The sequence below is a fragment of the Halobacillus sp. AWM4_238 genome (assembly GCF_056158265.1).
The window spans coordinates 2312875-2370545 of the sequence record NZ_JBSWSY010000002.1 but is presented as its reverse complement, the minus strand read 5'-3'; the positions used below and the strand labels follow the sequence as shown (position 1 = coordinate 2370545).

The following is a 57671-nucleotide window of genomic DNA, read 5'->3' as shown; positions in this document are numbered from 1 at the left end:
CGGATATTGGAGATTTTATTAATCAGCCTATAAAAAACTATTCAAGCGGGATGAAATCCCGCTTAGGTTTTGCTATATCAGTCCATATTGATCCGGATGTGCTGATTATAGATGAAGCACTTTCTGTTGGTGATTCTACATTTCACCAAAAATGTGTGGATAAGTTTAATGAGTTTAAGAAACGCGGGAAAACGATCTTTTTTATTAGCCATTCCCTAAAAGAAGTCAAGTCTATTTCCGATCGAATTATTTGGATGCATTTCGGTCAAATTGAAATGTTCGACGAGAAGGAAAAAACCGGGAGAGAATATAGTTTATTCATCAGACGTTTTAATAAGATGTCTCCTAAAGAAAAGAAAGACTATAAATCTTCCATGTTGAGTACACAAACCAACATCTATAAAACAGGCAAGAGAAATTTTTTGAACAATATAGATGGAAAGAATACAACCTTTTATTTTCAATTGACTCTTTTAACTCTTTGTGTTCTTTTCAGCGCTCTTCTTATGTTTGTCAACAACCCAGTGAGTGCCCTTACTGATAGGATTGATTTTCTTAACGTCAAAGGGAAAGCAGAAGAACATGTGGTAACAGATATAGAAGAACCTAAAGGTGACAGTCAGCAAACGAAAACATGGAATAAAGATGGATTTATTATTGGTAGAAATGCACCGGTCTATAAGGACAAAGCTACAAAAGATCAATACACTACACTCGAGTTTTCAGAAAGAGTTTACGTAAAGCGCAGCATTAATAATCTATATACGATTGAACTGAATGAAAAGGAATTCTATATTTCAGGAGACTACATCGACGTTAATACATTGAAAAAACAAAGTGATATGAAAATCTTTGATATTTCTACAGTATTTCCAGAGATTTTTAAACAGTCATACGAATACTTCTTTGCCTTTCTTAATGCCGATTATAATGAGATATCCTCAAGTTTAAATGGTATGAGTGATGAGAAGGTCGATGCTGATGGAAAGACCACACTTGTCTATGAATCGGATAAAGTTTCGTTCTTACTAAATGAAGAAAATATAGCTGATGGTATTCAAGTGCATGATATAGACGTTTCCCATCCTATGATAGAGGAAATTAAATCAGAGTCTTTCATAGTTTCAAGTGACGAACAGATGTATCAAATGAAACTAAAAGATTATTTGGTTACGGTAGATAGAAAAGATGCTACTCTTACGTTTGAGCTGAATAAATAAATTTCTTAACATTCCTCTCTTCTATAAACATAAACTTTGTAGAGATTATTAAGTTAAGTAGGAAGTGTTTAGTCATGTTCGCTGATGATATAAAAGTATCTATAATAAATTATTTTCAATTACGAGTGGAAGTTAAGTGCGACAATAAAGAACTTTCTTTTGCTTTTTATTTATATAAAGGTAATGAAATACTTGAAAAAACTTCTTATCAAAAAGAAGGGGTACACACCTTTCATTTAGAGGAACCTGGGAATTACTTTGTGCGTGTGTACGCTAAAGACAAAAGTGGAAGTAGATTGGCTGAGAACTCTGAGAGAATTAAATTTACAGGCTTTAGGGAATCACCAAGAAGTCAAAAGGATTCGGTATTTATCTATGGAGTATCAAAAATGTCAGCAGCTGTAAAAATGATTTTACAAAAAAATCATGAAATAAAAGGGTTCGTCAGTAATGATGAAGAGAAGGTAGATGATCTGTTTTTTGGACAGCCCATTCTTCATATTAATAAACTATATGAAATGGATAACTTTTCACTAGTGGTTGTGGACTCTTTCTTTGAAGACAATAAAAATCAAAGGCTGTTTGATGGATGGGATGTCGATTTCTTTCAAAGCAATTTTCTAGGTGATGACTTGGTGACCAAAACGCTGAATGCTTTGTCTTTATTTCAATTATATCAGCTTTCAAGAGAGTGCTATTTGAATGGGTTATTAAAAGGAGCTAAATTCATTCAGAGTTTTAGTCAATTTAAATACAATTCAGTCGTACCATACACAGTCGAGATGGGTGAAAACGTATCTTTCGGATATGGCGGTATTGGTATGGTGATCAATGGGAAAAGCATCATTGGTAATAATGTTAAGATTTCTCAAAACGTAACCATAGGATCTAAAGGGGAAAGACCTGTGATTGGAAATAATGTGTGGATTGGTCCCGGTTCGAAGCTTTTAGGAGGGAAGATTGGCGATAACGTAATTATAGGTGCGAATTCTGTAGTTACAAAAGAGATTCCTAATGGCTGTGTTGTCGCAGGTGTACCCGCTAAAGTAATAAGCGAAGATATTGATAAATATAGTAGTTATTTTAATAATATATAGAAAATGAGTATAGTAAACAAAATATATAAAAGTAGGGGTACGAATTGAAAAAAGTCATGATCGTATTTGGCACAAGGCCAGAAGCCATTAAAATGTGTCCATTAGTAAAAGAATTAGAAACCAGAAAAAATCTAGAAACAACTGTATGTGTCACGGGACAGCATAAAGAAATGCTGCAGCAAGTATTGGATGCATTCGAAGTAGAGCCTGATTACAACTTATCCATTATGAAAGATAAGCAGACATTGTTTGATGTAACTACCAACATTCTGGATAAGATGAAAGCCGTCCTCGAGGAAGTAAAACCAGATGTTGTGTTAGTGCATGGAGATACTTCTACAACTTTCGTAACGTCACTAGCATGCTTCTATCTACAAATCCCTGTTGGGCATGTAGAAGCTGGATTGAGAACGTATGATATTTATTCTCCATATCCTGAAGAGTTTAACAGACAGGCTGTTGGCTTGGTTGCAAAATATAACTTCGCACCGACTGAAATGTCTAAAGAGAACCTTTTGGATGAGAAAAAGGATCAGGAAAGTATTTTTGTAACGGGGAATACAGCGATTGATGCTCTAAAGACAACAGTCAGAGATGATTATGAGCATGAACAAATCTCATGGGCTTCTGATAGCCGTTTGATTATGATTACGGCTCATCGACGGGAAAACCTTGGAGAACCGATGAGAAATATGTTCAAGGCCATTAAACGAATTGTGGATGAAAATGAAGACATTAAAGTTATCTATCCTATCCATATGAATCCTGTGGTTAGGGAAGCGGCTAATGATATTCTTGGGAACCATGATCGTGTAAGAATTATCGAGCCATTGGAAGTATTGGATTTTCATAACTTCCTTTCAAGATCCTATATGATTTTGACAGATAGTGGGGGCATCCAGGAGGAAGCACCGAGTCTCGGTAAACCTGTACTCGTGATGAGAGATACGACGGAGCGCCCGGAAGGGGTGGCTGCAGGTACGTTGAAACTCGTGGGAACGAATGAAGAGAATATTTATAAGAACTTCAAACTCCTTTTAGAAGATGAAGAAGCGTATAAAGCTATGAGTCAGGCCAGTAACCCTTATGGAGATGGTTTGGCGAGTAAGAGAATTGCGGATGTACTAGAAGAAGACTAAATAGAAAGAGCGGGCATATTTGCCCGCTCTTTTCTGTTACTCAGAGATTTTCTCAAATATAGCCGTGACTTGTTTGTTTCCATTCATATTTAGAGAAGTGATCCGGTTATTATTTTGTATGTCGCCACTCCACCCGGCAAATTGCCATCCTTCTGCAGGGAATGCTTCTATTGTGATGGTTTCACCGGCTTTTGCAGTAGTTTTAGAAGGAATGATGCTCCCTTCTCCCTGAACGGAAGTGGAAAGCGTATAGGTTTTAGGTTCAGGCTTTTTCTCGAAATTCGCCTCGATGTTTTTGTTTCCATTCATGGTCACTGTAATGGATGAACTTGAAGAGGAAGAACTTCCACTCCATCCAGTAAATATCCAGCCTTCATTCGGCTGTGCGGTCAACTGCACTTCCGTTCCTTCTTTAAATTGAGAACGAGAAGGATCCTTACTGACATTCCCATTTCCATTCACACCGACGGATAAGTTATAGTACGTTGGCTCCGGTTCTGGTTTAGGTTCAGGATCCGGTGTTGGCTCAGGCTCAGTGGCCGGTGGTGCGTCCTCATCGGATGTATTTGAATCCGTATCTTCATCGTTGATTTCCTCGAAAACCGCTCGAACAGATTTGTCAGAATTCATTTCAAGAATGATGTCACGCTCTGTGTCGGTTATGTCTCCTTCCCATTGAACAAATTCCCAACCGTCTTTTGCCCTTGCTCGTAGGGAGATAGTTTCACCGTCATTATAGGTGGAGGCTAAGGAGTCTCTAATGATCCGGCCTTCCCCTTTGATCGATAAGGATAGACGGTGATCCATTGGTTCAAAGTAGGCAACCACGTTCATTTTATCTTCTACAGTGAGGTGTAAAGGATTGGTGTTTCCTTCAAAATCCCCAGCCCAACCAGTAAACTCCCATCCTTCATCAGGGAAAGCTTCAATAGAAATCTCATCTCCAGTTTTATACCGATCCTTGGTTGGGAAAACGGTTACGGATCCATTACCGATTGTTTCTGGTTGGAAGGATCTTTCTTCTTCATCGGTTTCTTCTCCGATGGTAATAGGAAAAGTTTCTTTATAATCTAAGTATAGAAGCCTTAAGCTGTCTATTCCATTTTCTTCACCTGTTAATTCAATGACATTGTCTTCTTTTTCTGCTATGGAAAACAACTGGTTGGAGGATGACCAAACAGGTTTGAAATCCATTACTTCTCCCGCCTCATCCAATCCTGTGTAGGAGAGGATGATCGTACCTTCAACATCGATGTTTTCAATTTCCTCTGGGTCAATTTTTACTTGATCCAAAACTTGCTCGTCTACTTTAAATTCAACGGTTTCTTCATAGGAGGACCATGACACATAAATGGTTGTCTGCCCTGTTTTTTCTGCAGCGAACATCAGTAGGTTCTCTTCTTTCTCTACAGGGGAGAGCGTACCGATGGATGAGTCATCGATTGTCCATTCTGCTTTTAAGGGGTGTTTTGTTCCTGCAGTATCTTCCCATACTAAAGCGATTTGCCGTTCAAAGCCTTTTTGGACCAGCTGTCGGCTTGTCTCTACGTAAATACTGGCATTCAGCTCGCTCATAGCTGTTTTCACAGATTCTTTTCCGCTGTATCGCATTCCTTTATCCAGTATTTCATACGCTTGTTCTACTTTTTGTTGGTTAAGATAGACTTTCGACAATAAAGTATAGAACTCTCCTTCTTCTGGGATCTCATAGACACCTTCGTTAAGGATTTTAATCGCAGAGTTATAGTCTTCTATTGCTATGTAGGATTGTGCTAATTCCAGACGTGCTTCCTTATGTGATTTATCCAAGGATAGCACTTCGCGATAGAGATCAATGCTTTCCTCATACTTTTCTTCCTCGTAGGCTTCTTTAGCTTCTTCATAGATTTCTTCAATGGTATCGGCTTGCGCGGCGTTCCATGTAAAAGCTGTAATTCCGATAGCAATAAATACACCTGCCAATAAGAACAGGAGGTACTTTTTGTTCATAAATGCATCCATCCTTCTTTTAATATATGAATTTAATTTTATTATACAGGTTCAATCTCAAAAGGAGTGATGATTTTTGAGGAAATCTTCACTCATCTGTAAAAAAACTAGGACTTTAGGTTTGAAATTATTTTCTACTATTTATAATCCTAATTTTCAACCGATGCTTACATAAGCAGATAGTTAAAGGATGTAAACAAATTGAAAATTTTGCAATATCCACTCTTTTATAGAAAAAAGAGTGTGCTATAATGTTCCTATCTGTAATTTCGACAAATATTGGAGGTTTATGAATGGAAGAAACAATTTCCTTGAAAGAGATTTTCGAGGTACTTAAGAAAAGAATCTGGCTCATTATTAGTCTAGCAATAGTTGCGGCGGGAATTAGCGCTGCTTATACGTATTTTCTCGTAACTCCTATGTATCAATCTTCAACCCAGTTCATTGTCAATCAGTCACAGGATGAACAGCAAAATACTCCTTATGACATTAATGACATCCGGACGAATGTGGAATTGATCAACACCTACAATGTCATCATCCAAAGTCCTAGAATTTTAGATGAGGTATCTGAACAGTTAAACCTTGATATGACGGCATCCGAGCTTGCGAATAAGCTTCAAGTCTCAAATGCAAACGAGTCGCAGGTTGTGAATGTAACTGCAACAGATGCTAACCCGATGCGAGCAGCAGACCTTGCCAATACAACGGTCAAAGTGTTCAAAGAAGAAGTTTCTGTACTCATGAATGTCGATAATGTCAACATCCTGTCAGATGCGACAGTCGGTCCTAATCCTGCGCCGGTAAGTCCGAATACTGTACTGAACATAGCTATTGCTCTTGTCGTGGGGCTAATGGTTGGTGTGGGGATCGCCTTCTTACTCGAATACTTAGATAATACAATTAAAACCGAGACAGACATTGAAGAGAATCTTGGCTTGCCTGTTCTTGGGGTGGTTTCTACCATTAAGCCAGAAGATCTACCGAAACCCGGTCGTTCAAGGAAAGGAACAAACGTCACAGAAATGAGAGGTGAGTCTGTTGGGACGTAAGAAGAAACAAGCGGTCAATACTAGAGCGAGGAATATTGTAGCTGGGGAAAATCCAAAGTCTCCAATTGCAGAACAATTTAGAACAATTCGGACAAATCTACAATTTACATCAGTCGATCAGGAACTAAAATCAATGCTCTTTACATCGGCTAGTCCATCCGAAGGAAAATCGATTACGACAGCGAATACTGCTGTTGTTTTTGCACAACAAGGGAAGAAAACATTGTTGGTCGATGCGGATTTGCGTAAGCCGACCATTCACTATACCTTCCGTGTGGGGAATACGAGTGGGCTGAGTAATTACTTAGTCGGAAAAGAGTGGGTGCTCGACTTAGCGAAAGAAACAAATATTGAGAATCTCGATGTGATCACGTGCGGTCCCATCCCACCGAATCCATCCGAGCTACTAGGATCAAAGAAAATGAAACAGTTCATTGAAGAAGCGAGAGAAACATATGATATGATCATTTTTGATACCCCACCTGTCCTTGCGGTGACAGATTCGCAAGTGTTGTCGAATTTTGTTGATGGAGTTTTGCTTGTTGTCCGCAGTAAACAAACAGAAAAAGAAGCGGCTATCAAGGCAAAAGAACAGCTGGAACAGGCACAAGCAAATATATTAGGTGTCGTACTTAATGATCAAGACATAAAATCTAGTAATTATTACTATTATTATGGGCAATAAGAAGAAGGAGAGCGGGTGACGCTCTCCTTTTTATAATTTGAAAGCTATATATAAATGAATTTTTTAAAAAACTTGTCGTTTTTTTAAAAAACTTCCTGTCCCCCCTTCAAAAACTTGTCTTATATTGGTATAATCATGAACAGATTTTACAAAAAAAGAGAGAAAAATATAATCATAGGTATAGAAGTATAGAGGGGAGTTAGGTATTTTGATTGACATCCATAGTCATATTCTTCCAGGCGTTGATGACGGGGCTCAAACTATTGAAGAGAGTATTCAGATGGCAGAAGCAGCAATAAAAGACGGAATAACTCACATTGTAGCGACTCCGCACCATAATAATGGCGCATACAGCAATTACAAAAATAACATTCTGATTCAAGTGGCTGAACTAAACCGAACATTTAAGGAAAGGGGAATTCAACTGGAAGTCCTCCCTGGGCAGGAGACAAGAATATTTGGAGAGATGATTGAAGGATTGAATGTAGATGAAATACTACCAATCAATGTAAAGACGAATTATGTATTCGTAGAATTTCCTTCTAATTCAGTACCGCGCTATTCATCCCAGTTGTTTTTTGATTTACAGGTAGCTGGTTATCAGCCAGTGATTGTACATCCTGAACGTAACAAAGCAATTATAGAAAACCCAGATGTTCTTTATTCTTTTGTAAAGAAGGGTGTGTTCAGTCAGCTTACTGCAGGGAGTGTCTGTGGTAAATTTGGAAAGAAGATAAAGAAATTCTCTGAGCAGTTAATTGATGCCAACCTTGCACACCTCATCGCCAGTGATGCTCATAACACAAATACACGTGGTTTTTGTATGAGTGAGGCTTATGATGAAGTGAGAAAAAACTTTGGTCTTGATATGGTTTATCTGATGTCTGAAAACGCAGAGGACGTCATTGCAGGGCGTGTACTTCAATCAAACCCACCTCATCATGTGAAGAAAAAGAAAGTCTTTGGCTTGTTTTAAACAGTAATGTTTAAGTGAAAGTGGTTTTAGTAGAATTGGGCTAAAGCCGCTTTTTTGTCTATATAGAATAAATGATAACGTTTTTATAAATTTGCATTTACATATTATAAGAAATCATTGTAAATATTCACACAATACCCCTTTTAAGTAAGAGAAGATATTGGTACAATAACCTATGTTACAAAAAAATTACAGCCATTAGTTCGCATTAGTAATTTTAAAAAACATGTAATCATTAATGATGAAAAAAGATTATCGAATACAGTATTAAAGTTTATATATATAGCACATCCATCCTAAGAATAGTTAGCGCTTTTTTTGTGGGAATTAAATAATTGAAGCTTAATGAAGCAAAGAGAACCGTGAAAAATTTGAAAACCACAATTAATCTTGATATTTGAAACTATTTCTCTAATAATGCACCTGTTATAAAAATGTGGTGTTATTATTGAAGACCTCTCTAGAGATTCCCTGTTAAATATATTGTTATACATTAAATTATGAAGTTAAAGGTATTATTCATCTTGCATACAAGAGAAGGTAAGCTTCTTCACCTTAATATGGTACGAGAAAGTAGTATTAGAATTCAAACAGTATTAAGAAATAGTAGATCGGTACCAAACCTTTAACAGTCAAAACGAATGTTCTAAAAGGAATTAGAAATTTCCTAGTGGTACATAAATACACCCTATTTTACTTTCACCATTTAGTCACACATGTATGTATAACCTGAGATATTGGATCAGTAAGAATTGATGATACTTATCAAAAAAGAAAAGTAGAAACTAAGTTGAAAATTTCAGGAGAATAAATTATGACAAGTATTAAAAAAGCTATTATTTCAGTTGCTGTACTAGGAACAAGCTTCCTACCAGCTACAAAAACTAAGCCCAAAGAGATGTTGCCCATTTTGATAAACCAACAATGCAATACAATTTAGTGAAGTGAATGCTTCAGTTATAGAAGAAAGATTGTACTGCTTGATAAAGTAAATGAAATACCTAATTTTGATATTTATTACATAAGACAAAAAGAGCCAAAAGGACTTGTTAATGCGGTTTGGTCTGCAGTAAATTTTATCGGGAATGAGGCCTTTGTAGTTATTCTAGGTGATGACATTGTAGATGGCAAGATGACTTGTCTAAACAAATAATTTACCAATATGAGGAGATGGGTTCATCTGTATTTTAAATTCAACAAGTAGGTGATGACCAGACACACCGTTATGAAAATGTAAATCCATTTTGTGAGTGAAGGTCTTCGATATGAGATTAGTAACATAGTAGAAAAAACAAGTAGCGAACAAACCCTTAAAACTTATCCATTATAGGGGTTATGTTCTAAATCCGGAAATTTTCGCATTCTTAATCCACAGATAACAGGAGCTGGAGAAGAAATTCAATTAACCGACTCTATACAAGAATTAAATGAATTGCAGAAGGTATATGCCTTTGATTTTAAGGGGAAAAGGTATGATGTGGGTGAGAAGTTTGGGATAATTAAAACTACAGACGAGGTCTCTTTAAAGAATGGTAAGAAAGCAGTAAATGTCGAAAAATACCTTGAAGAATTGCTTGTGAAAAACATACTTAAGGGGTGAACAAAACATATGAAGAATTATACTACTGAATTTAAAGCTAATAAACCCGAAAATTACCCAACAAAAAAACATGTTAAAAGAACATTTATTCATTATTTATTTATTAAAAGAATATTGGACATTGCAGGTGCGATTTTTGGGTTGATTATAACGTTACCTCTATTTTTTTTGGTTGGTTTCATGTACTTGTTTGGTGATTCTAAGGGACCCATATTCTTTAATCAGTACAGGTATGGTAAGAATGGAGAGCTTTTTAAGATTTATAAGTTTAGATCTATGGTTGTAAATGCAGATGCTAAGTTAAAGAGTAATAAAGTGCTTTACCAAAAATATATTGCAAATAATTACAAATTAGAACAAGCAGAAGACCCTAGAATAACAAATTTAGGAAGGTTTCTAAGGAAAACAAGTCTAGATGAATTGCCTCAATTGATAAATGTTCTGAAAGGTAACATGAGCTTGGTTGGACCTCGTCCAATTGTAAGAGAGGAGCTAGGAGAATATAAAAATAAAAAAGATGACTTTTTATCTGTCAAGCCAGGATTAACAGGTTTTTGGCAAGTTAGTGGTAGAAGCAATGTTGGTTATCCTGAAAGGGTGGATTTGGAATTACACTACGTTTATAATCAGTCGTTGAAACTTGATTTAATTATATTATATAAGACTATTGTTTCTGTAATTACAAAAAAGGGAGCTTATTGATTCCCCAGGGAGGTTTAAATGAAAATAACCATAGACGCCAGAATGATCAATCATTCCGGGATAGGAACATACTTAAGTAGCATACTAAATGAAATAGTAAGCAAACCCATTAAGGTGTACTTATTGGGGAACGAAGAGGTTTTAAGAAGTTTTAAACAAAAAAATGTTGAAATAATAGATTTTAATTATGATATATATACTGTAAGAGAACAATTAGGATTTTTAACTAAAGCTCCAAAAGATGCTGATCTATTTTGGTCACCGCATTACAATGTTCCGATATTTACTAATTCGAAATTAATTGTGACAATTCATGATGCCTTTCACTTAGCTTATCCCCCTAAAAATTTCATAAAAAAAATTTACCCAAAAATAATGTTTCATTTAATAAGGAAAAAGGCAAGCAAAGTTATCACGGTATCTGAGTTTAGTAAAAAAGAAATTATAAAATTCAGTAAGATAGAAAATGACAAAATAAAAGTTATCTATAATGGGCTGAAAAAGTTAGAAGAATCTACTATAAAACTACCTATATCTTCAGAAAGAGAGTTTCTCTTATATGTTGGTAATATTAAACCTCATAAAAATTTAAAAATACTGTTGAAAGCCTTTAATCTTATTAGAGATAAAGTAAATGTTGATTTAGTTTTAGTCGGTAAAAAGGATGGATTTATTACTACAGATGACGAGGTAATGATGGAAATCGGTGATTTAGTAAGTTTGGGAAGAGTTCATTTCACAGGTGAAGTTAGTGAAGGAGAACTGGGGAATTACTACAAAGAATGTAAATTATTTATTTTTCCATCAAAATATGAAGGGTTTGGACTTCCTCCGCTTGAAGCTATGTCATTTAGCAAGACAGTTGTAGCTTCTGAAATACCTGTACACAGAGAAATATATGGTGACAGTTGTGAATTTTTTCCACCTGATAATCACAAAGTGTTAGGAGAGAAAATATTCAAACTCTTAAATAATGACAAATATAGAAAAAGTTTTGAAGATAAATCTAAAAAACAAGTTAAAAAATATCGTTGGGAAACGTCCGCAAAAGAACATTATTACCTACTAATGAATGAGGGAAAGAAATGAAAGTATCACTAATAACTTGTACTTACCAAAGGTATGAAAAGCTACCTAAACTATTAAGATCATTGTCTCATCAGACATTTAAGAATTTTGAATTAATAATTGTAGATCAGAGTAAGGATAAATCATCATTAAATACAATTGTTGAAAAGTTCTCTCCTTACTTCACAATTAAGTTACTCCATTCTGAACCAGGTTTATCTAAAGCTAGGAACAAAGGATTAAAAGCAGTACAGGGGAACATTATTGGTTTTCCAGATGACGATTGTTGGTATGATAAAACTACTTTGGAAAAAGTAAATGAGTTCTTCACTAATAACCCCACTTATAGTCTTTTAACAGGAGTCCCTATAGATGAAAAAGGTAATACCGTATTAGGAAGGTATGATAAAAAATCTGGGGCTTTAACAAAACGGAATATATGGAAGCGGGCAAATTCTAACACTATCTTCTGTAGAAATAACTTTGATTACAAAGAAACTAGATTTGATGAGTCGCTTGGTGTTGGCTCAGGAACTATCTATGGTGCAGGAGAAGATATAGACTTTCCACTTCAAATGTTAAGGGCAGGTTTTTGTGGGTATTTTTATTCCGATTTTAATATCAAACATCCCAACCCAACAAAAAAGTTTGATAGTGAGGCAATTAAAAGAGGTTTTAATTATGGAGCTGGAATGGGGAAGGTTCTTAAAAAGCATAATTACTCTTTTCTCTTTGTAGTCTATCAATTCTTAAGGCCTTTACTTGGCTGCATTGCATCTATAGTTAGTTGTAAGCTATCAAAAGCTAAATACCATCTAAAAGTTGCAAAGGGTAGATTTTATGGATTCTCTAAACAATAAACCCTTAGGAACAAAAGATATTTGGGCGATAAATATTTGCTTATTTGCATTTACATTCTCACAGTTTTTTGAGTTATCTTTAATCAACACGGCTACAATTGACCTTACTGTTCAACGGCTGGCATGTTTTATCATTTATCCGATAACTATTTTATTATTGGGGAAAATTAGAATTAATTTCATAATAATCATGATTTTTCTCACAGTTTACACAACATTGATATTTGGATACGTTAGAACAGGATTTGAAATGGGTAATTTATTGAATATTTCTTTGAATACTATTATGAATTTATTGACCACCATCGTGTTGATAACAATTCTGAGTTTATCAAAGTATTCATTTAAAGTATTGGCTAAATATTGGGTACTTTTCACTGTATTAACATCAATAGTAGCAATATTGCAAACTTTCGGTTATTTCCCGCTTTTAAATGTTCCTAGTGAACTAAGGGAGTTAAGAGAAACTTCAATTGGATTAACTCGCGGGGTAGGCTTTAAAAATGACCCTAATTTCACAGCTCTAATGTTACTAATAGGAATTGTGTTTCTTATGTTTTATTATGATAAATTAACTAGGACCATTGGACTTTTGGTAGCTTTTGCAGGAATTTTATCAACATTCTCACGAATGGGAATTATTTTGTTCATAATTATTATAATAATATCTACTAGTTTAAAATCAAAAAGGAAAATAATGCCGATTATTTCATCGACATTAATTGTTTCCATATTAGTGTTTCTGGGGCTTATAGTATTACCAGATCAAATAAAAGATTTTATTATAACTAGGTTTTCTGAGTTTGAAAGTATACTGTCGAATATGTTCCATAGTCAAGACCTTCAAGCGAATGTAAGTTCTGGGCAAACAAGATTATTTTTGATATTTGCTTCATTAATAATATTTAAAGAGTACCTATTAACAGGTGTTGGTGCTTACAACTCTAAAGACGTATTCTACCAATATTTCGCTGTTGATAACGTTGCACACAATACTTATTTAGAGTTCTTGGTACTCGGAGGTATTTGGGGGGTTTTATTTATATTAATGTATTTCTTAATTTTTCAGCATACTAAAAGAAAAATTAAGAAAGTATGGAAAGAGAATATCTATCAATCGATTTTGGCCATTACCTTATTACTTATGATGATATATTTCTTTTTAAGCCTTCCATATAATATAATAATTTATCTTCCATTAATATTATTAATATCATTCAAAAATATCACAAGAAAAGGAGATGTATATGAAAAAAATTAAAGTTATATATATAGCAGGGTACGGAAGAAGTGGCAGTACACTAGTTGACCAAATTATTGGCAACCAATTAAACATGTTTTCTGGAGGAGAAATTAGGCACTTTTGGAAAAGAGGATTGATTGAGAATCAACTATGTGGATGTTCTCTACCAATTAATAATTGTCCAGTTTGGACATCGATAATAAGTAAAATCAATAAGAGGACTAAATCCAATGTGAGAAATGTAGAAGTAGCTAAAGAAGTTTTTTCAATTAAGAGAAAAGTAGACCGAGTTAGATATATACCAAATATGTTATTTGGAAGTACTAGAAGTAAGCAATTTAAAGAAAACTACAATATATTCCGTGAATATATAAAAGCGCTATATACCAGTATAGACGACACAATAGAAAATGAATTTATCATTGACTCTTCTAAAGATCCATCATATCTATATCTTTTAAATAGTATGGATTTTATAGACTTACATGTTGTTCATTTAATTAGAGACCCAAGGGCTGTTACCTATTCATGGCAAAGGAAGAAGGTTAGAACTGAAATTCATTGGGAGAAACAAGAAATGCCTCGCTTGAGTATTTTACGAAGTACTTTTGACTGGACTTTCAATAACTTATTGGTAAGTATGCTTCCATTAGGGAAGAATAGAAAGGCTCAACTTAAGTATGAAGACTTTATTGAAAGCCCAAATGAGAGTATTCGCAAAGTGTTTGAAAACTTTAATATCATAGGTGAAAATAAAATTATATCTGACGAGATTGAATTAAACGAGAATCATACTGTATCAGGCAATCCATCAAGATTTAAAAAAGGGAAAGTTGTACTTAAAAATGACTTTGAGTGGAAATATAAAATGAATGTTTTCAAAAGAAGTGTCGTTACATTTATAACAATACCTTTTTTAATAACTTATAAATTTTATAAAAGCAAGTAGGGTATTTATGAGACTGCTAAAAAATAATAATATATTCAATGGTGCGATTCTTGCGCTTTTAGGAAGAGTTTATTCTCTTGCTTTAAATTACTTAAGTTTAATTGTAGTTGCAAGGTTATTGACCCCCGATGACTTTGGGGCTTATACTTTTGCTATTAGTATAATTACATTTGCGTATATTATAGCTAATTTAGCAGCGGAGAATACAGTAATATACCTCCTTAATAAGGTGGATAATACATATTCGTTTTTGAAGTTTGTAATTAAAAAAGTATCAATAGCGAGTTTGTTTAGCTACATGTTAGTAATATGTATAGGGCTAGTTTATAATTTCAGTACTGGTTGGAGAGAAGTGTTAATAGCTATAATTTATATTGGTATATCAATAATTTTTCATGCATTAATAATTATTTATAGAGTGGTGAACCAATATGAATCAAATTACCTTAAATTTGTGCTACCAGAAAAAGTTATAAGACCCACTTTATTTTTACTAACTTTAATAGCTATGATTACATTTGATGCAGGAAACGGACTTTATTTAATTTCTATGTGTTACACTTTAAGTTTCATTTTAACTTTTATTATTGTCCTGAGCTGGAACAACAAGTATGTTATTCATACTTTGAAAAGTAAAAAAACAAAATATAGTAACTTTTTAAAAATTGCAATGCAAAACACAACTATTAATGTTCTAAACCATTCAACTCCAATAATAATAATGTTGTTGGTAGGTTTCTTTATTACTAGAGCGGAGGTAGGCGTGTTTAGAGCTGCTGAGCAATCAGCTCTTTTAGTTAGCTTTTGTTTATTAGCAATTAATCAAATATTATTACCTAAGTATTCACTTTACGCTACTGAAAAAAATTTTGATGAGCTAAATAAAATTTACCAAAATGCTACAATGATAATTTTACATGTTAGTACACTGATATCGCTTACTATGGTAGTTTTATCAACATTTATATTACAATTATTTGGTGGAGAATATGCAAGTTACTCATGGGTTCTATGTTTTCTTATATGGGGGCAATTAATTAACGCTTCTACGGGGTCTAGTGGCTTTATTATGATTATGACTGGTAATCAAGAGAAATTTATTAAAATATTAATTACTCAACTATTTGTTGTAAGTACAATAATGATTTCTTTCTTTACATGGTTTACACCTTCTTTATTTATTCCTGTAACCGGATATGTATTAGGACAGTTGTTAACAAGTCTATTACCAGTGATTTTTTTGTATAAAAACTATAGACTATCACCATACAAATCATTTAAGGAATTAATAGTAAGCTTTATATTAATAATTTCTTTAACTTTATTAATTCTGAATGATCAGGAAGTATTAAGTGTGATTCTTTTGATTGTTTATATTTGCTATATAGCATTTTTGTATAGAAACGACTTAAGGAGATTAAAACAAAACGAAATTAGAGGGGAAATTTATGAAGAGAAATAATTTGATTATGGTGACCGGCACCCACCGGAGTGGTTCTACTTTTACAGGTAGGATGCTTTCCTTGTCTAAAGAAGTTGGATATGTTCTGGAACCTCTTAATAATGAATATGGGATAGAGGGAGTAGATATACAGTTTCCATACGTCACAAATAATACAAGTAACCAAGAAAAATACAAAAAAATTATTGAAGATATTATGAATTATAAAGCTAAGTTTAAAAAAACACCAACTAAAGAGGGGGAAAACCTTTTAAAGAGTTATGGGCGCAATATTTTTGGAAGTGGTGCTAACTATTACTATAAGAAATCGTTAGTTAATCCGTTTTGTAAACAATTGTTATTAAAGGATCCATTAGGGTGTTTAGCAAGTGAATGGGTACATCAAAAATATAACGCAAAGGTTGTAATTGTTTTTAGGCATCCAGCAAGTTTCGTGGCTAGTGTGAAAAGGTTGGGGTGGAGATTTAATTTTACTGATTTTTTAAAGCAAGAAAATTTAGTTGAAGATAACTTTAGAGAAGAATATAAATATATCACCAAACCCCTTAATGAAGTTGAAGAGGCCGCTTGGGTTTGGTATTGCTTAAACAAAATACTACTTTCATATATAAATAGAAATCCTAATATTATTTGGATTACACATGAGGACATTAGTTTAAACCCCATGGAAAATTTTGAAGACCTTTATCGTAAATTAGATATCCCTTTTACGGATAAAATTAAAAGGAAAATAAATGATTATACAGGATCACATAACCCTACTAATCCAACTAACAACGAACTCCATGTTTTAAAGAGAAATAGTAAAGACAATATTAACAGATGGAAAAATATTTTAAGTAGTGAAGAAATTAATACAGTAAGAAGTATAACTGAGCCCATTGCAAAACAAATATATCCTGAAAGTACTTGGAAATAAAGAAGGTGAAGAAATGAAAGTAGCAATCGTTCATGATTGGTTAGTAACTTACGCTGGGGCTGAAAAAGTCTTAGAAGAAATATTGAAAATTTATCCTGAAGCTGATATTTATAGTTTAATAGATTTCATAGATAAAGATAAAAGAGAATTTATAAACAATAAAAAAGTAAATACCTCTTTTATACAAGATATGCCATTTTCAAAAAAAATGTATAGAAACTACTTACCTCTTATGCCTTTTGCAATAGAACAGTTAGATGTTTCGGAATATGATTTGATTATTTCTAGCTCACACGCAGTTGCTAAAGGAATAATCACTGGACCTAATCAATTACATATCTCTTATGTTCATTCTCCTATTAGGTACGCTTGGGATTTACAGGCTCAATATCTTAAGGAAAGTAAACTTGACAAAGGAATAAAGAGTATATTTACAAGGTGGATATTATATAGAATTAGGAATTGGGACTATCGCACTGCTAATGGAGTAGATTTTTTCGTTTCTAACTCTAATTTTATTCGAGGAAGGATTTGGAAAGTTTATCGACGTAAAGCAGATACGATATATCCGCCTGTTGATGTAGATGGATTCTCCTTACATTCTGAAAAAGACGATTTTTTTCTAACAGCTTCTAGAATGGTACCATATAAGAAAATAGATAAGATTGTAGAAGCATTTAAATATATGCCTGATAAACAGTTAATAGTAATAGGAGACGGCCCAGACTTTAAAAAAATTAAATCTAAAGCAGGGAAAAACGTAAAACTTCTCGGTTATCAGTCTTTTGATATTCTCAAAGATTATATGCAACGAGCTAAAGCCTTTATATTTGCTGCTGAAGAAGACTTTGGAATTACGCCAGTGGAAGCGCAAGCCTGTGGAACTCCTGTAATCGCTTATAGAAAGGGTGGGGCATTAGAAACAGTAAGAAGTTACACTGAGAAGGAGTTTCCAACTGGGGTGTTTTTCAACGAACAATCACCTGAATCTGTAAAAAATGCAGTCCTAGAGTTTGAGAAAATTAGTTATTCCCTAACTGCAAATAATTGTAGGTCACATGCGGAGCTATTTAGTTCTGAAAGGTTTAGAAAAGAATTTAAAGAATATGTAGATAGTAAACTATATCAGAAAAAAGAAGTGGTGGTGAATACATGAAATTAGTTTTACTCTCTGGAGGGTCTGGAAAACGACTATGGCCTTTATCAAACGACTCGAGGTCAAAACAATTTTTGAAAGTGTTAAATAATGAAAGTGAACAAAAAGTATCTATGGTACAACGTGTATGGCAACAGTTAGAGAATAGTGGATTATCTAAGGATTCAATTATTGCAACCAGCAAATCACAGGTTGATATGATAGATAGCCAATTAGGTTCAAAAGTACCTATTGTAACTGAACCTGAAAGAAGAGATACCTTCCCTGCAATTGCTTTAGCTGCAGCATATCTTTATTCAGTACAAAAATGTGATGATAATGAGGTTGTAAGCATATTACCGGTGGACCCGTATGTAGAAGAACGCTTTTTTCAAAATGTAAGAGATTTAGAAGAAGTTTTATTAGAATCTGAAGCAGATATAGCGCTTATGGGGGTTACTCCTAAATTTCCGTCTGAAAAATATGGGTATATTGTGCCGGAAGATGAAAGTTATAATAAATATTTGAAAGTGGATTACTTTAAAGAAAAGCCGGATTCAAGCTCTGCTCAAAAATTGATCGAGATGAGTGCACTTTGGAATTGTGGTGTTTTCGCGTTCAAATTGGGCTATATAATTCAGATGTTAAAAGATAAAGAGCTCCCTACTGACTACGATGAATTAAGTACTATGTATCATTTATTACCTAAAAACAGTTTTGATTATGAGGTAGTAGAAAGAGCAAACCATATAGTAGCTCTACCTTATGATGGTGATTGGAAAGATTTAGGGACTTGGAACACTCTTACTGAAGAAATGGCTACAAACACTCTTGGAAAAGGTATAATTGGGGAGAATGTAAATAGCTCTTATATTATTAATGAATTGGATATTCCTATCACATTACTAGGGATAGAAAATGCTGTGGTTGCAGCAAGTCCTGATGGGATATTAGTAACTGACAAAGAGTCCAGTCCAAAAGTGAAGGAGTACGTAAGTCAATTTAAAGGTCGTCCCATGTATGAAGAACGCCGGTGGGGTTGGTACAAAGTCCTCGATTACACTAAATACCCAGAAGGCAACGAAGTATTAACTAAAAGAATTGGCATAGATGCTGGTAAAAACTTAAGTTATCAAATGCATTACAAGCGTAGTGAAGTATGGACTGTCCTAAAAGGAGAAGGGTTTTTTATCCTCAATGATGAGTATAAGCATGTAAGGGCGGGAGAAGTGTTAGAAATACCTTTAGCAGCTAAACATTCTATCAAAGCTACTACTGATATGGAAATTATTGAAGTTCAATCAGGCAGTGAATTAATTGAGGAAGATATTAATCGCTTTGCAATAAAATGGGAAGACATAATTGGAAGCATACAAATTACTTAATTATATGGAGGTTTATTATGATTGTACAAACTAAAAATGATTCATTAGTAAACAGAGAAATATGTAAGGATAGAAAAGAAACGGCATTGCAAGAAGCTTCAAACCTGAGGAAAATTGTTGTTTCTAAGTGGGCAATTTCTGACTTGGAACTTATAGGTATAGGGGGCTTCAGCCCTCTTGAAGGTTTTATGGGACAAAGTGATTATAACAGAGTAGTAAAAGAACTACGTTTGAATGATGGAACAGTATGGAGTATTCCTATTACTCTACCTGTTGAGGAAGATCAGGCAGAGGAAATTAGCATTGGCGAAGAAGTAACGTTAGTTGGGGAAGACAGAGTAATTTACGGAACTATTAAGGTCGAAGAAAAGTACACATATGATAAAGAGATAGAAGCACAAAATGTATATGGTACTACTAACGAAGACCATCCAGGAGTAAAGAAAGTTTATGAGAAAGGTAACGTCTACCTAGGCGGACCAATAACTTTACTGAACAGACCAGACCACGGAGGCTTTGAAGATCACTACCTTGATCCCTCAGAAACCCGTCAAATGTTCGCTGATCTTGGATGGAAGACGATTGTTGGTTTCCAAACTCGTAATCCTGTCCACCGGGCACATGAACATATACAAAAAACAGCTTTAGAAGCAGTTGATGGACTACTTCTTAATCCATTAGTTGGTGAAACAAAGTCTGATGATATTCCAGCTGATGTACGTATGGAAAGCTATGAAACAATCTTAGAAAATTATTACGTTAAAGATCGTGTCCGTTTAGTAATTTATCCTGCCGCTATGCGTTATGCAGGACCACGGGAAGCAATCCTTCATGCTATAGTACGTAGAAACTATGGATGTACTCACTTTATTGTTGGGCGCGATCATGCTGGGGTAGGTGACTATTATGGAACGTATGATGCTCAGGAACTAATTACTCAATATGAAGATGAGCTAGGCATTAGCATTTTCAAATTTGAACACGCCTTCTACTGTGAAGTATGTGAGAATATGGCATCTGCAAAAACTTGTCCTCATGGCAAAGAACATCACATCCATTTAAGTGGAACGAAAGTTCGTGAACTTCTTCGTAACGGGGAGCGTCCACCAAAAGAATTTTCTCGTCCAGAAGTAGCTGATGTTCTAATTAAAGGTATGAAGCAGAACTAAGGACTGAAACATTCATGACTATAGACATGATTATCGTAATTATTGCGATTATCTTTATGCTGGTCGGGTTATTCTTTGAAATAGCTCGACCGGACTTAATAGTATTCTCTACATTGTTTGCTTTTATCATGATGGGCTTAGTTACCCCTGAACAAGCACTTGTAGGCTTTTCCAATCAAGGGATGCTTACAATTGCTTTGTTATTCATAATTGCAGGGGTGTTTGAACGAAGTGGTTTGGTTGAGAGGTTAATGACCAATTTCCTAGCAAGAGCTCAAACCCACACGGGAGCGTTAACTCGTTTGTTATTACCAATCTCAGGATTTTCTGCATTTTTAAATAATACACCCATTGTCGTAACTTTAACTCCTATCATTCGTAAATGGTCATCAGAGCATAATATATCTCCTTCAAAGTTTCTCATCCCATTATCTTATGCGGCAATATTAGGCGGTACTATAACACTTATGGGAACTTCTACGAATCTAGTTATTCATGGATTATTACTAGACTTTAATTACGATGGGTTTTCGTTTTTTCAACTTGCTATAGTGGGACTCCCTATTACAATCATAGGACTAGTTTATTTGATTTTTTTTGGACCAAGGCTGCTGCCAGATCACAGAAGCTTAATACAAAAGATAAACCAGAATACTAAAGAATATTTAAGTGAAATGATTGTTCTAGATAGTTTTCCATACATAAATCAAACTGTTGAAAAAGCTGCCTTACGCAATTTAAAAGGCTTGTATCTAATAGAAATTATTCGGGGAGAAGAAAGAATATCACCAGTAACTAGAAGTACGGTTATCCAAAAAAGAGATAGATTAATCTTTACTGGTAAAATGACTACAATAGCAGATCTTCAAAAGAGAAAAGGACTTCACCTTGATAATGGCACAGACCTTTCACTTAATGATTTAAAAAATGGGACCTCTAAATTACATGAAGTGGTTGTTTCCCACCAATCAAATTTACTTGGTAGAACTATAAAGAAAAGTAAATTCAGAGAAAGGTATGATGCAGCTGTTATGGCTGTTCATCGAAATGATGAAAGAGTCGATGGGAAAATTGGAGATATTGTGCCAAAAGCTGGAGATTTATTATTAATTATAGCCGGGGAAGAATTTGATAAGAAAAGTAAAGAACAACGAGATTTTTATATAACATCCCCCGTTGAAGAACAATCTTTTTACGAAAATGAATATACGGGTTGGTTCGCATTAATTTTATTAGTCAGCATGGTTTCGCTTGTAACTTTTCAGGCCTTATCCATTTTTAAAGCTATGGTAATTACTGTTGGCATCATGTTAGTGACTAAAATGATTTCACCTCAGCAAGCTAAATCTGCCGTTCAATTTCAAGTGCTATTATTGATAGCTAGTGCTTTAGGGATAGGGAATGTCATTATTCAGACGGGCACTGCAGAGTGGCTGGCTAAGAATTTGATGTCAGTTTTATCCCCCTTCGGTATTTTGGTCTTGTTGGTAACTATCTATATTCTAACGAATTTGTTCACAGAGCTAATCACCAATAATGCTGCAGCTGTAATCATGTTCCCAATTGCTTATGAAGTGGCCATGGATGCCGGTATTGATCCAATGGGTATGGCTATTCTTGTAGCAATTGCCGCTTCCTCTAGCTTTCTATCACCTATAGGATACCAAACAAACTTAATCGTTTACGGACCTGGTGGCTATAGCTTTAAGGATTATATCCGTATAGGTTTACCTTTAACTCTAATTGTTATGATTATTACTATTGCAATTGTATATTATCAATTTATTTAGGAGGAGTTCACTTGCAATCTACAAATATAACTTGGCATAACTCAAAAATAACAAAGGAAGACCATCAAAAACAAAAAAACCATAAAAGTCCTGTCCTATGGTTTACAGGATTATCAGGTTCAGGGAAATCAACCTTATCAGTGGAGGTTGAAAAGGCTCTCTATGAATTGGGGGTTCACACTTATCGTTTAGACGGAGATAATGTCCGCTATGGGTTAAATAAGAACCTAGGTTTTAGTCCAGAGGATCGTACGGAGAATATTCGTCGCATAGGTGAAGTGGCTAAATTAATGAATGATGCAGGTCTTGTTACTTTAACTGCTTTTATTTCTCCTTACCAGGCAGATCGGGACAATGTACGAGAATTGTTTAATGAAGGAGAGTTTATTGAGATTTACACAGCATGTTCTCTTGAAGAAGCTGAAAAGCGGGATCCTAAAGGGTTATATAAAAAAGCTCGCTCAGGTGAAATTAAAGGCTTCACGGGAATTGATGCTCCATACGAAGAACCTAAGCATCCTGAAGTTAAGATCGATACAGACAAGAATACACTGGAGGAATCCGTGAAAATTGTCATTGAGTATTTAAGAGATAAGCAGTATATCTAAATAAAAATCGTCAGCACGATTGCTGACGATTTTTATTAGAATAAAAGGAGCTATAAATATGAATATTCAGGAAGTTGTAATTGAAGCTGCTCTAAAAGCAGGGAAAGAAATTATGAAGATTTATAAAACAGATTTTAATGTTGTATACAAAGAAGATGAATCTCCATTAACTATTGCTGATCAACGTTCTCACGAAATAATCAAGGAATTTCTAAATAAGTATTATCCTGAGATTCCTATTTTAAGTGAAGAAGGGTCAGATATAACATATGAAGAACGTCAAACTTGGAAACAATTTTGGTTAGTAGATCCAATTGATGGTACAAAAGAATTCATAAAGAAAAACGGTGAATTCACAGTAAATATCGCATTAATTCAAAATGGCAATCCTGTTCTAGGAGCGGTATACGCACCAGCCTTAGATGACTTATATATCGCAGAAAAAGGACACGGAGCAATGAAGGTAACATCTGCTTCATCTGTTCATGATATTTCATTTGAAGGTAAATCATTACCTTTAGAACAGCCCAATGTCAATGGAGTGAAAGTTGTAGCAAGCCGATCCCATATGTCTGAAGAAACGGAATCATTCATTAATGAATTAAGAGAAAAATATGAAGATGTTCAGACCATATCTGCTGGCAGTTCTTTGAAACTTTGTTTAATAGCAGAGGGAAAGGCTGATTATTACCCTCGTTTTGCTCCTACAATGGAGTGGGATACTGGCGCAGGGCAAGCTATTGTGGAATTATCAGGAGGTAAAGTAAGAATAGCAAACCAAGAGGAACCTTTAACTTACAATAAAGAAAGTTTGAAAAACCCATGGTTCTTAGCCAGTCGTGCTTTAAAGGAGGAGTCAATGTGAATGTTTTAGTTTGTGGTGGAGCTGGTTATATAGGAAGTCACGCTGTAGCAGATTTGTTAAAAGCAGGTCATAAAGTAGTTGTTTTTGATAATTTTAAAACTGGGCATCGAGGCTCTTTATTTAAAGAGGCAGCTTTCTATGAAGGTGATTTAACACAGCAAGAAGATATTGAAGGTGTCTTCAAACAATACTCAATTGATGCAGTCATGCACTTTGCTGCGAGTTCCCTCGTTGGAGAAAGTGTAGAGGAACCCCTTGAATATTACTATAATAACGTTTATGGAACATTAAATTTACTAAATATCATGTCTACTTTTAAAGTAGATAAGATTATCTTTTCATCTACAGCAGCCACTTATGGAGAACCAGATTCAATACCGATTTCAGAAACGTCCATTACTATTCCGACTAATCCCTATGGAGAAACAAAACTTGCTGTTGAGAAAATGTTGAAATGGGCAGAACAGGCACATGGAATTAAGCATATGGTCCTTCGTTATTTTAATGTAGCAGGAGCTCATCCAGATTATGATATTGGGGAGGATCATAAACCAGAAACCCACCTTGTACCAATTATATTGCAAGTAGCGCTGGGTCAAAGGGATTATATATCAATCTTTGGAGATGACTACCCAACAGCTGATGGCACATGCGTGCGTGATTATATACATGTGGTCGATTTAGTACAAGCTCACATTTTAGCAATGGAATTCCTATCTGAGAAAATGGAGTCAGATACGTATAATCTAGGTAACGGATCTGGGTTTTCAGTTAATGAGATGATTACAGCTGCTCGTAAAGTAACAGGACATGAGATTCCTGCAAAAACAGCTCCAAGAAGGGCAGGGGACCCAGCTCAATTAGTAGCTTCATCTCAAAAAATCAAGAATTCTTTAGGTTGGGAGCCGAAGTATAAAGATATAAGCGATATTATAGAAACAGCTTGGATGTGGCATGAAAGTCATCCAGAAGGTTATTAATTTTAGAGAATAATAATATTGTTAATTTTCATTCGGACCTTCCGAAATATATTAAAGGTTGATATAATATGACTTAAGTCATGGTTAAATCCCATAAAATATGAAGGGTGGAATCCATTACATGGGTAAAATTAAGAAAGCAATCATACCTGCTGCAGGTTTAGGAACGAGATTTCTTCCAGCTACAAAGGCAATGCCAAAAGAAATGTTACCAATTGTTGACAAACCTACAATTCAATACATAGTAGAAGAAGCTATTGCTTCAGGAATTGAAGATATCATTATAGTAACAGGAAAAGGGAAGAGAGCTATAGAGGACCACTTTGATAAAAACTTCGAACTGGAAGATAACCTCGTTAGTAAGGAAAAGTTTGAAATTCTCGATAAGGTGAACGAAACATCAAATGTTGACATCCACTACATTAGACAAAAGGAACCAAAAGGATTGGGACATGCCGTATGGTGTGCTCGAAAATTTATTGGCAATGAGCCTTTTGCAGTCCTTCTTGGTGATGATATTATTCGTTCAGAAGAACCTGGTCTTAAGCAGTTAATTAATCAATACGAGAAAACACGCTCTTCTGTTATCGGTGTCCAACAGGTGGCTGGTGAACAAACTCATCGTTATGGAATTATTGATCCTGAAAATAAAAAAGACCGCTTGTATCAAGTGAAAAACTTTGTGGAAAAGCCACCACAAGGACAAGAACCCTCCAATCTTGCTATTATGGGGCGGTATGTACTAACTCCTGAAATTATGATGTTCTTGGATAAGCAAGAGAAGGGGTCTGGAGGAGAAATACAATTGACGGATGCCATCCAGCATTTAAATGAGATACAACGTGTATTTGCTTACGACTTTAAAGGAGCTCGCTATGATGTAGGGGAGAAGCTTGGCTTCATTCAAACTACAATTGAAATGGCTCTGGAGAACCCTGAGTTGAAAGATGATGTAATGAACATTTTAAAAAATTTAGTCCAAACAAAAGAAAAATTAAAAGCGTAATATATAAAATAGAGAGCAAAGCTGATCGTGAATTAGCTTTGCTCTTCTTAGATTTTAAGACAGGAGTGTTTAAAGAATGAGAAGAGCAGATAAAGATAAGAAAAAAGGTAGGCTTTGGCGGAAGGTCCCACTCTCTGTGTTTCTAATACTCGTTGTAGCTATAGGCATTTATGCGTACACACTGTATGCTGGAGCAAAGAATACTGTAGATAACAAAATGAATCAAGAAGTAAGCTCAATTAATCATGAATTAACTAAAAAGAAAGTTGAAAAGAAAGAACCTCTCAGCATTTTACTATTAGGCGTTGATGAACGGTCAGGAGATCGTGGTCGATCTGATGCCCTTATGGTTCTTTCAGTAGACCCAGAAAATGATCGAAGTCAATTAATAAGTATTCCTCGTGATACTCGGACAGAAATGGTAGGAGACTCCAAGCAGGCGGGGAAATTGGATAAAATAAATCATGCATATGCCTTTGGTGGTACTGAAATGGCCATTCAAACCGTTGAAAGTCTATTAGAAATTCAGTTAGATTATTACATAAGAATGAATATGGAAGGCCTGTCTCAAATGGTGGATGCTGTTGGCGGAATTACAGTTCAAAATGAATTACAGTGGAAAGATAGAGGATATTATAAAAAAGGGTATAAGTATTCTAAAGGGAATATAACGATGAATGGCCCACAAACTATGGGTTTTGTACGGATGAGGTATCAAGATCCTAATGGAGATTTCGGTCGAAATGAACGTCAACGGAAAGTTATACAAGGAATCATTAAGAAGGGAGCGAGTATCAAATCTGTTAATAAAATTGGCGAAGTTATGAATGTCTTAGGGAACAACGTAAAGACAAATATGGATTCAAATATAATGCAGGACTTACTTCTTAACTATCGTAGTGCACGAGAGAATATGACAACGTATCAGATGAAAGGTAAAGGAACAAAAATAGATGGGATTTATTATTTAAGAGTAACCGAACAAGAACTTCAAGAAGTCCATGATATGGTAAAAGAATACAGTTCTTAAACCAACAGAGTTACTTTATAAATCGTGATAAGATATGACAACATCTATCAGCACACTCTCCTGTTTTTTCTACAACATTTTAGGGTATTCAGTGATAATATCAATAATGAAAACGCTTTCTTTGCAGTTTTTTATTTGAATTGAGAGGGGAGTTTTGCTGATGTACTTTAAAGAAAATAGCTTTCTAGTAGGTTTTTTTAACGGTACAATGATATCTATCCCCGTTTGGTGTGTATTACTATTTTTTTATTTTAGTTTGACAAAGTAAGACGATTTAGTTACGTGAAGTTAATACTTGAAAACAATCAAAGAAGGAACATCCATTTGGCTGGATGTTCCTTCTTTGTATTTGTTAATAATTTTTATTTTGCAAAGTATGTGTTCAATGGTGGTACAATTTGTTTCTTTCGTGAAACTACATTCTTTAATAAGGCTTGATTGCCATCCAAAGTAACATCAAAAGCTTCTCCTACTCCAGTAGAATCTTCTCCTACAGCTATTACTAATGAGTCACTTTCAAGGATGTCTGTAACGACCAGCAAAAATAAGTCGAGGCCATTTTCTGATACAGTCTTTTCCATGGAATCTTCAAGCTCACTTTTTCTCGATAATACATCATTCGTATCTACAGTATTTACCTGTGCAATTTCAACTTTCTTATCGCCCATATTAAAGACTTTGGCATCAAGAGATATTAGGTCACTGGCAGTCTTATCACTAATATCTGCTCCTGCTTTTAGCATTTGCAGACCATACTCCTTAGGATCAACGCCAGCGATGGATGCAAGCTCTTCAGCGGCTTCCCGATCTTCTTCTGTGCAAGTTGGGGATTTGAAAAGCAGGGAGTCAGAAATGATGGCAGAAAGCATCAAGCCGGCCATAGGCTTAGAAACTTTTTTACCTTTTTCTTTAAACAACTTGTTTAGAATGGTTGCCGTACATCCGACCGGTTCAGCACGGTAGTAAAGTGGACCTTTTGTTTCGAAATTTGCGATACGGTGGTGATCTATTACTTCAAGCACTTGTACTTTCTCAATATCGTCAGCACTTTGCTGGAACTCATTGTGGTCGACAAGAATGACTTGTTCCACCTCATCAGAAACACGCTCGACTAGACGGGGTGCTTCTACGTTAAACTGCTTGAGAGCATGCTGCGTTTCGCCATTTACTTCACCAAGACGAACTGGCTCTACATCTTCTTCAAGTTCTTTTTTTAGATCTGCGTACACAATCGCTGAGCATATTGTATCCGTATCAGGGTTTTTATGACCAAATATTAATGTTTTAGACAAGAAAATCTTCCTTTCTATTGTTCGTTATGTATAAATGTACTATATAAGTATAAAGTAGTATGGAATTTGAGTCTATGACATCACTGAAATTTTTAAACTCCACTTTTGTGTTATTATTCTCACAAAAACAATGAGTTACTAAATCCTTGATTAATGCATATATTTTTTTGTTTAACTGTTACGATTCTTGGCAAACAATAGGGGGATGCTATCTTGAAAGGATGGAAAACGTATGAATGATGGAGAGGGGAAATTTATTATAGGTTGTTTGAATGGATTGTTATTTTCAATTCCAATTTGGCTTGTGATTTACATCTTATTTAAGTTTGTATTCAAATGGTAGATACCATAAGTTCTTGAATAATACCGTTTAGGTGGAGGAGTGATTTATTTAGTCATATTAGGTACTTTCCAATGCCTTCTATTTGAGGAGCGCCAGTGTATGACTCTAGGTACATATAATAGATGATTGACTGTTTAGGACCTAAGACAAATAAAATTAAGAGTAATTTTTTTGATTCTTATAAGATAGTCAATTATAGAAGGGCAAGTGAAAACTTGACCACTTATCAAATTACAGAGACTGGAAAAAACGACAGAATTTATTACTTGCAGGTGAGCAGCAGATCAATGAGGTTCACGATTTGATACAAAAATATAGCTCAAAAATAAGGAACCGGCAGGGGAATAGCCGGTTCTTTATTTTTGGAAAGATTCCAATGGGAACTTTTGGTCTTCCGTAAAATACAGTTATTTATTTGAGTGAGAAGCGATCAATGTTGCTTTTCCATTCAAGTCGTAGTTTGCAACGGTTGCTGGGAGGAGGAAGTGATCGCCTTTACGGAACAAATAACCTTTCCCATCCACAATTACTTCCCCACTCCCTTCAAGTACACTGACGAGCTTATAAGAGTGGTCGGAAAGCCCGTTCACTTCACCATCCAGCTCCCAGCGCTCGACGGTGAAGTAATTCTCTTTCACCAACTGTTCGCGCACCAGTCCGTTTTCAATGGATTTTTCTTGATTGAGAGCAGGGTTTTCGTGCGGCACGGTTGTAACTTCTTTGGATTTTTTCAAATGAAGTTCGCGTTTCTCCCCGTCCTGACCGACACGATCATAGTCATACACACGATACGTAATATCAGAACTCTGCTGGGTCTCAAGAATTTGGATGCCGGCACCGATGGCATGGATCGTTCCGCTCGGTACATAGAAGAAGTCACCCGGCTTCACTTTCACTGTCCGGAGCAGGTCGTCCCATTCCCCAGCATCAATCATCTGCTCAAGCTCTCTCCGCGTCGACGCATGATGACCGAAAATGATTTCCGCTCCTTCTTCACAGTCGATCACATACCAACATTCCGTTTTTCCGTAATTTTCACCTTCAATTTCACGGGCATACGTATCATCAGGGTGCACCTGCACAGACAGGTCTTTTTTTGCATCAAGAATCTTCACGAGCAATGGAAATTCATCGCCATCTTCGCCTCCAAACAATTCGCGGTTCGTTGCCCATGCTTCTGCGAGCGTTTTTCCTTTCAATGGGCCGTTCTTAATGAATGACGGACCATTGGCGTGTCCGGAAATTCCCCAGCATTCGCCTGTATAATCCGAAGAGAGCTCGTAACCGAACAATTCATTCAGTTTCGTTCCACCCCATAGTCGCTCTTTGAATTCGGGTGCTAAAAATATCGGTTCGTTATACATTATCTATCCCTCTTTCCCTTTTTCCGCTACTATCTTCAATATGTACTCAAAAATCAGATCACAAAGCATGACGAGCTTTGATCTTGCTGATGCGCCGTATCCACCATAGGTTATTTTCTGGACTGACGCACTCACTTCATAATCCGTCAGCTCATGCCGTAGACTGTCGGGATTGTTCGTGACCGCGACACTCGGCACATTGATATGTGGAAGCTTATCAACCGCTTGCCAGCCATCTTAGTTAAACCTACAGACAATATGAAGAGACTGTTCGCTTTGTTCAATTAACAGGCAATCAGCTTAAAGTCTTCATGCTTAATTGCTCCAAGCCTCTGCGTGATGTCCTCATGTACCGTCCTTCTGAATTCAATACATTGTTGAGTATACTCTTTCATGCAGCAATGTACAAATGTAAATTTCCTGTATTATACAATAAAGGGCGTCCTTCCCTCTGAAGACGCCTTTAATAAAATGTTTTAGAGCGGAACAATGTTTCACAGACAGGGGTTGATGCTTGGTAAAAGGGCTCAAGGATGAACATCAAATAGAAAGAATTGAACAAGCTGAGGCTTTCATATTTACAATGGTCCCAGGTATGGCAGAAAGATAGGGCCAAGTCTCGAGTAAAGGAGTACCAGTTAGTTGAAGGTACATAATGGCCAGTGCTGCTTGAAGTTTTAATAGACAAGCTTACATAGAAAGAAGTATATGTCCATTTTGGAGAGTTCTAAAGTCTTGGTTATATTTATTTTTCTGAAAAATGAAGGATTAATCCTTTTTCACTTTTAAATATAAAGAAAATATTCACAAATCCATAAACCTATGGTAGGGTTGTATTATGAAAGGGTTTACAAAATTGGGGGGTGATGATGATGAAAAGCGTCATCACAAATCATTCAATAAAAAGCACTTTTCTGAAGAAAACGATCACCTATAGAGCCCTTCGACCGGAAGAAGCTTCAGATGAAGAAGTTGATCTCCTTTTAGTTCATGATGGAGACGATTACTTAGAAATTGGGAAGCTTAAAGAACAGTTTGAGAAGGATTTACAAGAAGGGCGAGGGAGAAACATTTGTTTCATTCTTTTACCGCCAGGTTCTTCCGAAGACCGTTGGCATTATTACCATTCTGAAGGAAATCATGTACAAGCTTTTCAGCAATTTATTTACGAGGAATTATTACCCGCGCTTAAAAACAAATTCACAATTAGAAAGCTTGGTATGCTTGGGGATTCACTCGCAGGTGCAGTAAGTTTCCGAATCGCTCTTTATGATCCGCAGCAATGGACACATATACTACTTCAATCTGCGGCTTTTTCGGAAAAGGATGTAGAAATTGGAGCAAATCTCCACAAAACCTTGCCTTGGACGATTTATCAAACGGTAGGGACAGAAGAAGATGATTTTGTTTCACCGATTACCAATAAACGTCTCTACATACTCACAAGAAATCGGCAAATAAAAACGAGTATAAAAACAAAACAACATACCTATGTCGAAAACGATCATGGTCACTTATGGGAGTGTTGGCGGGAAGATTTATCCTCCGCCATTAAAATATTTTATTAAACATAAGGAGATGAGGGGTTTGAAAAAGTTTTCATTTTTGTTGGTTATCACCTTTTCTTTCATGCTGTTTCTAGCTGCATGCTCAGGTTCAAGTGAGGAAGGATCGGCTGAAGGGGAAGATTCTTCCGATTCCGGAGAAGCTGAAGAAATTGAGTTTTGGACGATGCAGTTGAAACCGACCTTTACGGAGTACATTGAAGGAGTTATTGCAGACTTTGAGGAAGAAAATCGAGATATCAAGGTTAAGTGGGTTGACGTGCCATGGGGAGATATGGAGAAGAAAATTTTATCTGCCGTATCTTCTGAAACAGCACCAGATGTGGTAAACCTGAACCCGCAATTCGCTTCTCAATTGGCTGAACTGGATGCACTTGTGAATATGGATGAAGCGGTTCCTGATGAAAAGAAAGAAGAATATTTTGAAGGCATCTGGAAGTCGAACTCTTTCGGCGATCAAACGTTTGGAATCCCTTGGTACTTATCTTCTCAAGTAAGTATGTACAATAACAATATTCTAGAAGAAGCGGGAATGACTGGTGATGATGTCCCAACGAAGTATGCGGATGTACTGGAATTTTCTAAGACAATCAAAGAACAAACAGGTCAATATGCTTTCTTCCCTTCCATTGATGGAAGCCACTTACTAGAAACTATGGTTACCATGGGTGTTGAACTGACGAATGAAGACATGACAAAAGCTACCTTCAACACAGAAAAAGGAAAAGAAGCGTTCCAATTCTTTGTCGATATGTATGAAAATGAGTTGATTCCACGTGAAGTGCTGACAGAAGGGCACGGGAAAGCGGTCGATATGTATCAGGCAGGTCAGTTGGCTGTGCTATCCTCTGGTCCACAATTCTTAAATACAGTGAATGAGAACGCGCCCGATATTTATGAAGCTACCGGTGTTGCTCCTATCATTACGGGTGAAACAGGATTGATGAATGTTGCTGCGATGAACCTTGTGGTACCGAAACAAAGTGATAAGCAAGATGCAGCTGTCAAGTTCTCTCTTTTCATGACCAATGCTGAAAACCAAGTTGAATTTGATAAGATTGTACCCATTCTTCCATCCATTGAGACGGCTCTAGAAGATCCTTATTTCAATGAACTTCCAGAGGATCCTTCCCCAGAAGATGAAGCGCGTATTATTTCAGCCGAACAGCTGAAAGATTCCGAGGTACTTGTTCCACCGATGAAGAATTACTCTGACCTTCAAAAAGCGATGACAGATGCCCTTCAAGCGGCGATGCTTGGTGAAATGTCGATTGAAGATGCACTGGCGGATGCTGAACAGAAGTGGAATGCAGCTTTGCAATAAGCCATTCCTTTGATAAGAAGGGAGAGCCCAGTGCCTCTCCCTTCTTTTAAAATCGAATGAAACATTAGTAAGGAACCTATGGATGGTGGTGAGCAGATGAAAAAAGAGGATTTTTTTAAAAAGATAGATGGTCAGTTGATCGTTTCCTGTCAAGCTTTAGAGGATGAACCACTTCATGGGTCACATCTAATGGCCAAGATGGCTGTGGCGGCAGAACTTGGAGGAGCAGCGGCAATCCGTGCGAATGGATATCAAGATATAAAGGCAATCCAATCGGTGACGCAGCTGCCGATCATTGGTTTAGTCAAACAAGAGTATTCAGAGTGTGAAATCTATATTACTCCTACGAAAAAAGAAATCGATGAGTTATTGAAAGCGGGCGTTGATGTGATTGCACTGGATGCTACATGTCGTGAGCGGCCGGGGAAAGAAACACTGAAAGAATTGATTCGGTATATTAAAGAACAGGGTAAAATCGTCATGGCCGATGTTTCAACCGCTGACGAAGGATTAGCAGCTGAAAAAATCGGGGCTGACTGTATCGGTACAACCTTATCTGGTTACACAGACTATTCGCCTCAACATGCTAAACCGGACTTCAACTTGGTCCATCGGTTAGTAAATAAGGTGAAGGTTCCTGTCCTTGCTGAAGGGCGGTATTGGAGCCCGGAAGAAGCCGTACATGCGCTCGGACTTGGAGCCCATGCTGTTGTGGTAGGTTCAGCGATTACAAGACCACAAGTGATTACGAAACGTTTTACAGATCAAATGAAGAAAGCAGGTGTTCATCATGACGCAAAAGTTGTTGGAGGGGAATTTGTTAAGCGTAATCCGTAGCTATTATCCATCCCTGACGAAGTCAGAGCAAAAAGTTGCTGATAAAGTGTTAGAGGATATCGAAAGTGTCCTATATTGTTCGGTCACTGATCTTGCGGACAAAGCTGGTGTAGGGGAGACCACAGCCTTACGTTTTTGCAGAAAATTGGGTTTCAAAGGGTATCAGGAATTCAAATTAACTTTGGCGAAAACATTATCGAACGATGAGAAAGAAGGAGAGGTCGTCGAGAACGGCATGCAGTATGCAATAGCTAATAATACGAAATCGGTTATAGATGAAACGTTGAAGATGGTCGATGAAGAGCTGTTGAATGCATGTATTTCAGCTATTGCCAAGGCGAATCATCTTCATTTTTACGGAGTAGGAACATCGGGGCTGACGGCTCTTGATGCAAAAAACCGACTCCTAAGAATCGGAAAACATAGTGATGCTATCATCGATCCCCATATTCAGGCTATGGGTGCAGCTACATTAGGAGAAGGGGATGTGGTTGTAGGAATCAGCTTATCCGGAAGTACGAAAGATACGTTAGATTCATTGGAAATTGCGAAGAAAAACGGTGCCATAGTCATTGCCATTACCTATTATGCCCGGTCACCGATCACCCAGCTTGCAGACTATGTGCTCCTTAGTGGAGGAAAAGAGTCTCCTCTTGAAGGTGGATCGCTATCTGCGAAGATTTCCCAATTATTCATCATCGATTTATTGTGCACAGGGCTTGCTCTATATGATAAAGAGCGATCATTGGAAATGAAAGAAAAGACCGCGAGATCTGTTATTAATAAAATTTATTAACTTTGCCAGAGGTGATCGGGTTGAATGTGATTGGGATCGATATCGGAGGAACTACCGTAAAGGGTGTCCTTCTTAATGAACAGATGGAATTGGTTCATATGAGCACATTTCCCACGGATGCAAAGGCAGGGAAGTCAGCTATTTTATCTAGTTTAAAATGTGTGATTGGAGAGCTGATAGAGGCGAGTGAAACACAAATAAAAGGCATCGGAATTGGAAGCGCTGGCAGGATCAATGTGGCTACGGGAGTCGTTGAATATGCGACGGAGAATCTGCCTGGCTGGCATGGGTTCGCTTTACAATCCTGGGTTGAAGAAAATTACACCATCCCTGTAAAAGTAGATAATGATGCGAATACGGCTTTAATAGGAGAGTTGTACTTCAAGAATCTTCTAGTCGAGACGCAGGATACAGTCATGTTGACCCTTGGTACTGGGGTGGGTGGTGCGAACTACTTTTCCGGTCAGGTTGTTCGCGGCGCCCATCACCAAGGTGGAGAGTGGGGGCACATGGTACTTTATCCCGGAGGACGTCCGTGTAACTGCGGAAAGTCAGGGTGTTTGGAACAGTATATCTCTGGTTCTGCTTTGCGAAAAGAAGCAGAAAAGAAGACAGGAAGAGCCTACCCTCATGGCCAGGATGTTTTTAAGGATGCAGAACACGATGCCCGCGTAAATGAGGTTGTTAAGCAATTTATTAGCGATCTTGCTTTAGTGATTGAAAACATTTCCATAAGTCTGGATCCTGACCGAATGATTCTAGGTGGAGGTGTGATTGAGTCGAGAGAATATTGGTGGGATGAAATGAAGGATCTCTTACAACAGCAAGGTGTGAGAACAGAAGTTACACCATCTCTGTATAAGAACCGTTCAGGGATGTATGGTGCAGCTCTCTTAGCATCACAGATGAGGAAGGAAGTGAAAAGTAATGAATCAACGTAAATTCACCCCGCTTTTGTTTTTACTGCCAGGTTGTGCCATTCTTGGAGCATTTATTTTTTACCCAATGATTCAGGCCATTTGGCTGAGTTTTACCGATTATAATATGATTCAAAAAAATCCTGATTTTGTAGGGCTGGCCAACTATAAAGAACTGTTTGCGGATCCATTGTTTTGGAAAGTACTCGGCCAAACCCTTTTATACTTAGTGATCGTTGTTCCTGCTCTTGTCTTTTTACCTATCTTTCTGGCTATTTTGGTTAACCAACAGCTGAAGGGAATCACCTTTTTTCGATCCATTTACTACCTTCCTGTAGTAACATCAATGGTTGTTGTTGGGATCGCATGGAAATGGATGTATGCCGATCAAGGTGTTCTAAACTATGTACTGGACACGTTCGGTGTCATAGACGAACCCATCCACTGGCTGACTTCTACATCGACCTCTTTGTTTGCGGTTATGGCGGTAACCGTATGGAAAGGGATGGGCTATTATATGGTCATTTACTTGGCAGGCTTACAAGCCATCCCTTCAAATTTGTATGAAGCTGCAGATATCGACGGAGCTAGTAAATGGCGCCAAATCATTCATATTACCATTCCACTTTTAATGCCTTCAATTATGATTGTGACCATCATGTCTTCGATTTCAGCGATGAAAGTTTTTGAAGAAATCTATGTAATGACTCAGGGTGGACCATTAAACAGTTCTATGACTCTTGTTTACTATATTTATAATGAGGCTTTCGACAGTTTGGAGATGGGCTTCGCCAGTGCTGCAGGAGTTATTCTGTTCATCGTTACGCTCATGTTCTCCATCGTTAATATAGCTTTCATGAATCGACGTGAACAGGCGATGAAAGGGTGATGAAGATATGAAATTAAATTCTGAAGCGTTGAAACAAGAATCTCATGATCAAGTTGATGAAAAAGAAGAACACCAAGTGAATCCCAAGCCCATAGAAATCAAACGAACACAAAAAAAGGGGAAACCTGCACCGAGAAAGATTATTAAAACGACCCTTTCTTATCTAACGCTGATTCTTGTATCGATCATCATGGTCGGACCTTTTCTATGGCTTTTAGCAACGTCACTAAAATCGGGGTCTGAAAATATCTTTGCTTATCCCCCGAAATTCATTCCTGAGAATCCAACGTTGGCTAACTTTGGGGCCGTGCTGGAATACTTTCCTTTCTTTACGTATCTCTTTAACAGTACAGTCGTAGCTGTTTTAACGGTTGGTGCCAACTTATTATTTTGTTCTCTTGCTGCTTATCCATTAGCAAGAATGAACTTTAGAGGAAAGAATATAGCTTTCATCTTAATCATCAGTACGATGATGATTCCATTTCAGCTTTTGATGATCCCTATCTATATTCTCGCATTGAATTTAGGCTTGCAAAATACCTATTTAGGTTTGGTATTGCCGCACGCTACGACAGCTTTTGGAATATTCCTTATGAGGCAGGCTTTCTTGACAATCCCGTACGAGCTGGATGAATCAGGCAGAATGGATGGTGCCAACGCCCTGCAGATTTGGTGGAGAATCCTGATGCCTCTTGTCCGTCCATCCATGGTAACCTTAGCTATTTTTACGTTTATGATGGCGTGGGGAGACTTCTTGTGGCCGCTTATCATTTTGAATGATCAGAGCATGTACACGTTACCACTTGGAGTTCAGTCCTTGCAAGGAAACTTCTCTTCGAATTGGCGCTATATTGCCGCAGGTTCTATTATTTCTGTACTCCCGATCATCATCGTATTTGCTATCCTTCAGCGTTACTTTATTGCTGGAGCCATGAAAGGAGCAGTTAAAGGATGAAGCAGGAAACTTATACGTGTCATGTCGTTTTCCAGACCCATTGGGACAGAGAATGGTATCTCCCTTTTGAAGTATTTCGCCACCGCTTCATTCATGTAATGGAGCGGATTGTCCATGGCATAGAGACAGGAGACATTGAGCGTTTCGTCCTCGACGGGCAGATGGCTGCCCTTGAGGATTACTTTGACGTTTGCAGCGATCTGCAACAAGAGAAGGTTCGTCGACTAATCAAGGATGAAAAGTTGATTGTTGGTCCTTGGTACGTTTTGGCTGATGAATTTCTTGTCTCTGGTGAATCTTTGTGGCGGAATCTTGAGCTAGGGCTGGAGATGGCCAATAACCTGGGAGGCTCACAAATGATCGGGTATTTACCGGATACATTCGGCCATATTAGTCAAATGCCGCAGATCTTGGAAGCTTTCAAAATTAAACATGCGGTTCTTTGGAGGGGAGTTAAGCCTACAAGGTCAGAGTTCTGGTGGCAGAGTCCTGACGGCAGCCGTGTATTAACCGCCTTTTTACCTGAAGGATATTACCAGCCGATTTTGAATGAAAAAGACCCTTTTAACGCTTTTCAGACGTATATAGATAAAGTCAAGCCTTATACAGAAACGAACCAACTCCTTTTAACCAACGGCGGGGATCATTTAATGCCAGCGTGGCTAGATATGAAAGGCCAGATGAGCAAGATGGAAACGGATGAAGTGAAGGTTATCCAGTCCAGTTATGAGCAATATTTTAACAGGGTCGAGAAAGAATGTGATGATCTAGAGGTTTATGAAGGTGAAATGCGATCGAATGATCATTTTTATCTACTTCCGAATGTTCTATCAACGAGAACTTACTTAAAAGAACAGAATCAAAGAATGGAAGATCAGTTGACTAGATATGTGGAACCGATGCTCGCTTTAGCGGGTGTGAATCACATGGAAAAGTACTTGCAGCAAACTTGGAAGCTGCTCATCCAAAACCACCCTCACGACAGCATTTGCGGATGTAGTGTGGATGACGTACATAAAGAAATGGAGACGCGAACGTTAAAGCTTTCTCAACAGGTAGAAGTTTTGAAAAAGGAAGCTGCCTACCGAATGGGGGTTCAGGATTTTGCGATGAGTGGACCGGCTGAAGGTAAGCCGTTCGATGAGATGACACAATTTGCTGTATTCAATCCTCATGCTTATGAATTTAACGGTTGGATGGAAGGAGATGTTTGGCTTTATGAGGATCGGCCATTCGTCGTAAAAAATCATAATGGAGAGGTTCTGGATACTGTCGTGCTTCATAAGAAACAGGGGCGGCATTTTGATTCCCCTACGGATGCTTTTCCAGAATTTAAAAGCGTCTGGCATTACCGGCTGGCCATTCGAGTTAAAAGACTTCCAGCTTTATCCCTCCAAACATTTTCACTTGAAGGGGGACGACCTCAGGTGCCAGATTCTTATGATCAACCTACGATCCAGAATGAGTACATGAAATTAACATTGAAAGAAAATGAATTGTATGCGGAAGATTTAAAAACAGGGGAAGGTTTCCCGGGGGTCAACCGATTATACAGCTCTCTAGATGCTGGAGATGAATATAATTATTCCCCACCCATCAATGATGTAGTGACAGAAGGAGTGATCATAGGATCTCCTGAAGTCAGGAAAAGTCAGGATTTTCAGGAATTAAGCTATTCCCTTCATCTACGTACACCTGCTGGTCTTAATTTACAAAGAACAGGTCCTTCAAAGGACGATCGTACAATGGAAGCTCATTTTGTCATTCGCTTATATAGTCATGATCCAATGGCAAACGTTCAGGTGAAGCTGTTGAACAACGCTAAAGATCAGAGACTCCGTCTTGTCTTCCCTGCAAACCAAGAGATACATTCTTCCTACAGTGATACGGCGTTTGATGTTATCCAGAGGCCAGCATTAAAAGAAGAGCATTATGATGCAGAAAAGTTGAAGGAGGTACCGGTCGTCGTCGAACCTAGTGCTTCATTCATCCATTTTAATAGATTCAGCTTTGTGCATCGTGGTCTGCAAGAGTATCAGATTAATAGTAAGGATGAATTAGAAGTGACACTAATTCGGAGTGTCGGCTGGCTTTCGAGAGATGATTTAAGAACACGAGGGGGCGGAGCGGGGCCATCATTTGAAACCCCTGAAGCTCAGTGCCAAGGAGAACAATTTTTCCAATATGGTTTTGGTTTTCAAAGAGATGCGATGTCTACGTTAAAACAGGCCAATAGGTTTCGTTATCCCCCAATTATACGGTCCGGCATAGGCGAGACTCCTTCCCTGATTATGTTTTCTAATCAAAACGTCCAGGTAAGTGCGGTGCGTCAAAAGGATGAAGGAATTGAAGTTAGAATATGGAATCCGCAAGCGGAAGCGTTGGAGACGGAAGTGTTCTCCGATTATTTGGTCTACCAAGGAACGAACCTTTGTCATGACACATTGTCGTTGCCTGCAAAAGGAATACTGACATTAAATTTAATTCGGAAGTGAGAGGTTTATAGTGAGAAAGAAAATTGCTCTACTGCCGGTTGATGGTAGACCGGTCACAAGAAAACTTCCAATAGAAATGGCTCGAATAGCCGATTGGGAAGTCAATGCCCCACCGGTTGAGGAGTTAGGTTTTTTAAAAAGGCCGGCGGATACAGTTTCAATTGAAAAGTGGATTTTAGACATGGCTTCCCAAGTTGACGGACTCATTCTCTCCATTGATATGCTTCTTTATGGGGGGCTTGTACCTTCGAGGATTCATACGTACACCGAAGAGGAGTTAATTCGTAAACTATCTATTTTGAAGCAATTGAAAAAAGACCATCCATCCTTAAAGATCATGGCTTTAAGTTCAACCATGCGGATGTCGAACAACAACATTAACGAAGAAGAAAAGGAGTACTGGAAGGATTATGGCACAGCCATTTGGGCGCTCTCTTATCATGAGCATCGTTTTGAAAAGCTTGGAGAGAAAGCAGATGCTCCTATCATAGAAGAGATGAAGGCCGTTATCCCTAAGGAGGTGTTAGAGGACTACAAAAACTCAAGGGCTGTGAATTTCTCTGTCAACCGTCAGTTAGTGAAGCAGGTAAAAGAAGGATGGCTCGATCATCTTGTGTTTCCTCAAGACGACACGAGCGAATATGGTTGGAACGTGAAAGAACAGGAACAGTTAGAGGAGATGGTCCAAGATTACTGTGTTGAGAACTCTGTTTACTTATACCCAGGGGCTGATGAAGTAGCCACGACGCTCTTAACGCGGATGGTTTTTGAGTTAGAAGAAGAGGAATTGCCAACATTTTATCCTGCGTACAGTGGCATGACAGGCGCACTAAGTCATGCGATGTATGAAGATCGGCCGATTATGGAGTCGGTAAAGGGGCAGGTATATGCGATAGGGTCTAGGACAGAAGAAGATTTAGCTTATGCTGATCTTGTGTTAGGTGTAAACGTTCCTGGACGTCAGCAGGGAGACTTAGCCTTAAGCCTTCATCTTAATCAAGTGGACACCAACCACCGTAACGTTCCAGAGTGGGTAGAAAGGCTACGTTCGTACATGAAACGAAAACCTGTAGCCATTGCTGATGTTGCTTACGCCAATGGTGCTGATCCAAAGTTGATTCCATTGCTCTTAAAACAAGTGGATTGGAGAAATTTATACGGATTTGCTGCCTGGAACACAGCAGGGAATACTCTAGGGACGGTGGTTTCACAAGCAACACTGTCCTGGCTTGCGTCAAAAAGAGGTTTGGCAAGGCAGATGGACAGAGAGGAGCTTTTAGTCGAACGTTTTCTTGATGATTATGTGTATCAAACGGTTGTGAGAAAAGAAGGGCGAAAACGTTTAGAACATCAAAAACCAGAATCACTCCAGTCAGTTGTGACCCCTGTTTTTGAGGGGAATGCTTCAAAATTTCTAGATGACTGGGCGCAGGAATATGAGATCGCTGATGTGCACTATCCTTGGAACCGGACGTTTGAGGTCGGATTCAGATGTGTAAGAAAGGAGGGACGATCTTGAAAGCTGATGTGCTAATTATTGGTGGAGGGATCGGTGGTACGCTTGCTGCCTTTTCTGCAGCCCGTATGGGCAAAAGTGTCATACTAACCGAAGAGACGGATTGGATCGGAGGGCAGCTTACTTCGCAAGCGGTACCTCCAGATGAGCATCCCTGGATTGAACAATTTGGCTGTACAAATTCATACCGGGAGTTTCGGAATCGTGTCCGTGATTATTATCGTGATTTTTATCCGATTCGTGATGAAGAAAGAGAGAACCCACATTTAAACCCTGGGAACGCATGGGTCAGCAGGATTTCTCATGAACCAATAGTCGCAAAGAAAATTTTAGAGGACATGCTCCAGCCTTATCAAAGCAATGGACAAGTTCAACTTTTGCTGAATTGCAAAGCTGTGGAGGTGGAAGTGAGGGAAGAGCTTATCCAATCTGTGAAAGCCCACTCTCAGGAAAAGGGACCACTGGTATTGCAAGGAACCTATGTTTTAGATGCGACAGAATGTGGGGATCTTCTACCACTTGCAAAGGTGGATTATCGAATCGGAGCAGAATCTAAAGCTATGACTGGGGAGCCGCATGCACTGGAGAATTATCATCCAGATGATATGCAGTCTTTTACACAAGTGTTTGCTCTTGAGTATGATCCTTCAGGAAGTCATGTAATGGACAAACCGGAGATGTACAGTTACTGGCGTTCATATCAAGCAAACTTCCTGGATCATCTCCAGCTCAGTTGGGATATTCCTGATGCGGACACAGGTAAATCCAAGACGTTCCGGATGTTTACAAAAGGCGAACAATTAGGTTTATGGGAATATCGAAGAATTATTGATCCAACCCTGTTCCGAGACGATTTTTTCAAGGGGGATATCTCTTTAATCAACTGGCCTCAAAATGATTACTGGGAAGGAGCCATCATTGATGTTTCTCCAGAAGAACGTGAGAAGCATCTGACTCATTCAAGACAACTAAGTCTTTGTTTGTTGTACTGGCTTCAAACGGAAGCACCCCGAGGTGATGGTGGCCATGGCTTTCCAGGATTGAGACTTCGTCCGGATATCATGGGGACGATGGACGGACTTGCCAAACATCCATATATTAGAGAATCAAGACGTATTGAGGCACTAGAAACAGTTGTTGAACAAGATATTAATGTAGATCATTCTCCATATGGAGGTGTTCGGGAACGTCCAAACTCCGTTGGGATAGGGGCTTACCGGATTGATCTCCATCCAACTACGAAAACCAACCGTCTGTTTTACGCCCGAAGTTACCCGTTTGAAATACCACTAGGTGCCATAATCCCGAAAAGAATGAAAAATTTGATTCCTGCATGTAAGAACATTGGCTGTACGCATTTAACGAATGGCTGCATGCGAGTGCATCCTGTTGAATGGAATATAGGGGAGTCAGCTGGAGCATTAGCTGCTTTTGCACTTGAGAAAGAGGCTGGCTTACACCAAATTTTTAATGATGAAAAATACACAAATGAGTTTCAAGAGCAGTTAGTGGAATTAGGCGTCCAACTTCATTGGCCTGAGGTAGGGGAACTTTAGACGATATGATGGAGAATTTTTCCGACTGAAAATTCCTTATGAAGAAACAATCCTTTATTGTGGTTATTGCTAATTTTGTAAGCGGATACAAATAAATGGAGGGATAATGTGAGAAAATTATTGAGTCGTTGGGGCGTAGGTATGACGGTTTTAGTCATGTTGGTAACTTTATGGGCGAGCGCTATGAGTGCAGAAGAGAAAGATGTTCCTACAGTGACCAATGAGGAAGGAACAACGATTGAGATTACTTCAGTAAATGACAGAAATAACACGGACAAGCTTGTTTTATTTGATCCAACATTTAGCTATTATACGGAAACGAATGCATCGTCCTATGAAGTTGTACTTGAAAAAATCAGCTTAACCGCCTATAAGGTGAAGTATTCGGGAAGTGGTGATAAGGGGATCCCGGAGAATGGAGTCGTTTTATCTACAAGCTCTCCATCAACAGATGAAATAATGAGCTTTTTAGAAGGGTTGGATGACGGGGAAACCGTTGAAATTGTCGAACCCATTGAAAAAAAATATATAAGCAATCTGGATGATGTTGATCCTACGGATGATTCAAATCCAGATGGAGCCCCTTTCCCTGGCAATCGAGGTGCTAACCAACTTTTAGTATACACTCCTGAGTTCGGTATCAGCACGGGAACAAATCCATATGGGTATGAGGTTACAGTGAAAGATGGAGTTGTGACTAAAATCGGTGGCGGAGACAGTGCTATACCTGAAAACGGATTTGTCGTGAGTGGTCACGGAACGGAAGCTAACTTTCTGAAGAATGCGGAAATTGGTATGAAGGTAGAGTTCGAGGCAGATGGAAAAGTGGAACTAATCCGTGATGCCTCCACCTATATTTTCAAGAGTGAGCAAGCTTTACAGGAAGCAAAGGATAGCATAGCTTCTGCAAAAGAAAACTATGTGGATGCAGAATATGAAAAAGCGAGGGAGTCTATCACTCTAGCAGAAGAATTACTACAAAAAGCAGCGGAAACCCAAAACAGTGATCCACAAAAGGCATTGGATTATACAAAACAAGCTACGCAAGCAGCTTATGACGGGTATTACTATTCTCTTTCTTCTGAAGTAGCGGAACAGCGTGCCATTTGGTATCGTCCAGAAGAACAAGATTTAGAGGATGTTCAAACGACTTTAGACCGTATGGAAAAAGCGGGCTTTAATTCCCTGTACTTAGAGACGACCTTTTGGGGTTACACGATTTTCCCAAGTGAAACGATGGTAGAGTATGGTTTGCCGAAGCAGCACCCTAATTTCGCCAATAATTCATATGGCGCGTATGGATCAGACATTCTTCAAGCTTTTATTGAAGAAGGTGAAAAAAGAGGGATTACTGTTCAATCGTGGACAGATGGATTCATGATCGGTCACAGTAGTCTTGGACTGCCTTCACAATTTGAGAAATATCCAGCGTGGAGTGCGGTTCAAAGAAACGATGAGCCGGGTACCGTTGGCTCCGACTCAAGTAACAACTATTACTGGTTGGATATAGCCAATCCAGAAGTACAGGAGTTTATGTTGAAGATCTACGAAGAACAGCAGAAAAGTTATGACATTACTGGTTTAAATATTGATTACATGCGTTACCCTCACCATAGTTTTGAAGAAAGCTACAGCTTTAGCGAATCCAACCGTGAACGCTTTAAAGAAGAGTATGGTGTGGATCCAATGGATTTAACTGAAAACGATGAGCTATGGGAGAAATGGGAACTGTGGCTGCGTGAACAAGAAAACAAATTCGTAGATCAGCTTCAACAGCAAAGCAAGAATATCGAATCTTCCTTTATGCTGACAGCTACGCCTGAGCCCGGAGCTGAAGCTGAACTTATCAGTGATTGGGTGGAGAATATTGACGGAGTAATCCCACAAGCGTACGGTCATGATTTTAACAGTATTCAGTCAACCGTAAAGGCGAGTAAAGAATTAACTCCAGAGTGGATGATGTACTATACAGGAATTTATTCCTTCTATCACCATCTTGGTGAAAAAGCAGCTGTAAATGATGTATTAGCTGCTTCTTATGGAACTTCAGGAGTTAATATGTTTGCTTTCGGTCAAGCAAGCGCTCCTTCTGTAGACGCCTTAGGGAAAGGGCCTTGGCGTGAGAATGCTGTGAACCCTGGGGAATCTCCTAAGGAAGCTGTCCTGAAGACTGTTCAAGAGATTAGTAAGCAAACCAAAGAAATCTATGTGGTAGAAGGGGCTATGAATGAGGATGACGGACGAAAGGTTATTAATAACATGCGTAAATGGGAAGTGATGATGAAACGACCTGATCATTCCTTGAAGCAGTCCAAAGTAACAAAGGAACTTGAAAAAACAGAATCGACTATTAAACAACTTGAGTCTGTTGTTCCGGTTGTGCAAGAACGTCTGTTAGGGAAAGTAGCAGAAATCGAAAAGTGGTTAAATTACTACTATAAAAAACAACAATAGTCATCATGTGGTAACCCCAATCTTCTAATAGGAGGATTGGGGTTATTCGGTGAGGTAATTGTTTTGAATGATTAAATGTTCTTTTATTGAATGAGCTATCATGAAGTAAGTAGATAGATAAGATAACTCTGGCAAAACAATTACTATATGAAAGGCAGTCTTACCATCGTGAAATTTAAAGCTTTTTGTGATATTTATGTATGTGAAGGTTGTTTAGGAAATACGGAAGAAACGGCGACGGGTATGTACTGAAGGAAAGATAGGGTGTAGAGTGAAACGTTAAAAGACTGTAAGAAAGAGGGGACTTGTATTATGGTTAATTATCAAACAATCGGTGTAGATTTGGGAGGAACTAATTTGCGTGCAGGCATTGTAAGTTCTTCTGGACAAATTTTGTCTGAAAAAAGTATTCATACCGAGGCAGAAAAGGGGCCGGATCATGTCATCGATAATATAATCCGGCTAATTAAAGAAGTAAAGGGGGACAATCTTATCTCTTCCGTTGGTATTGGTGCACCAGGGCCTCTTGATCCTCATCAAGGTTTGATCTTGAGCCCGCCTAACCTGCCTGGCTGGGATCGAATACCATTAATAGAAAGATTGCGTAAGTCCATAGATGTACCATTATATTTAGATAACGATGCAAATGCAGCGGCTTTGGCTGAGTCTAGATTTGGTGCGGGCAAAAATAAGTCGTCTGTTTTCTATATAACCGTTAGTACCGGAATTGGTGGTGGCTATGTGCTTAATAATGAAATTGTACAGGGAGCACAGGGGTATGCCGGAGAAATTGGTAATATGATTCTACAGCCTCATGGACCTCGTTGGTCAAACTTGAACGCAGGTTCATGGGAGGCATTGGCATCTGGCACTGCCATAAGTCGAGAAGGAAAAGCCCTCTTAAACATAAACGGCGGAGCTGAGGAAGTATTCAATTTGGCTAAGGAAGGTAATAAAGAGGCACAGAAAATCGTGGATGATACGGTTACAAACCTAGCCATGGGGATTGCGAATCTAGCTCATATTGTTAACCCATCAATCTTTGTTCTTGGCGGTGGAGTTATGCAGGCAGAAGATCAAATATTGATCCCATTGAGGGAAAGGATAAAAGACTTTTTATATCCTGGGTTGAAGGAAAAAATCATTCTTCAACCTGCTAAGCTTGGAACTAAGGCAGGGTTGATTGGTGCTGCACTTTTGAGAAGCTGAGGCTTACTAATCACGAATGAGTTGAAAGCCACTAATTTGTTTAGGTCCATTCTTCTTTAAACTACTTAATAACCTTTTAGTTTCCCCTCTATCAACTTATGTCGGTACCTGTCTCGGTGCGTTAGATCGTTAAATAAGCGTAATCCCAGAGATTTTGATCTCTGGGATTACGCTCTTTTTAAGAAAAAATATCTGTGTAGGTTTATGCTACCAACTTGTGTGATACTACCATTTCTTTTTTAGAATATACATGTAAAGTGTAGATATACTCAACTCTCTTCCTCAGAAAGCGGCTGTCAAGCTCCTCCAAAGCCCAATGCTGCTAGTGTGCACATGACAACAAGGAACAGAATGAGAAGGATGAGCAGGATGACGTAGCCGAACTTCTCTCCGCGCTTTTCAGACTCTGAAATCAGAACGTAGATCATGCCAATGCCAACGATGATACTGCCTAATACAGCCATAGGGAAACACTCCTTTCTGTGTCAAGTATATGGTCGTCGCTAGTCCTCTTATTAAAAATGACGGTGTGAATGGAAAACGGTTCCTCTATAAATAGCTGGTCTTCTTTCCGGCTCATGGCAATCATAAGGAACAGGGACGTTTCGACGATGAAGTTGCTAAATAATTTCCATGCTTGAACCCCAGCACATTTTAGCGATAAAGTGTGGCATTGAGGCAATGGTTTATAGGGGATACTACGCTTTTTTTATGAGTTATATGTGTATTTGTGCAAATAAACATATTTTAATTGGACAGGTATCTGAATCTGTTAGACTCTTATTCAAACTTTTTTCATTCGATTCCCGTCTTTTCTTCTAATAAAATCGTCTAATTATTAGGGGAAGGATCTTTTATTTCATTTATTGGGGTACATTGAAATATTGCATTACATAAGGCTGGGGTATGAAGTACGTAATCACAGATTGTACTTACTATGACGGTATGAGCGTAAACGATTTTGTTGGTAGTTCGAATTGCTTCTGTCGCAACTAATCAAAGTGGAAAAAACACTTGAAGGAAATAGTTGCTCCGTGCAAGCGACTGTGAAGGATTCGCAGATGAAAAGACTTCTATAGAATAGGAAACGAAAAGGTTGGCAGCAGGTGCTATTTGAATGATGAACGATCATACGTCACGTATAATCGATGCATTTCAAAGTAAACCAGAACACATTGTCGAACGGCTAATTTGCATTTCTACATTGTAATTAAACAAATAAAAGGAGATGGGAAACTGTATGGTGGAAAAAATTCTTAAATGGTCATTGTATTCGTTGGGGGCACTATCTCTTATTGTAATTGTGGCAATTGTTTGGGTTGTGGTGTCAGGATTCCAAGCAGAAGGTAATTCCATGACGAAAGAACAAGAACAGATCATGAAGGAAGTCAACGAACCATCGCAACAAAAAGAAATAAAAGCAGTTGAAAAAGATGGTATTCCTTCCGAACGCTCTTTTAGGCAGGAACTACACGAAATGACGCACCAAAAGGTTCGAGCTAACAAAAAGCGCGGAAGTGAACAAATGACTGCAGAACAAATTGACCGTATGCTTGGAGTATTGAAATCAGTTGAAGGAACTGAAGACCATTACGAACAATTTGATTTTTACAAAAAGTCGTTGGAAGCATGGGACAAGGGTGACTTCTCCAACGCCGTGACTGTTCACAATACCATTTGGGAATGGCAAAACGGCACTATCGGTAGGGCGACGGGGCTAATGAGCGAAGAAGAAGAACGTGAGTATATAAAGCGAAACTTCTAATAAATGACGCTTATTTTCATGCCTCCCTCCGGTCCGTTAGGGCGCTATGGATAGCATGCCAAAGAATGTGGCGAACTCTTCATGAACTCCAAAGTTCTCGATACTGTGGGTCTGACTCCATCTGTGCTATCCTGTTGCCGCTCTTCTCTCATACATACAGAATCGTCATTTCACCCCCATTAGTGCTACCGCCCACATCCACACGTTTTCCGTATCCGTTCGTATTCTAAAAGGTATGCCAATATGAATGGGGGAGAACTATATGGGGGATTTGATACCTTTCAACCCGACAGGAAATAAAGAACTTGATGATGTGATTCTTAAATTTCTAATGCATAGAGAAAAAATGACAAATGCAAAATCAAGGGCGGAAATGGAATATCACTATAATATGGCGATAAGCGTTCTAGAGGAAGCAAGATCTAAAAGAAAAGATTGATCAGGTTAGGCTGGCTCAGCATCGGTGTTTTTGGTGCTGGGCTTTTTTAGTGGATGAGACACACTGTCCGTGCCTGTCAACGAGTGCGTTATATTGATAAATTGTGGCGTATCACTCTTTCCACTGGAGACTTCGTTATTTAGTGTTCCTTATGTCCCCCCTAGCTGTACATAAGCAAAACATCATAAAGGACAGTTAGTGGGTTTCTATCACAAATAATGAGGAGTTAGAAGGTGAATCTTTCCATTATCTCTCCTAACCCACCTGATGTTAGAATACTTGATGAAATTTTATTGGAGGGGTTATGAAGTGGAGTATTTTTTTGTATTCGCAAGCATCTTAGCTGTTATAGGGATCTTTTTCGCCGGCAGCAGAATGTTTAACACGTTAGCGGAGGGTTCGTTTTCTCAATCGGAAATACAAAAAGCCCAGACGAGGTTCTTTATTACAGCTGCGATCGTGGAGGTTATTCCAATCTTCATCATTGCTGCAACCTATGCGAACCTTGTTGCTGGAGAGGTCATGGATATTCATTTGTATGTGTCTATTGTCATCATCGTTATTTTTTGGTTGGTCGGCCTGGCTAAACTTTACGTAAAAGGACGAGAAAGCATCTCTTTCAGTACCGAGGAAAATCAATCACAGGCAAAAGTTGTTGTTTTTATTTCTCTGGCTTTTCTCAGCGGAATACCAATTGCTTCTATTATGATGTTACTCAACGCTTAATTCTGTGTCGGTGCTCACTAGGGGATATACAATAGACGATCTGCAGGTCCGCACTTGAAAGAAGTTCATATATGTTCTACTACTCGATGCATTAGTTTTCTGAGAGGAGTGAGTAACCCCAGGGGTATTGACCTCTGGGGTTACTCACTTATGGGTTACCTTATAAAAAATTTAAATGTAGTAAGAGGTCAATACTTTTAGTTAACTGGATTTCTCCAACACCAACTTCTCTTCCTTCTCTGTAGCTGTCAAACCACTCACAATGCCCATGATGATAAAGGCCGCAGCTGCACTAAAGAACATCGCAATAAAGATATTTCCTATCAAGTTGAGAGATGTAAAAGCGACATACAAAGAAGCACCTGTAACTACTGCGGCGATGGCACCATAGTGATTCGCCCGGTTCCAGAAATATCCGAGAGTGATCGGTGCAATGATTCCGGATATGATCGCCGAAAAGCTAAATTGGATCAAGAAGGCCAGGGACTCTGGTCGTTCTAATGAGAAGTAGAGGGACAGGAGTCCGACGACAATCAGAGATCCTTTTGCAACTTTCAACGATTTGTTGTCCAATTCATTTGCTGACATCTTTCTTGATGTCAGGAACGGTGCGACGACGCGGTATAAGTCGTTGCCGATGCTTGTCGTGATTCCCAAGTACAGGCTATCCGTACTGGATAAAATCGCGGATATGATTCCGACGATCATGATGGCTGCGATGACACTTGGGAAAGCTTCAATCACATAAGTCGGAATCGCTGCATCGGCACTCTGTAAGCTTGGGAAGAGTACGCGGGCAGCGAGTCCACCGAGGACCATCAGCGTAGAGATGATGCATAGCACGAGCCCTGCAGATAATGTGAATGGAGCCAGGTCTTCCTCTTTTTCAATCGACAGCACTTTGTTCAGCAAATGGGGCATTAATACGAAACTGAATAGAAGGAACTGTACGGCCATGATGGCGAGGGCACTGTTATACGGACCACCGTCTGCAATGGCAGCGGTCAGGTTCGGATCGATGCTATGCAAGCGATCGGTCAGCACACCGAAGACGTTCCACCCTCCACCAATCGTCCAGAAAAAGGAGACGACGATGAAAATCGAGGTGATCGCCATAAGAATTCCCTGGATGCCGTCCGTGATAATTTGAGCGAAGGCGCCGCCAAGACCAATGTAAAGGATCGTAATGGCCACACCGATGATAATGCCCCAGAAGTAGGGAATCCCGATCACGGTTTCAAAAATGGTCGCAAGTCCGACATTTTGTCCGACGATATAATAGACATTGAATAAGATCAGTAAAGATACGATCGCTTGCAGGGCTTTTGAGTTATAACGTTTTCCCAGCCACTCCGGAAGTGTCGACACATGACCGAACTTTTTCCCGTAACGCCAGAACGTTTTCGCAAAGAGTAGAAGTCCGACCCAGGAAACGCCGAAGCAGCCAAGGGTGTACCAAAGCACGGCGGTACCGTGTTGGTAGGCGAGGCCCGGGACTCCGATGAAGAGGTTGGCACTGGCGTAGGAAGTGGCAAAACTTGCCCCAACTAGCCAAGGGCTCACTTTCCCCCGCGCTGTCGCAAAACCGGACATCGACTGACTGTGTGCCCGTCCTTTTTTACCCACCCACGTTACAGCGCCAAAGTATACAGCTAATAAAAGGATGACAGTCCATAGTAAAACACTGGAACTTGTAAGCATCGTTTATCGTTCCCCTTTCTTCGTGGCGTAAAAATTCTTCCATATCAATAAACCAAGTGACCAGAATATACCGACAGCAATAAAGTAAGTAAGAATCATATGTTTTCCTCCTGTTTTTTAAAGAATGGCAAGGGGTGAGGGCCAATTTCACTGATTTCCATTTCGACTTTCAGGTTATGTTTTAAGGCGGTTTCTTCTACTAATACATGCGTCAGTAGAGAAGGTCCTTCTTCAAGGGCGACGACGCCCACGACATAGGGCGTATGTTCCTGCCATGCGGGATGTCCTGCACGGTGGATCACGCTCCATGTTTTCAACCAACCTCGTCCAGAAGCTTTTTTCCATGTTAACGAGTCATGAAAACAATGAGGGCAGTGTTCACGAGGATAGAAGACCCATTGTTCGCACTGGTCACATTGTTGCAGGCTTAGGTATCCGGCTTTGATGCTTTCCCAAAAAGGCTGACTAATTGGTGTGATCGTCGGACCTGGTAAAGAAATGTTTGGTTGTTGGCTCATCGTTCTCCTCCTAACACAAGGGCCGTCGTTTCGCTTAAGGTGGCTCCGTTCCCTGTAACGAGGGCCAGTCTGGCATCAGGAACTTGCCGATTTCCCGCTTCGCCTCTCAATTGATGGACGGCTTCCACGACATGCGACATGCCACCTGCCAAGTCCGCCTGACCGAACCCCAACTGGCCGCCGTGCGTGTTCAATGGATAATCTCCGTCATGGCTGAAGCTATGGTTTTTGACAAACTCTCCGAACTTTCCTGGCTTACATAGACCAGCACTCTCTAGGGTTGAAGCAACAACACTTGTATAACAGTCATACAAAGAGAAAAGGTCGATGTCTTCAATGTTCGTTTCGGCTTGGTCCAAGGCCCTCGGGATTGAAGAATGGAATGGCAGGGATTCCAGATCTGGTGCCTGACTTACCGCTCGGTGGGTAATTTTCTCACCAGTTCCTTTCAGGTAGACCGGCTTATGCTTACCTTTTGTAGCTTTCTCCGCAGAAGTTACGACGACAGCTGCTCCACCAGCGACAGGCATGACGATTTCCAGTAGGTGAAGCGGATCGGCAATCATCGGAGAGGCGAGAATATCATAGATTTCGAGGGGCTTGTCATAAAATATCGCATCCGGGTTCAATTGGGCATTTTTTCTGTGCCAGTAAGCGATTCTTGCAAAGTCTTCCTGGGTGGTCCCGTATTGTTCCATGTGCTGTCTTTTTAAAAGGGCATAGGATGTATTGGCTCCTGATGCACCGAAAGGAACATCAAATTCGCGGATCGGATTGCGGTTTGGGGATCGTAATGTTTCCCCTTTTTCATTTTTGTTGGCTAAGACACAGACGACGGTTTCGCACATGCCGGCCTGAATGGCTGCGGCTGCTCTCCAGATCATACCCGCTCCGGTCGCTCCGCCGAGATCGACCGTATTGGACATGTTGGGATCGATTCCTAAATATTCAGCAACTGTCGCAGGCACATGCTGGGGCGTCTCACCAACTTGTGGTCCGACCAGGAGGCCATCGACGTTCTCCTTGGAAATTCCGGCATCTTGGATGGCGAGACGGACGGATTCTGCAATCAAACTTAAGGTTGTTTTTCCTTTTGAATAACGGACGGGCTTCAGTTCAGCGATGCCGGTGATCGCCCCTTGGGATTGAGTTGCCATTACAAGAACTTCCTTTCTGATAGCTGACGAAATGCTTGTAAACTAGATGGATTTCGTAGAGATGCTTCGTTTTTCACTTCTTCTCCTAAAGCGGCTGTTTTCGCTGCTCCTTCGACTCTTTTTCCATTGATGGTATGGGGGATTTCCTTCACTTGATAAATTCGCTTCGGTACGTGGCGTGGAGAAGCTTTTGTCCGGATTTGCTGGCGTATTTCTTTTGCCAAATCATCCGTCAAATGTTCGGTGACTACACAAAGAACGATTTCTTCATCATGATCTTTCGGTAATCCGAACACGACGCTATCTTTGATTTCTCTGATGTGATCCACGACACCGTAAATTTCAGCCGTACCGATGCGGACGCCGCCTGGATTCAATGTCGTATCGGCACGTCCATAAATGATGAACGATTGGTCAATGGTTTGTTCGGCCAAGTCCCCGTGTGTCCAAATTCCTGGTCGTTTGGAAAAATAACTCTTCCGGTAGCGTTCCTCTCCACCTTCACCGAAAAAGGTGAGCGGCATGCTTGCGAATGGTTTGGTGCACACGAGGTCGCCTTTTTCTTCATAGACGGATGCTCCTCGCTCATCCAAAACATCCACGGCCATCCCTAATGCTTTGCATGCGATTTCCCCACGTTTCAGAGGGTGAACCGGAGAGCCCATCACAAAACATCCGATGATTTCTGTTCCGCCGGAAATGGAAGCGAGGAACAGATCCTGTTTGATGGTTTTATAAATCCAGTTGTATTGCTCAGGAGCTAAGGGAGCCCCGCAGGAGAGTAGACTTTTCAAAGAGTCGAGCGAATGACTGTCTTTCAGATCCACTCCGGATTTCATCAAAGTATCCAAATACTTAGGACTTGTGCCGAAATGGGTGATGCCGACCTCATCCGCAATGTCCCACAAATGGGTGAGGGAATCCGGCCTTACGGGAGAGCCGTCATACAGTAGGATGGTCGCTTCACTGGCTAACCCTGAAACGAGCCATGGATACATCATCCAGGCGGTATTGGTGTACCAGAACAACACGTCATTTTTCTGAACGTCACAATGGAGCTGGTGCTCTTTGACATGTTGCAAAAGCGTCCCGCCAACAGAATGGACGATTGCTTTCGGGAGTCCCGTCGTTCCGGATGTATATAAAATATATAAGGGATGATGAAAAGGAACAGGGTGGAACGTTGGCTGTAATGCTTCATTGCTGCAAAGCTCATCCCAGGAAAGAGATTCAATTCCTTCAATATCAGACTCCCCTCCGAACGTGACGAGTGCAGATAGTCCTTCAAGACGCTCCGTCGTCTGCTTGATTTTGTCCTCGATATCGAATGTCTTCTGCTTATATTGATAGGAGAGAGTAGCGAGCAATACTTTCGGTTTTACCTGACCAATGCGGTCGACGATTCCTTTCGTTCCGAAGTCAGGGGAACAGGAGGTCCATGTCGCCCCGAGCGAGGTCGTCGCAAGCAAGGCCGCCAACCCTTTAATATTATTCTGGGTAACTCCGGCCACACAATCGCCTTCCTTTACCCCTAATCGCTTTAACCCTTCCTGAGCTTTGGCAACGGATTGTTTTAGCTCTTGTAAATGAATGCTTCGTTGAACGCCTTCCTCATTCGCTTCATAGGCAACTACCCGGTCAAGGGAACCGCGCAGCAGGTTTTCAGCGAAATTCAATCGTGCTTCTGGAAACCATGTACTATCTAGCATCGAAGGGCCGGGGACAAAAACACGATCGCCCTTATCTCCGATGATCCCTGCGTAATCCCACACGGCTGACCAGAACTCAGAGAGATGGGAAACGGACCAGCGGTGGAAACGTTCATATGGGAAAAGTGGCTGCTCGGTATATTCAGCAAAAGCTTTAATATGGGATTGTTCAATTCGTTGGCTCGATGGCTCCCATAGGTAAGGGGAGCGCTGAGCTGTGGTCGTTGTAGTCAATGGATTCGTCTCCTTTCGATTTAGGAATGAGGAACTTCAATCAATAGAGCCATTCCCTGTCCACCCCCGCCGCAAAGGGAAGCGATGCCTTTACCTCCGCCGCGACGTTTCAGTTCATGGGCAAGGGTCAACACGAGCCGGAACCCTGTGCCACCTAAAGGGTGACCAAGAGCGATCGCTCCACCGTTGACATTGATCCGGTCATAATCGATGCCAAGCTCCCGGCAGCTGGCGATTACGACACTGGCAAAGGCTTCATTGATTTCAAACAAATCAATATCCTCTGTCGTCAATTGATGTCTGTCTAAAAGTTTTTGAATCGCTTGCGATGGTTTGGTTTGCAAACTGGCATCTGGTCCTGCAACCTCTGACCAATCGATGATTTCTGCCAGCGGATTCTGTCCGATTGACTCAGCTTTTTCTTTTATGGTGACGATGCCCACACTGGCTCCGTCCGTCATCTGTGAAGCATTGCCTGCTGTAATCGTGCCTTCGTTGGAAAAGGCGGGGGTGAGGCTGGATAACTTTTCAACTGTCGTTCCTTTGCGGATGCCCTCATCTTCCTCGAGTAATCCAGAAAAAGGAGCGATTTCAGGTTGGAACCATCCTTTTTCCTGAGCGTTCGCTGCTCGTTGTTGGGAAAGGGCAGCATACTCATCCTGTTCCTCTCGACTGATTTCGAAGGAGCGGTTTTTTTCATCGGTAAGAGCTCCCATCGACACATCGCTCAAGGCGCACCATAAACCGTCGTTCAGTAAGGTGTCTTTCAGCATGCTATGACCAAGTCCGGAAGAAGCGCGTACAGGAGCGGTATGAGGAGCGTTTGTCATCGAGTCGAAGCCACCGACGATATATAATTCTCCTTCGTTATATTGCAGTCTCCGAGAGGCATCCGCGATTGTGGCGATTCCGCCTAAGCAAACATTGTTCAATGTAATGGCAGGTGTACCGATATCGACCCCAGCCTTATAAGCGACTTGCCTGGCAGGGTTCTGGCCACCCCCAGCCTGTATCACCTGGGCTAGCAGCACACCATCTGCTTGTTTGGCTATCGGATTTTTCTCTAATAAAGCGTTTAGCGCGTGCGATCCAAGTTCTGTTGCGGATTTCTTTTTCAAGGCCCCTTTCCACTTTCCGAACGGGGTACGGATGCCATCTAGAAGTACGGTAGTCATCTATGTAACAACTCCTTTTTTAAAATAGACAGAGCCCTCTTCACAAAAATAAGAAGAGGGCTCTTGGCTCTTCTTATCTTCCAGGATCATCTCCTGCAGGAATTAGCACCTTTTCAAGCGGTTGCTTGATGGTTGCCGGGCGTCAACGGGCCAGTCCCTCTGCCTCTCTGGATAAGAATCATTATTCAATTGGAACATATAAAACCTCTCTATCAATGAGATAGAGAGGTTTAGAGATTCAGGAAATCTCTTATCTTCCTGAGCGTTCACTCAGTAGGATTTGGCACCTTGCTATACATATAGCGGTTGCCGGGTTTCACAGGGCCAGTCCCTCCACCTCTCTGGATAAGATGTTCTTTCGTTATTTGGTTAAGTGCCATGTTAGCAAGGGAAAGGATGGGTGTCAATGGATTTTGTAGAAAAGTGTGAAAATTTATATTATTTATGTACTTCAGGAGGGCATAGACATAGCTTTTGGTATCAATGGTGTTGAGGTTGACTTTGTCATGAGGATTTTTGAGTAGGTCACTGACTTTCGTTGTCCAACTTCTAGAAGGAGATTTCCTTTACCCACAAAAAAACATCCCCAAGCGCATGATTGCCTGCTTGGGGATGTTTTATAGTTTTCTTATTCGAATAACTCTAAAATCTCATCTTCAACATTTTCGCTGACAGCTGCCTTGCCACCAAGAATAGTAAAGTAATAGGTTTCGTTCTTAACGAAATAATCTTTCACTTCTGTGGCAAGGGAATCAGAAGGAGTCAGCAGTAACGGTTCACCATATGTGTAAGCGGCTCCTGCAAGAGCGTCAGCAAAATCCTCTCCAGTAGCTACGTTCACAAACATTGGGTCTAGTTCGAAGTGCTCAGCTATAGCAATGGATGTGCTGTATCTGTTTTTTCCTGAAATACGTTCTGGATCTGGGAGTTGAGCAAAAACTTTTTGATCTACAACACCTTCGCCACCTACGACATAGGTGAAGTCGTAATCTTTAATGGCTTGTTTCGTTGAATCAGGGAGTTTACTTTTTTCTGTTAATAAGATCGGCATCATATTCATGCCGGCCACTGGGGCAATGGAAAGGGCATCAGGAAAGTTTCTTCCGTAAGCGATCACAGCTCCTTCACTAGGCGGAAGTACTTCGGCAATGGCCGTTGCAGTCTCATACCGATCAGAACCTGAAATCCTTTCGACATCCAATCCTAATTTCAAAAGGGCATTTTCTACTTCTTTGGAAATAGCACCCGTACCACCAAGGATCGTAACAGACTTAGCATCTAACACATCAATCGTTGATTTCGTAATCTGTGGCAGAGTGTTTTTTCTAGTCAAAAGGATGGGAGCATCATAGTAGGAGGCAAGTGGTGCACCTGCAAGGGCATCGGGAAAATCTGCTCCTGTAGCCAGTATGATATGTTCGCTTGGATACCCACCGCTACGACGTACGGCGATTGCTGCTGCTGTATGATAACGGTCTTCCCCAGAGATGCGATCGATGAATGGCTCCTCTTCAAAAATGAAAGAACTCAGCATATACGATTCCCCATTATTTAGGTTAGCTGAATCGGAAGCCTCTAAGTAATAGATCCCTGGATTCACAGTAAAACCACCCGCATATCCATACTCATCACTATCTTCAAAGTAGCTTGCTACTTCTTCGCCAGTGGAGTCATAAACGTTTACATTAAGCTTCATGTTTGTTTCTTCTTCATCAATAGAGAAGAGGGACACAGAGAGGTCTACTTCCTCATCTCCATTGACTTCGAGCTTATAATAATCTTTATCATTCTTTGAAAATTGGCCAA

General features: G+C 39.3%; 47 protein-coding genes, 1 pseudogene and 2 riboswitches (2 of these 50 only partly in view). Of the genes and pseudogenes, 38 read left to right on the top strand and 10 right to left on the bottom strand.

Annotated elements, in window-relative coordinates; translation table 11 throughout:
* From ACXACN_RS12005 to wecB, 3 genes are all read left to right on the top strand, one after another.
* Positions 1 to 1220: the 3' portion of an ABC transporter ATP-binding protein gene (locus tag ACXACN_RS12005; RefSeq protein ID WP_474966863.1), read on the top strand. It extends 265 nt beyond the left edge of the window; the window shows 1220 of its 1485 coding nt (coding positions 266-1485); its start codon lies off the left edge, out of view; it ends in the stop codon at positions 1218 to 1220.
* Positions 1221 to 1294: 74 nt separating this feature from the next.
* Positions 1295 to 2317: a serine O-acetyltransferase gene (locus ACXACN_RS12000; RefSeq protein ID WP_474964699.1), complete on the top strand. Its 1023-nt coding sequence runs from the start codon at positions 1295 to 1297 to the stop codon at positions 2315 to 2317.
* Positions 2318 to 2373: 56 nt separating this feature from the next.
* On the top strand, positions 2374 to 3456 hold the full coding sequence (gene wecB, locus ACXACN_RS11995) for a non-hydrolyzing UDP-N-acetylglucosamine 2-epimerase (RefSeq protein WP_474966862.1): 1083 nt from the start codon (positions 2374 to 2376) through the stop codon (positions 3454 to 3456).
* A 36-nt stretch (positions 3457 to 3492) separates the two neighbouring features.
* Here wecB and ACXACN_RS11990 read toward each other — a convergent pair whose 3' ends face one another.
* The gene (locus ACXACN_RS11990; RefSeq protein WP_474964698.1) at positions 3493 to 5445 is read right to left on the bottom strand and encodes an InlB B-repeat-containing protein; all 1953 of its coding nucleotides are present in this window, start codon (positions 5443 to 5445) and stop codon (positions 3493 to 3495) included.
* A gap of 293 nt (positions 5446 to 5738) precedes the next feature.
* Here ACXACN_RS11990 and ACXACN_RS11985 point away from each other — a divergent pair, with 293 nt between their 5' ends.
* The 20 genes and pseudogenes from ACXACN_RS11985 (at position 5739) to ACXACN_RS11890 (ending at position 26929) form a co-directional block, all read left to right on the top strand.
* Positions 5739 to 6497: a YveK family protein gene (locus ACXACN_RS11985; protein WP_474964696.1), complete on the top strand. Its 759-nt coding sequence runs from the start codon at positions 5739 to 5741 to the stop codon at positions 6495 to 6497.
* Positions 6487 to 7182, top strand: a complete 696-nt coding sequence (locus tag ACXACN_RS11980; protein WP_474964695.1) for a CpsD/CapB family tyrosine-protein kinase — start codon at positions 6487 to 6489, stop codon at positions 7180 to 7182. The genes ACXACN_RS11985 and ACXACN_RS11980 overlap by 11 nt, the downstream gene beginning before the upstream one ends.
* 208 nt (positions 7183 to 7390) lie before the next feature.
* Entirely contained in the window at positions 7391 to 8158 is a 768-nt protein-coding gene (locus ACXACN_RS11975) for a tyrosine-protein phosphatase (RefSeq protein WP_474964694.1), read from the top strand.
* A gap of 814 nt (positions 8159 to 8972) precedes the next feature.
* Positions 8973 to 9758: pseudogene (locus ACXACN_RS11970) on the top strand (UTP--glucose-1-phosphate uridylyltransferase).
* 9 nt (positions 9759 to 9767) lie between these two features.
* Positions 9768 to 10460 carry a sugar transferase gene (locus tag ACXACN_RS11965; RefSeq protein WP_474964692.1) on the top strand — a complete coding sequence of 231 codons (693 nt, stop codon included), beginning with the start codon at positions 9768 to 9770 and terminating at the stop codon, positions 10458 to 10460.
* An 18-nt stretch (positions 10461 to 10478) separates the two neighbouring features.
* Positions 10479 to 11549, top strand: a complete 1071-nt coding sequence (locus ACXACN_RS11960; protein ID WP_474964691.1) for a glycosyltransferase family 4 protein — start codon at positions 10479 to 10481, stop codon at positions 11547 to 11549.
* A complete protein-coding gene (locus tag ACXACN_RS11955; protein WP_474964689.1) occupies positions 11546 to 12388 on the top strand; it encodes a glycosyltransferase family 2 protein in 843 nt (280 codons plus the stop codon). The genes ACXACN_RS11960 and ACXACN_RS11955 overlap by 4 nt, the downstream gene beginning before the upstream one ends.
* Entirely contained in the window at positions 12369 to 13649 is a 1281-nt protein-coding gene (locus ACXACN_RS11950; RefSeq protein WP_474964687.1) for an O-antigen ligase family protein, read from the top strand. The genes ACXACN_RS11955 and ACXACN_RS11950 overlap by 20 nt, the downstream gene beginning before the upstream one ends.
* Positions 13636 to 14580: a sulfotransferase gene (locus ACXACN_RS11945; protein ID WP_474964686.1), complete on the top strand. Its 945-nt coding sequence runs from the start codon at positions 13636 to 13638 to the stop codon at positions 14578 to 14580. Before ACXACN_RS11950 ends, ACXACN_RS11945 begins: the two co-directional genes overlap by 14 nt.
* Before the next feature lie 7 nt (positions 14581 to 14587).
* Positions 14588 to 16042 carry a lipopolysaccharide biosynthesis protein gene (locus ACXACN_RS11940; RefSeq protein WP_474964685.1) on the top strand — a complete coding sequence of 485 codons (1455 nt, stop codon included), beginning with the start codon at positions 14588 to 14590 and terminating at the stop codon, positions 16040 to 16042.
* Entirely contained in the window at positions 16029 to 16961 is a 933-nt protein-coding gene (locus ACXACN_RS11935; RefSeq protein WP_474964683.1) for a sulfotransferase domain-containing protein, read from the top strand. The genes ACXACN_RS11940 and ACXACN_RS11935 overlap by 14 nt, the downstream gene beginning before the upstream one ends.
* 13 nt (positions 16962 to 16974) lie before the next feature.
* The gene (locus tag ACXACN_RS11930) at positions 16975 to 18117 is read left to right on the top strand and encodes a glycosyltransferase family 4 protein (RefSeq protein WP_474964682.1); all 1143 of its coding nucleotides are present in this window, start codon (positions 16975 to 16977) and stop codon (positions 18115 to 18117) included.
* Entirely contained in the window at positions 18114 to 19481 is a 1368-nt protein-coding gene (locus ACXACN_RS11925) for a sugar phosphate nucleotidyltransferase (RefSeq protein ID WP_474964681.1), read from the top strand. The genes ACXACN_RS11930 and ACXACN_RS11925 overlap by 4 nt, the downstream gene beginning before the upstream one ends.
* A 17-nt stretch (positions 19482 to 19498) precedes the next feature.
* Positions 19499 to 20650 carry a sulfate adenylyltransferase gene (gene sat / locus ACXACN_RS11920; protein ID WP_474964679.1) on the top strand — a complete coding sequence of 384 codons (1152 nt, stop codon included), beginning with the start codon at positions 19499 to 19501 and terminating at the stop codon, positions 20648 to 20650.
* Positions 20651 to 20664: 14 nt separating this feature from the next.
* Entirely contained in the window at positions 20665 to 22440 is a 1776-nt protein-coding gene (locus tag ACXACN_RS11915) for an SLC13 family permease (RefSeq protein ID WP_474964677.1), read from the top strand.
* A gap of 11 nt (positions 22441 to 22451) precedes the next feature.
* Complete coding sequence (gene cysC / locus ACXACN_RS11910) at positions 22452 to 23048, top strand: adenylyl-sulfate kinase (protein WP_474964676.1); 597 nt, start codon at positions 22452 to 22454, stop codon at positions 23046 to 23048.
* 58 nt (positions 23049 to 23106) lie between these two features.
* Positions 23107 to 23913 (top strand): 3'(2'),5'-bisphosphate nucleotidase CysQ, encoded by an 807-nt coding sequence (gene cysQ / locus ACXACN_RS11905; RefSeq protein ID WP_474964674.1) that lies wholly within the window; start codon positions 23107 to 23109, stop codon positions 23911 to 23913.
* Entirely contained in the window at positions 23910 to 24893 is a 984-nt protein-coding gene (gene galE / locus ACXACN_RS11900) for a UDP-glucose 4-epimerase GalE (RefSeq protein ID WP_474964673.1), read from the top strand. Before cysQ ends, galE begins: the two co-directional genes overlap by 4 nt.
* 121 nt (positions 24894 to 25014) lie before the next feature.
* Entirely contained in the window at positions 25015 to 25899 is an 885-nt protein-coding gene (gene galU, locus ACXACN_RS11895; RefSeq protein ID WP_474964672.1) for a UTP--glucose-1-phosphate uridylyltransferase GalU, read from the top strand.
* Between the two features lie 76 nt (positions 25900 to 25975).
* Positions 25976 to 26929, top strand: a complete 954-nt coding sequence (locus ACXACN_RS11890) for an LCP family glycopolymer transferase (RefSeq protein ID WP_474964670.1) — start codon at positions 25976 to 25978, stop codon at positions 26927 to 26929.
* A 362-nt stretch (positions 26930 to 27291) separates the two neighbouring features.
* On the opposite strand, the gene ACXACN_RS11885 is transcribed toward ACXACN_RS11890, so the two are convergent.
* The gene (locus ACXACN_RS11885; protein ID WP_474964668.1) at positions 27292 to 28221 is read right to left on the bottom strand and encodes a manganese-dependent inorganic pyrophosphatase; all 930 of its coding nucleotides are present in this window, start codon (positions 28219 to 28221) and stop codon (positions 27292 to 27294) included.
* A gap of 750 nt (positions 28222 to 28971) precedes the next feature.
* A complete protein-coding gene (gene manA / locus ACXACN_RS11880) occupies positions 28972 to 29928 on the bottom strand; it encodes a mannose-6-phosphate isomerase, class I (RefSeq protein ID WP_474964667.1) in 957 nt (318 codons plus the stop codon).
* 872 nt (positions 29929 to 30800) lie between these two features.
* Here manA and ACXACN_RS11875 point away from each other — a divergent pair.
* From ACXACN_RS11875 to ACXACN_RS11820, 12 genes are all read left to right on the top strand, one after another.
* Positions 30801 to 31496: an alpha/beta hydrolase gene (locus ACXACN_RS11875; protein ID WP_474964665.1), complete on the top strand. Its 696-nt coding sequence runs from the start codon at positions 30801 to 30803 to the stop codon at positions 31494 to 31496.
* A 19-nt stretch (positions 31497 to 31515) separates the two neighbouring features.
* Positions 31516 to 32817, top strand: coding sequence for an ABC transporter substrate-binding protein (locus ACXACN_RS11870; protein WP_474964664.1), 1302 nt, complete (start codon positions 31516 to 31518; stop codon positions 32815 to 32817).
* Positions 32818 to 32913: 96 nt separating this feature from the next.
* Complete coding sequence (locus ACXACN_RS11865) at positions 32914 to 33654, top strand: N-acetylmannosamine-6-phosphate 2-epimerase (protein WP_474964662.1); 741 nt, start codon at positions 32914 to 32916, stop codon at positions 33652 to 33654.
* A complete protein-coding gene (locus tag ACXACN_RS11860) occupies positions 33608 to 34450 on the top strand; it encodes a MurR/RpiR family transcriptional regulator (RefSeq protein WP_474964661.1) in 843 nt (280 codons plus the stop codon). Before ACXACN_RS11865 ends, ACXACN_RS11860 begins: the two co-directional genes overlap by 47 nt.
* A gap of 26 nt (positions 34451 to 34476) precedes the next feature.
* The gene (locus tag ACXACN_RS11855) at positions 34477 to 35391 is read left to right on the top strand and encodes an ROK family protein (protein ID WP_474966860.1); all 915 of its coding nucleotides are present in this window, start codon (positions 34477 to 34479) and stop codon (positions 35389 to 35391) included.
* The gene (locus tag ACXACN_RS11850; RefSeq protein WP_474964660.1) at positions 35378 to 36256 is read left to right on the top strand and encodes a carbohydrate ABC transporter permease; all 879 of its coding nucleotides are present in this window, start codon (positions 35378 to 35380) and stop codon (positions 36254 to 36256) included. The genes ACXACN_RS11855 and ACXACN_RS11850 overlap by 14 nt, the downstream gene beginning before the upstream one ends.
* Positions 36257 to 36263: 7 nt before the next feature.
* A complete protein-coding gene (locus ACXACN_RS11845; protein WP_474964658.1) occupies positions 36264 to 37211 on the top strand; it encodes a carbohydrate ABC transporter permease in 948 nt (315 codons plus the stop codon).
* Positions 37208 to 39706 carry a glycoside hydrolase family 38 N-terminal domain-containing protein gene (locus tag ACXACN_RS11840; RefSeq protein ID WP_474964657.1) on the top strand — a complete coding sequence of 833 codons (2499 nt, stop codon included), beginning with the start codon at positions 37208 to 37210 and terminating at the stop codon, positions 39704 to 39706. Before ACXACN_RS11845 ends, ACXACN_RS11840 begins: the two co-directional genes overlap by 4 nt.
* Positions 39707 to 39716: 10 nt before the next feature.
* A complete protein-coding gene (locus ACXACN_RS11835; protein WP_474964656.1) occupies positions 39717 to 41225 on the top strand; it encodes a DUF4127 family protein in 1509 nt (502 codons plus the stop codon).
* Complete coding sequence (locus ACXACN_RS11830; RefSeq protein ID WP_474964654.1) at positions 41198 to 42778, top strand: FAD-dependent oxidoreductase; 1581 nt, start codon at positions 41198 to 41200, stop codon at positions 42776 to 42778. Before ACXACN_RS11835 ends, ACXACN_RS11830 begins: the two co-directional genes overlap by 28 nt.
* Before the next feature lie 108 nt (positions 42779 to 42886).
* A complete protein-coding gene (locus tag ACXACN_RS11825) occupies positions 42887 to 45232 on the top strand; it encodes a family 10 glycosylhydrolase (RefSeq protein WP_474964653.1) in 2346 nt (781 codons plus the stop codon).
* Between the two features lie 312 nt (positions 45233 to 45544).
* Positions 45545 to 46441 carry an ROK family protein gene (locus ACXACN_RS11820; protein WP_474964652.1) on the top strand — a complete coding sequence of 299 codons (897 nt, stop codon included), beginning with the start codon at positions 45545 to 45547 and terminating at the stop codon, positions 46439 to 46441.
* Between the two features lie 296 nt (positions 46442 to 46737).
* Here the strand turns inward: ACXACN_RS11820 and ACXACN_RS11815 are convergent, their stop codons facing one another.
* Complete coding sequence (locus ACXACN_RS11815) at positions 46738 to 46905, bottom strand: hypothetical protein (RefSeq protein WP_474964650.1); 168 nt, start codon at positions 46903 to 46905, stop codon at positions 46738 to 46740.
* A gap of 776 nt (positions 46906 to 47681) precedes the next feature.
* Between ACXACN_RS11815 and ACXACN_RS11810 the strand changes: the two genes are divergently transcribed.
* The 3 genes from ACXACN_RS11810 to ACXACN_RS11800 all read left to right on the top strand — a co-directional run bounded on the left by ACXACN_RS11810 (position 47682) and on the right by ACXACN_RS11800 (position 49371).
* A complete protein-coding gene (locus ACXACN_RS11810) occupies positions 47682 to 48206 on the top strand; it encodes a DUF6241 domain-containing protein (protein ID WP_474964649.1) in 525 nt (174 codons plus the stop codon).
* A gap of 262 nt (positions 48207 to 48468) precedes the next feature.
* Positions 48469 to 48645, top strand: a complete 177-nt coding sequence (locus ACXACN_RS11805) for a hypothetical protein (protein WP_474964647.1) — start codon at positions 48469 to 48471, stop codon at positions 48643 to 48645.
* A 309-nt stretch (positions 48646 to 48954) separates the two neighbouring features.
* On the top strand, positions 48955 to 49371 hold the full coding sequence (locus ACXACN_RS11800) for a hypothetical protein (RefSeq protein ID WP_474964646.1): 417 nt from the start codon (positions 48955 to 48957) through the stop codon (positions 49369 to 49371).
* A gap of 201 nt (positions 49372 to 49572) precedes the next feature.
* Here ACXACN_RS11800 and ACXACN_RS11795 read toward each other — a convergent pair whose 3' ends face one another.
* The 6 genes from ACXACN_RS11795 to ACXACN_RS11770 form a co-directional block, all read right to left on the bottom strand.
* Positions 49573 to 51072, bottom strand: a complete 1500-nt coding sequence (locus tag ACXACN_RS11795; protein ID WP_474964645.1) for a sodium:solute symporter family transporter — start codon at positions 51070 to 51072, stop codon at positions 49573 to 49575.
* Between the two features lie 95 nt (positions 51073 to 51167).
* Positions 51168 to 51590 carry a Zn-ribbon domain-containing OB-fold protein gene (locus ACXACN_RS11790; RefSeq protein ID WP_474964643.1) on the bottom strand — a complete coding sequence of 141 codons (423 nt, stop codon included), beginning with the start codon at positions 51588 to 51590 and terminating at the stop codon, positions 51168 to 51170.
* Positions 51587 to 52747 (bottom strand): thiolase family protein, encoded by a 1161-nt coding sequence (locus ACXACN_RS11785; RefSeq protein ID WP_474964642.1) that lies wholly within the window; start codon positions 52745 to 52747, stop codon positions 51587 to 51589. The genes ACXACN_RS11790 and ACXACN_RS11785 overlap by 4 nt, the downstream gene beginning before the upstream one ends.
* Complete coding sequence (locus ACXACN_RS11780; protein ID WP_474964640.1) at positions 52747 to 54690, bottom strand: acetoacetate--CoA ligase; 1944 nt, start codon at positions 54688 to 54690, stop codon at positions 52747 to 52749. The genes ACXACN_RS11785 and ACXACN_RS11780 overlap by 1 nt, the downstream gene beginning before the upstream one ends.
* A 20-nt stretch (positions 54691 to 54710) precedes the next feature.
* Complete coding sequence (locus tag ACXACN_RS11775; RefSeq protein ID WP_474964639.1) at positions 54711 to 55865, bottom strand: acetyl-CoA C-acyltransferase; 1155 nt, start codon at positions 55863 to 55865, stop codon at positions 54711 to 54713.
* Between the two features lie 70 nt (positions 55866 to 55935).
* Positions 55936 to 56043, bottom strand: a riboswitch (SAM riboswitch).
* 69 nt (positions 56044 to 56112) lie between these two features.
* Positions 56113 to 56217, bottom strand: a riboswitch (SAM riboswitch).
* A 276-nt stretch (positions 56218 to 56493) separates the two neighbouring features.
* Positions 56494 to 57671 carry the 3' portion of a cell wall-binding repeat-containing protein gene (locus tag ACXACN_RS11770; protein WP_474964638.1) on the bottom strand. It continues 250 nt past the right edge of the window, so the window shows 1178 of its 1428 coding nt (coding positions 251-1428); its start codon lies off the right edge, out of view; its stop codon occupies positions 56494 to 56496.

Bases quoted from the DNA above. Each gene is read 5' to 3' on its own strand.
- cysQ (WP_474964674.1), top strand. From the start codon at position 23,107: ATGAATATTCAGGAAGTTGTAATTGAAGCTGCTCTAAAAGCAGGGAAA.
- ACXACN_RS11990 (WP_474964698.1), bottom strand. From the start codon at position 5,445: ATGAACAAAAAGTACCTCCTGTTCTTATTGGCAGGTGTATTTATTGCT.
- ACXACN_RS11915 (WP_474964677.1), top strand. From the start codon at position 20,665: ATGACTATAGACATGATTATCGTAATTATTGCGATTATCTTTATGCTG.
- sat (WP_474964679.1), top strand. From the start codon at position 19,499: ATGATTGTACAAACTAAAAATGATTCATTAGTAAACAGAGAAATATGT.
- ACXACN_RS11840 (WP_474964657.1), top strand. From the start codon at position 37,208: ATGAAGCAGGAAACTTATACGTGTCATGTCGTTTTCCAGACCCATTGG.
- ACXACN_RS11930 (WP_474964682.1), top strand. From the start codon at position 16,975: ATGAAAGTAGCAATCGTTCATGATTGGTTAGTAACTTACGCTGGGGCT.
- ACXACN_RS11940 (WP_474964685.1), top strand. From the start codon at position 14,588: ATGAGACTGCTAAAAAATAATAATATATTCAATGGTGCGATTCTTGCG.
- ACXACN_RS11820 (WP_474964652.1), top strand. From the start codon at position 45,545: ATGGTTAATTATCAAACAATCGGTGTAGATTTGGGAGGAACTAATTTG.
- ACXACN_RS11860 (WP_474964661.1), top strand. From the start codon at position 33,608: ATGACGCAAAAGTTGTTGGAGGGGAATTTGTTAAGCGTAATCCGTAGC.
- ACXACN_RS11850 (WP_474964660.1), top strand. From the start codon at position 35,378: ATGAATCAACGTAAATTCACCCCGCTTTTGTTTTTACTGCCAGGTTGT.
- wecB (WP_474966862.1), top strand. From the start codon at position 2,374: ATGATCGTATTTGGCACAAGGCCAGAAGCCATTAAAATGTGTCCATTA.
- ACXACN_RS11775 (WP_474964639.1), bottom strand. From the start codon at position 55,865: ATGACTACCGTACTTCTAGATGGCATCCGTACCCCGTTCGGAAAGTGG.
- ACXACN_RS11805 (WP_474964647.1), top strand. From the start codon at position 48,469: ATGGGGGATTTGATACCTTTCAACCCGACAGGAAATAAAGAACTTGAT.
- ACXACN_RS11925 (WP_474964681.1), top strand. From the start codon at position 18,114: ATGAAATTAGTTTTACTCTCTGGAGGGTCTGGAAAACGACTATGGCCT.
- ACXACN_RS11815 (WP_474964650.1), bottom strand. From the start codon at position 46,905: ATGGCTGTATTAGGCAGTATCATCGTTGGCATTGGCATGATCTACGTT.
- ACXACN_RS11865 (WP_474964662.1), top strand. From the start codon at position 32,914: ATGAAAAAAGAGGATTTTTTTAAAAAGATAGATGGTCAGTTGATCGTT.
- ACXACN_RS12000 (WP_474964699.1), top strand. From the start codon at position 1,295: ATGTTCGCTGATGATATAAAAGTATCTATAATAAATTATTTTCAATTA.
- ACXACN_RS11845 (WP_474964658.1), top strand. From the start codon at position 36,264: ATGAAATTAAATTCTGAAGCGTTGAAACAAGAATCTCATGATCAAGTT.
- ACXACN_RS11950 (WP_474964687.1), top strand. From the start codon at position 12,369: ATGGATTCTCTAAACAATAAACCCTTAGGAACAAAAGATATTTGGGCG.
- ACXACN_RS11890 (WP_474964670.1), top strand. From the start codon at position 25,976: ATGAGAAGAGCAGATAAAGATAAGAAAAAAGGTAGGCTTTGGCGGAAG.
- manA (WP_474964667.1), bottom strand. From the start codon at position 29,928: ATGTATAACGAACCGATATTTTTAGCACCCGAATTCAAAGAGCGACTA.
- ACXACN_RS11935 (WP_474964683.1), top strand. From the start codon at position 16,029: ATGAAGAGAAATAATTTGATTATGGTGACCGGCACCCACCGGAGTGGT.
- ACXACN_RS11945 (WP_474964686.1), top strand. From the start codon at position 13,636: ATGAAAAAAATTAAAGTTATATATATAGCAGGGTACGGAAGAAGTGGC.
- ACXACN_RS11965 (WP_474964692.1), top strand. From the start codon at position 9,768: ATGAAGAATTATACTACTGAATTTAAAGCTAATAAACCCGAAAATTAC.
- ACXACN_RS11810 (WP_474964649.1), top strand. From the start codon at position 47,682: ATGGTGGAAAAAATTCTTAAATGGTCATTGTATTCGTTGGGGGCACTA.
- ACXACN_RS11875 (WP_474964665.1), top strand. From the start codon at position 30,801: ATGAAAAGCGTCATCACAAATCATTCAATAAAAAGCACTTTTCTGAAG.
- ACXACN_RS11985 (WP_474964696.1), top strand. From the start codon at position 5,739: ATGGAAGAAACAATTTCCTTGAAAGAGATTTTCGAGGTACTTAAGAAA.
- ACXACN_RS11790 (WP_474964643.1), bottom strand. From the start codon at position 51,590: ATGAGCCAACAACCAAACATTTCTTTACCAGGTCCGACGATCACACCA.
- ACXACN_RS11830 (WP_474964654.1), top strand. From the start codon at position 41,198: ATGTGTAAGAAAGGAGGGACGATCTTGAAAGCTGATGTGCTAATTATT.
- ACXACN_RS11960 (WP_474964691.1), top strand. From the start codon at position 10,479: ATGAAAATAACCATAGACGCCAGAATGATCAATCATTCCGGGATAGGA.
- ACXACN_RS11785 (WP_474964642.1), bottom strand. From the start codon at position 52,747: ATGGCAACTCAATCCCAAGGGGCGATCACCGGCATCGCTGAACTGAAG.
- ACXACN_RS11795 (WP_474964645.1), bottom strand. From the start codon at position 51,072: ATGCTTACAAGTTCCAGTGTTTTACTATGGACTGTCATCCTTTTATTA.
- galU (WP_474964672.1), top strand. From the start codon at position 25,015: ATGGGTAAAATTAAGAAAGCAATCATACCTGCTGCAGGTTTAGGAACG.
- ACXACN_RS11955 (WP_474964689.1), top strand. From the start codon at position 11,546: ATGAAAGTATCACTAATAACTTGTACTTACCAAAGGTATGAAAAGCTA.